Annotated in this window: 44 protein-coding genes (1 of these 44 running past the window's edge); 19 read left to right on the top strand and 25 right to left on the bottom strand. The window is 59.9% G+C overall.

Features of this window, described 5'->3' with window-relative positions:
• Positions 1 to 147: 147 nt before the first annotated feature.
• Positions 148 to 1,044, bottom strand: coding sequence for a LysR family transcriptional regulator (locus tag CKW18_RS07820; protein WP_095188312.1), 897 nt, complete (start codon positions 1,042 to 1,044; stop codon positions 148 to 150).
• Positions 1,045 to 1,207: 163 nt separating this feature from the next.
• Here CKW18_RS07820 and CKW18_RS07815 point away from each other — a divergent pair, with 163 nt between their 5' ends.
• The 9 genes from CKW18_RS07815 (at position 1,208) to CKW18_RS07770 (ending at position 12,359) form a co-directional block, all read left to right on the top strand.
• A complete protein-coding gene (locus tag CKW18_RS07815; RefSeq protein ID WP_095188311.1) occupies positions 1,208 to 2,698 on the top strand; it encodes an aldehyde dehydrogenase family protein in 1,491 nt (496 codons plus the stop codon).
• Positions 2,699 to 2,844: 146 nt separating this feature from the next.
• A complete protein-coding gene (locus CKW18_RS07810) occupies positions 2,845 to 4,128 on the top strand; it encodes an FAD-binding oxidoreductase (RefSeq protein ID WP_095188310.1) in 1,284 nt (427 codons plus the stop codon).
• Between the two features lie 368 nt (positions 4,129 to 4,496).
• On the top strand, positions 4,497 to 5,630 hold the full coding sequence (locus CKW18_RS07805; protein ID WP_007915892.1) for an ABC transporter substrate-binding protein: 1,134 nt from the start codon (positions 4,497 to 4,499) through the stop codon (positions 5,628 to 5,630).
• 241 nt (positions 5,631 to 5,871) lie between these two features.
• Positions 5,872 to 6,786, top strand: coding sequence for a branched-chain amino acid ABC transporter permease (locus CKW18_RS07800; protein WP_016771918.1), 915 nt, complete (start codon positions 5,872 to 5,874; stop codon positions 6,784 to 6,786).
• A 3-nt stretch (positions 6,787 to 6,789) separates the two neighbouring features.
• Positions 6,790 to 8,091, top strand: coding sequence for a high-affinity branched-chain amino acid ABC transporter permease LivM (livM, locus tag CKW18_RS07795; RefSeq protein WP_095188309.1), 1,302 nt, complete (start codon positions 6,790 to 6,792; stop codon positions 8,089 to 8,091).
• On the top strand, positions 8,088 to 8,960 hold the full coding sequence (locus CKW18_RS07790; RefSeq protein ID WP_095188308.1) for an ABC transporter ATP-binding protein: 873 nt from the start codon (positions 8,088 to 8,090) through the stop codon (positions 8,958 to 8,960). The genes livM and CKW18_RS07790 overlap by 4 nt, the downstream gene beginning before the upstream one ends.
• The gene (locus tag CKW18_RS07785) at positions 8,957 to 9,673 is read left to right on the top strand and encodes an ABC transporter ATP-binding protein (RefSeq protein ID WP_095188307.1); all 717 of its coding nucleotides are present in this window, start codon (positions 8,957 to 8,959) and stop codon (positions 9,671 to 9,673) included. Before CKW18_RS07790 ends, CKW18_RS07785 begins: the two co-directional genes overlap by 4 nt.
• Positions 9,674 to 10,514: 841 nt before the next feature.
• The gene (locus tag CKW18_RS07775) at positions 10,515 to 11,279 is read left to right on the top strand and encodes an SDR family oxidoreductase (protein ID WP_095188306.1); all 765 of its coding nucleotides are present in this window, start codon (positions 10,515 to 10,517) and stop codon (positions 11,277 to 11,279) included.
• A 174-nt stretch (positions 11,280 to 11,453) separates the two neighbouring features.
• Entirely contained in the window at positions 11,454 to 12,359 is a 906-nt protein-coding gene (locus tag CKW18_RS07770; protein ID WP_095188305.1) for a cation diffusion facilitator family transporter, read from the top strand.
• Between the two features lie 95 nt (positions 12,360 to 12,454).
• Here CKW18_RS07770 and CKW18_RS07765 read toward each other — a convergent pair whose 3' ends face one another.
• From CKW18_RS07765 to CKW18_RS07735, 7 genes are all read right to left on the bottom strand, one after another.
• A complete protein-coding gene (locus tag CKW18_RS07765; protein ID WP_095188304.1) occupies positions 12,455 to 13,588 on the bottom strand; it encodes an AGE family epimerase/isomerase in 1,134 nt (377 codons plus the stop codon).
• A gap of 370 nt (positions 13,589 to 13,958) precedes the next feature.
• The gene (locus CKW18_RS07760) at positions 13,959 to 14,531 is read right to left on the bottom strand and encodes a HupE/UreJ family protein (RefSeq protein WP_095188303.1); all 573 of its coding nucleotides are present in this window, start codon (positions 14,529 to 14,531) and stop codon (positions 13,959 to 13,961) included.
• Between the two features lie 27 nt (positions 14,532 to 14,558).
• On the bottom strand, positions 14,559 to 15,173 hold the full coding sequence (ureG, locus tag CKW18_RS07755; protein ID WP_095188302.1) for an urease accessory protein UreG: 615 nt from the start codon (positions 15,171 to 15,173) through the stop codon (positions 14,559 to 14,561).
• 23 nt (positions 15,174 to 15,196) lie between these two features.
• Complete coding sequence (locus tag CKW18_RS07750) at positions 15,197 to 15,871, bottom strand: urease accessory protein UreF (protein ID WP_095188301.1); 675 nt, start codon at positions 15,869 to 15,871, stop codon at positions 15,197 to 15,199.
• The gene (ureE, locus tag CKW18_RS07745) at positions 15,868 to 16,368 is read right to left on the bottom strand and encodes an urease accessory protein UreE (protein ID WP_095188300.1); all 501 of its coding nucleotides are present in this window, start codon (positions 16,366 to 16,368) and stop codon (positions 15,868 to 15,870) included. Before ureE ends, CKW18_RS07750 begins: the two co-directional genes overlap by 4 nt.
• Positions 16,369 to 16,668: 300 nt before the next feature.
• Positions 16,669 to 17,301, bottom strand: coding sequence for a TetR family transcriptional regulator (locus CKW18_RS07740; RefSeq protein WP_095188299.1), 633 nt, complete (start codon positions 17,299 to 17,301; stop codon positions 16,669 to 16,671).
• A 171-nt stretch (positions 17,302 to 17,472) separates the two neighbouring features.
• Positions 17,473 to 17,808 (bottom strand): hypothetical protein, encoded by a 336-nt coding sequence (locus tag CKW18_RS07735; RefSeq protein WP_095188298.1) that lies wholly within the window; start codon positions 17,806 to 17,808, stop codon positions 17,473 to 17,475.
• A gap of 385 nt (positions 17,809 to 18,193) precedes the next feature.
• Between CKW18_RS07735 and CKW18_RS07730 the strand changes: the two genes are divergently transcribed.
• Complete coding sequence (locus CKW18_RS07730) at positions 18,194 to 20,269, top strand: AsmA family protein (protein WP_095188297.1); 2,076 nt, start codon at positions 18,194 to 18,196, stop codon at positions 20,267 to 20,269.
• 142 nt (positions 20,270 to 20,411) lie between these two features.
• On the opposite strand, the gene CKW18_RS07725 is transcribed toward CKW18_RS07730, so the two are convergent.
• The gene (locus CKW18_RS07725) at positions 20,412 to 20,942 is read right to left on the bottom strand and encodes a bacterioferritin (RefSeq protein ID WP_095188296.1); all 531 of its coding nucleotides are present in this window, start codon (positions 20,940 to 20,942) and stop codon (positions 20,412 to 20,414) included.
• A gap of 235 nt (positions 20,943 to 21,177) precedes the next feature.
• Between CKW18_RS07725 and CKW18_RS07720 the strand changes: the two genes are divergently transcribed.
• Positions 21,178 to 22,056 carry a triacylglycerol lipase gene (locus tag CKW18_RS07720; protein WP_095188295.1) on the top strand — a complete coding sequence of 293 codons (879 nt, stop codon included), beginning with the start codon at positions 21,178 to 21,180 and terminating at the stop codon, positions 22,054 to 22,056.
• Positions 22,057 to 22,176: 120 nt separating this feature from the next.
• On the opposite strand, the gene CKW18_RS07715 is transcribed toward CKW18_RS07720, so the two are convergent.
• Complete coding sequence (locus CKW18_RS07715) at positions 22,177 to 23,064, bottom strand: DMT family transporter (protein ID WP_095188294.1); 888 nt, start codon at positions 23,062 to 23,064, stop codon at positions 22,177 to 22,179.
• Positions 23,065 to 23,160: 96 nt separating this feature from the next.
• Between CKW18_RS07715 and CKW18_RS07710 the strand changes: the two genes are divergently transcribed.
• The 4 genes from CKW18_RS07710 (at position 23,161) to CKW18_RS07695 (ending at position 27,536) form a co-directional block, all read left to right on the top strand.
• Positions 23,161 to 23,943 (top strand): helix-turn-helix transcriptional regulator, encoded by a 783-nt coding sequence (locus CKW18_RS07710; RefSeq protein WP_095188293.1) that lies wholly within the window; start codon positions 23,161 to 23,163, stop codon positions 23,941 to 23,943.
• A gap of 356 nt (positions 23,944 to 24,299) precedes the next feature.
• Positions 24,300 to 25,889: a hypothetical protein gene (locus CKW18_RS07705; protein WP_141233087.1), complete on the top strand. Its 1,590-nt coding sequence runs from the start codon at positions 24,300 to 24,302 to the stop codon at positions 25,887 to 25,889.
• 123 nt (positions 25,890 to 26,012) lie between these two features.
• On the top strand, positions 26,013 to 26,318 hold the full coding sequence (locus CKW18_RS07700; protein WP_095188291.1) for a PsiF family protein: 306 nt from the start codon (positions 26,013 to 26,015) through the stop codon (positions 26,316 to 26,318).
• Positions 26,319 to 26,522: 204 nt separating this feature from the next.
• Positions 26,523 to 27,536 (top strand): AI-2E family transporter, encoded by a 1,014-nt coding sequence (locus CKW18_RS07695; RefSeq protein WP_095188290.1) that lies wholly within the window; start codon positions 26,523 to 26,525, stop codon positions 27,534 to 27,536.
• Positions 27,537 to 27,670: 134 nt separating this feature from the next.
• Here the strand turns inward: CKW18_RS07695 and CKW18_RS07690 are convergent, their stop codons facing one another.
• Positions 27,671 to 28,945, bottom strand: a complete 1,275-nt coding sequence (locus tag CKW18_RS07690; RefSeq protein ID WP_095188289.1) for an Hsp70 family protein — start codon at positions 28,943 to 28,945, stop codon at positions 27,671 to 27,673.
• 292 nt (positions 28,946 to 29,237) lie between these two features.
• Here CKW18_RS07690 and CKW18_RS07685 point away from each other — a divergent pair, with 292 nt between their 5' ends.
• Both CKW18_RS07685 and CKW18_RS07680 read left to right on the top strand, forming a co-directional pair.
• Positions 29,238 to 30,188 (top strand): DnaJ C-terminal domain-containing protein, encoded by a 951-nt coding sequence (locus CKW18_RS07685; protein WP_095126127.1) that lies wholly within the window; start codon positions 29,238 to 29,240, stop codon positions 30,186 to 30,188.
• A gap of 23 nt (positions 30,189 to 30,211) precedes the next feature.
• Positions 30,212 to 30,517 carry a chaperone modulator CbpM gene (locus tag CKW18_RS07680; protein ID WP_095188288.1) on the top strand — a complete coding sequence of 102 codons (306 nt, stop codon included), beginning with the start codon at positions 30,212 to 30,214 and terminating at the stop codon, positions 30,515 to 30,517.
• A 166-nt stretch (positions 30,518 to 30,683) separates the two neighbouring features.
• Here the strand turns inward: CKW18_RS07680 and CKW18_RS07675 are convergent, their stop codons facing one another.
• Entirely contained in the window at positions 30,684 to 31,808 is a 1,125-nt protein-coding gene (locus CKW18_RS07675; protein WP_095188287.1) for a sensor histidine kinase KdpD, read from the bottom strand.
• A gap of 390 nt (positions 31,809 to 32,198) precedes the next feature.
• On the opposite strand from CKW18_RS07675, the gene CKW18_RS07670 reads away from it, so the two are divergent.
• Together CKW18_RS07670 and CKW18_RS07665 are read left to right on the top strand one after the other, a co-directional pair.
• Positions 32,199 to 37,160: an NEL-type E3 ubiquitin ligase domain-containing protein gene (locus CKW18_RS07670; RefSeq protein WP_256586908.1), complete on the top strand. Its 4,962-nt coding sequence runs from the start codon at positions 32,199 to 32,201 to the stop codon at positions 37,158 to 37,160.
• A 51-nt stretch (positions 37,161 to 37,211) separates the two neighbouring features.
• Complete coding sequence (locus CKW18_RS07665; protein WP_095188285.1) at positions 37,212 to 43,229, top strand: NEL-type E3 ubiquitin ligase domain-containing protein; 6,018 nt, start codon at positions 37,212 to 37,214, stop codon at positions 43,227 to 43,229.
• 91 nt (positions 43,230 to 43,320) lie between these two features.
• Here CKW18_RS07665 and ureC read toward each other — a convergent pair whose 3' ends face one another.
• From ureC to CKW18_RS07600, 13 genes are all read right to left on the bottom strand, one after another.
• Positions 43,321 to 45,021, bottom strand: a complete 1,701-nt coding sequence (ureC, locus tag CKW18_RS07660) for an urease subunit alpha (RefSeq protein ID WP_095188284.1) — start codon at positions 45,019 to 45,021, stop codon at positions 43,321 to 43,323.
• A gap of 160 nt (positions 45,022 to 45,181) precedes the next feature.
• Positions 45,182 to 45,487 carry an urease subunit beta gene (locus CKW18_RS07655; RefSeq protein ID WP_007915947.1) on the bottom strand — a complete coding sequence of 102 codons (306 nt, stop codon included), beginning with the start codon at positions 45,485 to 45,487 and terminating at the stop codon, positions 45,182 to 45,184.
• The gene (locus CKW18_RS07650; protein WP_095188283.1) at positions 45,487 to 46,020 is read right to left on the bottom strand and encodes a GNAT family N-acetyltransferase; all 534 of its coding nucleotides are present in this window, start codon (positions 46,018 to 46,020) and stop codon (positions 45,487 to 45,489) included. The genes CKW18_RS07655 and CKW18_RS07650 overlap by 1 nt, the downstream gene beginning before the upstream one ends.
• Before the next feature lie 5 nt (positions 46,021 to 46,025).
• Positions 46,026 to 46,559 (bottom strand): GNAT family N-acetyltransferase, encoded by a 534-nt coding sequence (locus CKW18_RS07645; protein ID WP_095188282.1) that lies wholly within the window; start codon positions 46,557 to 46,559, stop codon positions 46,026 to 46,028.
• A gap of 9 nt (positions 46,560 to 46,568) precedes the next feature.
• Positions 46,569 to 46,871: an urease subunit gamma gene (gene ureA, locus CKW18_RS07640; RefSeq protein ID WP_095188281.1), complete on the bottom strand. Its 303-nt coding sequence runs from the start codon at positions 46,869 to 46,871 to the stop codon at positions 46,569 to 46,571.
• Between the two features lie 147 nt (positions 46,872 to 47,018).
• On the bottom strand, positions 47,019 to 47,858 hold the full coding sequence (locus CKW18_RS07635) for an urease accessory protein UreD (protein ID WP_095188280.1): 840 nt from the start codon (positions 47,856 to 47,858) through the stop codon (positions 47,019 to 47,021).
• A gap of 30 nt (positions 47,859 to 47,888) precedes the next feature.
• Positions 47,889 to 48,587, bottom strand: coding sequence for an urea ABC transporter ATP-binding subunit UrtE (urtE, locus tag CKW18_RS07630; RefSeq protein ID WP_008031204.1), 699 nt, complete (start codon positions 48,585 to 48,587; stop codon positions 47,889 to 47,891).
• A 133-nt stretch (positions 48,588 to 48,720) separates the two neighbouring features.
• Positions 48,721 to 49,590, bottom strand: a complete 870-nt coding sequence (urtD, locus tag CKW18_RS07625; protein ID WP_008078129.1) for an urea ABC transporter ATP-binding protein UrtD — start codon at positions 49,588 to 49,590, stop codon at positions 48,721 to 48,723.
• Positions 49,587 to 50,666, bottom strand: a complete 1,080-nt coding sequence (gene urtC / locus CKW18_RS07620; RefSeq protein WP_095188279.1) for an urea ABC transporter permease subunit UrtC — start codon at positions 50,664 to 50,666, stop codon at positions 49,587 to 49,589. Before urtC ends, urtD begins: the two co-directional genes overlap by 4 nt.
• A complete protein-coding gene (gene urtB, locus CKW18_RS07615; RefSeq protein ID WP_095188278.1) occupies positions 50,666 to 52,168 on the bottom strand; it encodes an urea ABC transporter permease subunit UrtB in 1,503 nt (500 codons plus the stop codon). Before urtB ends, urtC begins: the two co-directional genes overlap by 1 nt.
• 164 nt (positions 52,169 to 52,332) lie before the next feature.
• Positions 52,333 to 53,598: an urea ABC transporter substrate-binding protein gene (gene urtA, locus CKW18_RS07610; RefSeq protein WP_095188277.1), complete on the bottom strand. Its 1,266-nt coding sequence runs from the start codon at positions 53,596 to 53,598 to the stop codon at positions 52,333 to 52,335.
• A gap of 327 nt (positions 53,599 to 53,925) precedes the next feature.
• Complete coding sequence (locus CKW18_RS07605; RefSeq protein WP_095188276.1) at positions 53,926 to 54,936, bottom strand: iron ABC transporter permease; 1,011 nt, start codon at positions 54,934 to 54,936, stop codon at positions 53,926 to 53,928.
• Positions 54,933 to 55,366: the 3' end of an ABC transporter substrate-binding protein gene (locus tag CKW18_RS07600; RefSeq protein ID WP_095188275.1), read on the bottom strand. 514 nt of this gene lie beyond the right edge of the window; 434 of the gene's 948 nt are visible here — the last part of the coding sequence; its start codon lies beyond the right edge, outside the window; the stop codon is at positions 54,933 to 54,935. The genes CKW18_RS07605 and CKW18_RS07600 overlap by 4 nt, the downstream gene beginning before the upstream one ends.

Here is a 55,366-nt window from a genome sequence, read left to right as displayed (position 1 = left end):
CCGTGCGGACCACTCTCCTACTCGGGTGCTGTCACACCAGTGCTAATGACGGTCTCTGCCCCGCGCGCGCTCTTCTACTCTAGCCCCAGTTTGCTGCGCGACAGCGCGGCGTCGAAGACGGGGCGGCAGCTCCTACAAGGAATGAGGTCAGGGGTTGTCGATCTGTTCGAGCATCCACTTCACAAAATCCCGCACTTTGGGCACTTCCGCCGCGTGCTCCGGGTACGCCAGGTAATAGGCGTCGGTGCTGGGCATTGCATGCTGCCAGGGAATGACCAGTTTGCCGTCGGCCAATTCCTCTTCCACCAGAAACCGTGGCAGCAACGCCACGCCGCAGCCGACTTGCGCCGCGCGAATGCACATATAGAAGGTTTCGAAACGCGGCCCGTGGTAGCTGTGCTCGGTCTGGTAGCCCTGACTGTCGAACCAGTCGTGCCACGCTTGCGGGCGCGACGCATTTTGCAGCAGCACCAGATCGGTGAGTTGCGTCGGATCAGTGAACGGCGTGTCAGGCAGGCTGCCCGGCGCGCACACCGGCACCAGCTCTTCGCCGAACAGCTTCAGGCATTCGGTGCCGGGGCGCGAACCCTGGCCGTAGTAGAACGCCAGATCGCTGCGCCCTTGCAGAAGATCGTCCGCCTCCTGCTCGTTGCACAAATCCAGATGGATTGACGGATGGCGCAAGCGCCAGCCTTTCAAGCGTGGCACCAGCCAACGGGCGCCGAAGGTCGAGGGTGTGGAAACCCGCAGGACTTCGGTCTCACCGCCGTAGGAACGCAGGTAATGCGTCGACATCTCAACCTGGGTAAGGATTTTTCTGACCTCCACCAAGTACAAATCCCCGGCCGGGGTCATCTGCAAGCGGCGGCGTACCCGACGGAACAACAAGTGCTGCAACAATTCCTCAAGCTGCGCGACCTGTTTACTGACTGCGCTCTGGGTCAGGTTCAGTTCCTCGGCAGCCCGGGTAAAACTCAGGTGCCGGGTCACGGCCTCGAAGCACTGCAGCGCGGTGATCGATGGCAAGTGGCGTTTGTTCAGCATGGCGGATCCTTTTCTTGTCTTTCTATGCGCAGCATGAATAAACGGAATGATATCTCGCGTAAAGGTCGTTTGTTGCCTCGCCGTACTGACGCTACAACTAAAGGCCTGCCCGGTCGTGAAATGGCGACCGCACACATTCAGTTTTTTGCTTGAGGAGTGACCCATGGTTGCCGCATTGCTCGATCGTCTTGGTGTGAACCCGGCCCTTTATCAGAACGGCAAAGTGCCGGTGCATTCGCCGATCGACGGCAGCCGCATCGCCGCCGTGAACTGGGAAGGCCCGGCCGAAGTCGAGCAGCACATCAGTCGCGCAGATCATGCGTTCGAGGCATGGCGCAAGGTGCCGGCCCCGCGTCGCGGTGAACTGGTGCGTCAATTCGGTGAAGTGCTGCGCGAGTACAAGGCGGATCTTGGCGAACTGGTTTCCTGGGAAGCGGGCAAGATCACCCAAGAAGGCCTGGGTGAGGTGCAGGAGATGATCGACATCTGTGACTTCGCCGTCGGTCTGTCGCGCCAGTTGTACGGTTTGACCATCGCCTCCGAGCGCCCGGGCCACCACATGCGGGAGACCTGGCATCCGCTGGGCGTGGTTGGCGTGATCAGTGCGTTCAACTTCCCGGTCGCGGTGTGGGCGTGGAACACCACGCTGGCGCTGGTCTGCGGCAACCCGGTGGTATGGAAACCGTCGGAGAAAACCCCGCTGACGGCGCTGGCCTGTCAGGCGCTGTTCGACCGCGTGGTGAAGAATTTCACTGATGCCCCGGCAAACCTGTGCCAAGTGATCATCGGTGGCCGTGACGCCGGCGAAGCGCTGGTCGATGATCCGCGTGTCGCATTGATCAGCGCCACCGGCAGCACCCGCATGGGCCGCGAAGTCGCGCCGAAAGTCGCCGCACGTTTTGCCCGCAGTATTCTCGAACTGGGCGGCAACAACGCGATGATCCTCGGCCCGAGCGCCGATCTGGACATGGCCGTGCGCGCCATCCTGTTCAGCGCGGTCGGCACCGCCGGTCAGCGCTGCACCACGCTGCGTCGCCTGATCGCCCATGAGTCGGTCAAAGAAGAAATCGTCAGCCGCCTCAAAGCCGCGTACGCCAAAGTGCGTATCGGCCATCCGCTGGAAGGCAATCTGGTCGGTCCACTGATCGACAAACACAGTTTCGAAAACATGCAGGATGCCCTGGAGCAGGCGTTGAGCGAGGGTGGCCGGGTGTTTGGCGGCAAGCGTCAACTGGAAGATCAGTTCCCCCACGCGTACTACGTCTCGCCGGCGATCGTGGAAATGCCGGAGCAGAGCGATGTGGTCTGCAGCGAAACCTTCGCGCCGATTCTGTATGTGGTCGGCTACAACGACTTCCAGGAAGCGCTGCGCCTGAACAACGCGGTACCGCAAGGCCTGTCGTCGTGCATCTTCACCACCGATGTGCGCGAGGCCGAGCAGTTCATGTCGGCGATCGGCAGCGACTGCGGCATTGCCAACGTCAACATCGGCCCGAGCGGCGCGGAAATCGGCGGCGCGTTTGGTGGCGAGAAAGAGACCGGTGGCGGTCGTGAGTCGGGTTCGGATGCATGGCGCGCGTACATGCGCCGCCAGACCAATACCGTGAACTATTCGCTGGAGCTGCCGCTGGCGCAGGGCATCACATTCGACTGACAGGTGGAGATCCCCTTGTGGGAGCGAGCCTGCTCGCGAATGCAGTGGGTCAGTCGACATAGATGTTGACTGATATACCGCTTTCGCGAGCAGGCTCGCTCCCACAGGGTATGCAGTGTTTGTTAGGTTTCTGTTGGAGTCTGGCAATGCCGTTACGCGAAGAATGTCTGTGGGAAAAACTTACGCCGCAAAGGCCCGATAACACGGCGCTCAAGGGTGAAGTCAAAGTCGATGTCTGCGTGATCGGCGCCGGTTTCACCGGGTTGTCGGCGGCGCTGCATCTGTTGGAAAAGGGCAAGACGGTCTGCGTGCTGGAAGCCCATCGCGCCGGTCACGGCGGTTCCGGACGCAACGTCGGGCTGGTCAACGCCGGGATGTGGATCCCGCCGGACGAGATCGAAGCCGGGTTCGGCCTGGCGGTCGGCAGCCAGCTCAACCGCATGCTCGGTGCGGCACCGGCGCTGGTGTTCAGCCTTGTGGATAAGTACAACATTGATTGCCAGTTGCGCCGCGAAGGCACCCTGCACATGGCGCACAACGCCAAGGGCGAAGCGGATCTGCGCAGTCGCGAGCAACAATGGAAGCGCCGCGGCGCACCGGTCGAATTATTGACTGGCAAGGCCTGCGAGCAAGCCACCGGCACGCAAAAGATTGCCGCCGCTCTGCTTGACCGTCGTGCCGGGACGCTCAATCCGATGGCTTATGTCACCGGGCTGGCCAACGCGGTGATCGGACTGGGCGGGCAGATGTTTGATCATACGCCGGTCACCCGTCTCGAACGCGTGGGTCAAAAATGGTCGGTGCAGACCGAGCTGGGTTCGGTACTGGCCGAGCAGGTGGTCATCGCCTCCAACGCCTACACCGAAGGCGACTGGACTGAGCTGAAACGTAATTTCTTCCCCGGTTACTACTATCAGGTCGCCTCGGTGCCGCTGACCGAAGACGCCGCCCAGGAAATTCTTCCGGGCGGGCAGGGCTCGTGGGACACCCGTCAGGTATTGAGCAGCATCCGCCGTGACAAGGAAGGGCGCTTGTTGCTTGGCAGCCTCGGCAACGGCAATCAGAAACCCACCTGGTTCCTCAAGGCCTGGGCCGACCGGGTGCAGCAGCATTACTTCCCCAATTTGAAACCCGTCGAGTGGGAGTGCACCTGGACCGGGCGCATTGCGTTCACGCCCGATCACTTGATGCGGCTGTTCGAACCGGCACCCGGTCTGGTGGCGGTTACCGGCTACAACGGCCGTGGCGTGACCACCGGCACCGTGGTCGGCAAGGCGTTCGCCGACTACTTGTGTGACGCAAATCCGCAGGCCCTGCCGATTCCCTTTGCACCGATGCAGCCCTTGAGCGGTGTGGGCTTGCGCAGTTGTCTGTACGAGGCCGGGTTCTCGCTGTATCACGCAGGCCAGTGCCTGCGCATCGTCATTTGAGTGTTGAAATATGTTGCTGGAAGCAGCGCTTTTCGATGCAGCGACTAGCCTGTAATGGTGCGGGTTGTAGCAGTCGCGCACCAGCAGTGTGCAGTTCGGTGACGCGGGCTGTTACAGGCTGGTTGCACGTCGTTTGGTGCCGCGGTTGCAATGATGGCGCGTGCGGGTTGCGCCTGAAAAAATAAATGGTTTCACCTTCCGCGGTTTAGACGGTTGCACGCCCAATGAAAATGGGAACGAAACAGTCGAAATAACAAGAAAGCAGCGACTTTTTGAAGAATAAAAAACCGATGGCACGGCCCTTGCTCTGAGCATCAAGAGAAGTGAAGTCGCAGTGCCAACTAAAAAAAACCTTGGAGCACCACCTCATGTCCCAGACGTTTTACAAGAAAGGCTTTCTGGCCCTCGCAGTGGCTACTGCGTTGGGTGTTTCTGCGTTTGCTCAAGCTGATGTGAAAATCGGTGTAGCGGGTCCAATGACGGGCGCCAACGCGGCATTTGGCGAGCAGTACATGAAGGGTGCACAGGCAGCGGCGGACGCAGTCAACGCGGCGGGCGGCGTCAACGGGGAGAAAATCGTACTGGTCAAGGGCGATGACGCCTGCGAACCGAAGCAGGCCGTAACGGTCGCCAAGGACCTCACCAACCAGAAAGTTGCCGGTGTGGTCGGCCACTTCTGCTCCTCTTCGACCATTCCAGCGTCGGAAATCTACGACGAAGCCGGCATCATCGCGATCACCCCGGGTTCCACCAACCCACAGGTGACCGAGCGTGGCCTGAGCGCCATGTTCCGTATGTGCGGGCGTGATGACCAGCAAGGCATCGTCGCCGGTGACTACATCGTCGACGTGCTCAAGGGCAAAAAGGTTGTCGTGCTGCACGACAAAGACACTTATGGCCAGGGTCTGGCGGATGCCACCAAGGCACAACTGGTCAAGCGCGGCGTCACTCCGGTCCTGTATGAAGGCCTGACCCGTGGTGAAAAAGACTTCAGCACCATCGTTACCAAAATCCGTGGCGCTGGCGCCGATGTCGTCTACTTCGGTGGTCTGCACCCGGAAGCCGGCCCGCTGGTGCGCCAACTGCGTGAGCAGGGCCTGAAAGACGTCAAGTTCATGTCCGATGACGGCATCGTCACTGACGAACTGGTCACCACCGCTGGCGGCCCACAATTCGTCGATGGCGTACTGATGACCTTCGGCGCCGACCCACGCCTGCTGCCAGACAGCAAGACCGTGGTAGACGCGTTCCGCAAGGCCGGCACCGAACCAGAAGGCTACACCCTGTACGCCTACGCCTCGGTCCAGACCCTGGCTGCCGCCTTCAACGGCGCCAAGTCCAACAAGGGCGAAGAAGCCGCTGCATGGCTGAAGAAAAACCCGGTCAAGACCGTCATGGGCGAGAAGACCTGGGACTCCAAGGGCGACCTGAAAGTCTCCGACTACGTGGTTTACCAGTGGGACAAGGACGGCAAATATCACCAGCTGGAAAAACAGAAGTAAGGGCTGATGTGATCGTTTGAACCCCACCAATCCAATGTGGGAGCGAGCCTGCTCGCGAAGACGGAATGACTGCCAACACATGTGTTGAATGATCGACCGCATTCGCGAGCAGGCTCGCTCCCACAGGAACGGTGTGGGACGGGCGGATCGTGGCTGACATTACTCCGACGTAAATCTGTATTTTTCCTAGAAGAGCCGCACACCTCAGGGTGTGCAGGTTCTCACTGCGTGAGATTGCGTTATGGATGGTATTTTCCTGCAGCAACTGGTCAACGGCCTGACCCTCGGGTCGGTCTATGGCCTGATCGCCATCGGCTACACAATGGTCTACGGCATCATCGGCATGATCAACTTCGCCCATGGCGAGGTTTATATGATTTCCGCTTACCTGGCGGCAATCAGTCTGGCGCTGCTGGCGTACTTCGGTATCGAATCCTTCCCGCTGCTGATGCTCGGCACGCTGATCTTCACCATCGTCGTCACGGCGGTGTATGGCTGGGTCATCGAGCGTGTTGCCTACAAACCCCTGCGCAACTCCACCCGACTGGCACCGCTGATCAGCGCCATCGGTATCTCCCTGATCCTGCAAAACTATGCACAGATTGCCCAAGGCGCCAAACAACAGGGCGTGCCAACCCTGCTGACCGGTGCGTGGCGAGTCGAAGTCGGTACGGGCTTCGTGCAACTGACCTACACCAAGGTGTTCATTCTGATCGCGGCGTTTGTGGGCATGGGCCTGCTGACCTACGTGATCAAGTACACCAAGCTTGGCCGCATGTGCCGCGCCACTCAGCAAGACCGCAAGATGGCGTCGATCCTGGGGATCAACACTGACCGGGTGATTTCCTACGTGTTCATCATCGGTGCGGCCATGGCGGCATTGGCCGGCGTGCTGATCACCATGAACTACGGCACTTTCGACTTCTATGCCGGCTTCATTATCGGCATCAAGGCGTTCACCGCGGCGGTGCTCGGCGGGATCGGTTCGCTGCCCGGGGCCATGCTCGGCGGGATCATTCTCGGCATTTCCGAGTCGCTGTTCTCCGGTCTGGTCAACTCCGACTACAAAGACGTGTTCAGCTTCTCGCTGCTCGTACTTGTTCTGGTCTTCCGGCCGCAGGGCCTGTTGGGCCGTCCTCTTGTGTCGAAGGTGTAAGCGATGTCTTCAACCACTCAAAAAAACATCGATATCAAAAAAAGCCTGGTTGAGGCGATTCTGGCCGGCCTGATTGCCCTGATCGTATTCGGCCCGATTGTCGGCGTCGTGCTCGACGGTTACAGCTTCAACCTCGAGACGACCCGCGTGGCGTGGATTATCGGCATCGTCATGGTCGGCCGGTTTGCCCTCAGCCTGTTTCTGCAAACGCCCAAGGGCCTGAAGATTCTCGACGGATTCGAGAGCACCGGCTCCGGTGTGCATGTGCTGCCGGCCGATCACAAATCAAGCCTGCGCTGGATCATCCCGCTGCTGATTGTGATTGCTGTGGCGGTGCCGTTCGTTTCCAACTCCTACCTGCTGGGCGTGGTCATCCTTGGCTTGATCTACGTGCTGCTCGGGTTGGGGCTGAATATCGTGGTCGGTCTTGCCGGTCTGCTCGACCTCGGTTACGTGGCGTTCTACGCCATCGGTGCTTACGGTCTGGCGCTCGGTTATCAATACCTCGGCCTGGGCTTCTGGACGGTGCTGCCGCTGGCGGCGATCACGGCGGGGCTGGCCGGCTGCATCCTCGGTTTCCCGGTACTGCGCCTGCACGGCGACTATCTGGCGATCGTGACCCTGGGCTTCGGTGAAATCATTCGCCTGGTCCTCAACAACTGGCTGTCCCTGACCGGTGGCCCGAACGGTATGCCGGCGCCACTGCCGACGTTCTTCGGTCTGGAATTCGGCAAGCGGGCCAAGGATGGCGGGGTGCCGTTTCACGAGTTCTTCGGCATCGCCTACAACCCGGACGTGAAGTATTACTTCATCTACGCGGTGTTGTTCCTGGTGGTACTGGCCGTGCTGTACATCAAGCATCGTCTGGTGAAAATGCCGGTCGGTCGCGCCTGGGAAGCCTTGCGTGAAGACGAGATTGCCTGCCGTTCGATGGGCCTGAACCACGTACTGGTGAAGCTTTCGGCGTTCACCATCGGTGCCTCGACTGCCGGTCTGGCCGGGGTGTTTTTTGCCACGTATCAAGGCTTCGTCAACCCGACCTCGTTCACCTTCTTCGAATCGGCGCTGATCCTCGCCATCGTCGTGCTCGGCGGCATGGGTTCGACCATCGGCGTGGTGATCGCAGCCTTCGTGTTGACCGTCGCCCCGGAACTGCTGCGCAGCTTTGCCGAGTATCGCGTGCTGCTGTTCGGCATCCTGATGGTGTTGATGATGATCTGGCGACCACGCGGGCTGATTCGCATCAGCCGTACCGGGGTCACTCCACGCAAAGGTGCCATTCACTATGAGAGGACTGCGCCATGAGTGAAGTCGTACTCTCTGTTGAAAAACTGATGATGCATTTCGGCGGCATCAAGGCCTTGAGCGATGTCAGCCTGAAGGTCAAACGCAATTCGATCTTCGCCCTGATCGGCCCCAACGGCGCCGGCAAGACCACGGTGTTCAACTGCCTGACCGGGTTCTATAAGGCCTCTGGCGGCAAGATCGAACTCAACGTGCGTGGCCAGCAGACTAACGTTATCCAGTTGTTGGGTGAGTCGTTCAAACCGACCGATTTTGTTTCGCCGAAATCCTTCCTCAGTCGTATGTACTACAAGATGTTCGGTGGGACTCACTTGGTTAACCGTGCAGGCTTGGCGCGGACTTTCCAGAACATTCGCCTGTTCAAGGAAATGTCGGTGCTGGAAAACCTGCTGGTGGCCCAGCACATGTGGGTCAACCGCAACATGCTCGCCGGCATCCTCAACACCAAGGGCTATCGCAAGGCCGAAAGCGACGCGCTCGATTGCGCGTTCTACTGGCTGGAAGTGGTCGATCTGGTGGACTGCGCCAACCGTCTGGCCGGTGAACTCTCTTACGGCCAGCAACGCCGTCTGGAGATTGCCCGGGCCATGTGCACGCGGCCGCAGATCATCTGCCTCGACGAACCGGCCGCCGGCCTCAACCCTCAGGAAACCGAAGCGCTGAGCGCAATGATCCGGCTGCTGCGCGACGAGCATGATCTGACCGTGGTGCTGATCGAACACGACATGGGTATGGTCATGAGCATTTCCGACCACATCGTGGTGCTGGACCACGGCGTCGTTATCGCCGAAGGCGGGCCTGAAGCCATCCGTAACGATCCGAAAGTGATCGCGGCCTATCTGGGCGCAGACGAAGAGGAACTGGTATGAGCCAACCGATCCTCGAACTGAAAAACCTGGACGTGTTCTACGGCCCGATCCAGGCCCTCAAGGGCGTTTCGCTGCAGATCAACGAAGGCGAAACCGTCAGCCTGATCGGCTCCAACGGTGCGGGCAAGTCGACGTTGCTGATGTCGATCTTTGGCCAGCCACGGGCGGCGAGTGGGCAGATCCTTTATCAAGGCGTCGACATTACCCACAAGTCCTCGCACTACATCGCCTCCAACGGTATCGCCCAGTCGCCGGAAGGCCGGCGGGTGTTCCCTGACATGACCGTCGAGGAAAACCTGCTGATGGGCACCATTCCGATTGGCGACAAGTACGCCAAAGAGGATATGCAACGGATGTTCGAGCTGTTCCCGCGGCTGGAAGAGCGGCGTAACCAACGAGCGATGACCATGTCCGGCGGAGAGCAGCAAATGCTCGCCATCGCCCGCGCATTGATGAGTCGGCCGAAGTTGTTGCTGCTCGATGAGCCGAGCCTGGGCCTGGCGCCGATCGTGGTGAAGCAGATCTTCGCGACGCTACGTGAACTGGCGAAAACCGGTATGACCATTTTCCTCGTCGAGCAGAACGCCAACCATGCGTTGAAGCTGTCGGATCGGGCCTATGTGATGGTCAACGGCGAGATTCGCCTGACCGGCACCGGCAAGGAGTTGCTGGTGAACGAGGAGGTGCGTAACGCCTATCTGGGCGGGCACTGACTGATCCCCAGATACACACAGCCCCGGCGACGCAAGTCCCGGGGCTTTTCTACATCCGTAATTCACCTCAGACCCCCTGTAGGAGCTGCCGCAGGCTGCGATCTTTTGATCTTTAAAAACAACATCAAAAGATCGCAGCCTGCGGCAGCTCCTACATGGAATCCAGCCATGACATCAAGCGGATTTTGAAATTGTGGAAAACAAATTCCGCTACCTGCCAAAGCGCGACATATAGACGCTGCAAATGGCTGTTTTTGCACAGTTTTGACTTGTCCCCGTTTGCTGTGGAGCTGGCTGTGAATAACGTGGGAGTAGCTGGCTGAAGGCCTTTTAAACCGTGGCTTGTAGCGTGGCGGGTGTTTTTTGATCAAGCGTTTTTACGATAGCGATACGCATCGTTGTCAACCTTTTTATAGTCACCCCGGAACAGGTAATTGCAGGGAGGCAAGCCTGTGGATAAGTCTGTGATTAAACTCTGGAAAGACCGCGCTCAGGGCCGTAATTACTGGCCTCGCGCAATCACTGAGGTGATTGCCGGGTCGTGCAAAATGCCATGTCCCGCACATCTGCCACTTCAGGGTCAAGCAAAAAACTTTCCATTTGCGCCGCAAAGCCTTGTGTGGCGCGGCTTTGCGCGTTTCCACTTGCCCCCGGAAACTGTGGAAGGGACTGTGGATAACGTGCGTGCACATGGCTACAGGCCACGCCAGACATAGCGTTGCCGCGATTGGTTGTTTTTTATACAGGTTAGAAGAGTTGCCGGTGATTGCGGGGCCGGGCATGCTGGCCGCTGATTTTCTATTCCAAGGGCTGCTCCGGTGGCCGAAGCAAGGAGAACACGATGTCCAACACCCTGTTTATCACCGGCGCGACGTCCGGTTTTGGCGAAGCCTGTGCCCGTCGTTTCGCCGAGGCTGGCTGGAAACTGGTGCTGACCGGCCGTCGTGAAGAACGCCTCAACGCGCTGTGCGCCGAACTGTCGAAGCAGACTGAAGTGCATGGTCTGGTGTTCGATGTGCGTGACCGCAAGGCGATGGAGGAGGCGATTGCCAACCTGCCGCCATCGTTCGCCAAGCTGCGCGGCCTGATCAACAATGCCGGGCTGGCGCTGGGTGTGGATCCTGCGCCGAAATGCGATCTGGATGACTGGGACACCATGGTCGATACCAACGTCAAAGGCCTGATGTACGCGACGCGTTTGCTGCTACCGCGCCTGATCGCTCATGGCCGTGGCGCCGGCATCATTAACCTCGGCTCCATCGCCGGTAACTATCCGTACCCGGGCAGCCACGTGTATGGCGCGACCAAGGCGTTTGTTAAACAGTTCTCGCTGAACTTGCGTTGCGACTTGCAGGGCACGGGCGTGCGGGTCAGCAACATCGAGCCTGGGCTGTGCGAGAGCGAGTTCTCGCTGGTGCGCTTTGCCGGTGACCAGGAGCGCTACAACGCGACCTACGCCGGTGCCGAGCCGATCCAGCCGCAGGACATCGCCGAAACGATTTTCTGGGTGATGAATACGCCAGCGCACATCAACATCAACAGCCTGGAGTTGATGCCGGTGAGCCAGACCTGGGCGGGTTTTGCCATCGAGCGTAACAAGGCTTAAGACCGGGTTGAGGCATTCGCGAGCAGGCTCGCTCCCACATTGGAATGCGTTTCAACGTGGGAGCGAGCCTGCTCGCGAAGAGGCCAAAACGGTCAAAACATGGCGATAAGGTAAACTCCTCTCGCAACAACCCCACCGCACCCTGCGGTTTTCAAGGTTTTTCGAGGAGTTAAAGTGAGTAACCGAGGTGAGCAGTCGCTGCTCAAACAATCGACCATCCTGATGTTCGCCGTGGCGATCGCCGGGATCGTCACCGGTTTTGTTTCCGGCTCCCAATCCATCCTGTTCGATGGCTTTTTTTCGCTGATCGCCACATTCATCAAAGTCCTGATGCTGATCACTGCCAGGTTGATCGCCAAGGAAAGTAATCACCGCTTCCAGTTCGGCTTCTGGCATCTGGAGCCGATGGTGCTGCTGATCGAAGGCAGTTTCCTGCTGTTGATCGCCATCTACGCGTTTCTCAACGGTGTGTTCGGCATCATCAACGGTGGCCGCGAGATCGAACTGGGCCTGGTGATCATCTACGCGGCAGTGTTTACCGTGGTCGAGTTCGGCTACTTCTTCTATGTGCGCCGGCGCAATCGCAAGCTCAAATCCAGTCTGATCCAGTTCGACAACATCAGTTGGCTGGTGGATGCGATGCTCTCGGTTGGCCTGTTGATCAGTTTCCTCGCGGCGCTGCTGCTCAAGTCCCAGGGCTATGGCGAGTGGGCGAAGTTTGTCGATCCGCTGATCCTGATCGTATTGGCCCTGACCATGCTGCCACCGGCGTTCAAGATTCTTGGTCCGGCGTTGCGTGATGTTTTGGGTATCGCCCCGGATACGCTGGATGAGCAGGTACGTCAGGTGATGGAGGCGGCGAAGGTCGAGCATGGTTTCGATGATTACGTGTCGTATGTGCAGAAACACGGACGGGCACGGTTTATCGAGATTCATGTGGTGTTGCCGGCGGACTATTCGCTGAGCAGCGTCGGTCAGTTGGACGCGTTGCGTGAGGAGATTTCGATGAAGCTGGGCAAACCGGACGCAGCGCGCTGGTTGACGATCAGTTTTACCGGCGACAAAAAGTGGATTGCCTAGAGATCGTGTAACGGCCATTCGCGAGCAAGCCCGCTCCCACATTTGGAATGCATTCTCCTGTGGGAGCGGGCTTGCTCGCGAAAGCGGTGTAGCGGTCAGCGCAAATATTCAGCCAGGCCGCTATAGCAAGTCGCAAGGTGATACGGCGTAGTAGAAGGCATGTCCTTGCGACTCACCTCACCCAACTCATCCCGGCATTCATGCCAGCCACCGGCATGTAGAAAACGCTGCTGCAATGCCTGCAACTGACGCAATACCAACGCCTCGCTGCCCTGACGCAAGGTCAGCGCACGCAAATATTCCGCCTGCGCCCAGATTCGTTGAGCCGAATCCTTCGGCTGCCCATCCTGCCTCAGATCGAGCATCGCCCGCACCGCGCCTGACGGTTGTTCCACGCCGTGATGTTCAGTAAACGCAAACGCCCGATCCAGCGCCGTATGCAGTTTCGAGCCGCGCAACAACGGCGAAGACTCGAGCAGGAAATACCACTCGAACTGATGCCCCGGCTCGTACCAGTTATCCACAGCGCCCAGCGGTTTCTCCATCAACACGCCATGTTGTGGGTCGACGAAGCGTTTGTGCATGGCTGTGCATAACTCGAGCAAAGCCTGTTGCGTCGCCGCGTCTTCACGCACGGCGAGGGTGGCGAGGAAGGCTTCGGCCAAGTGCATCAACGGGTTTTGCAGCGGGCCGGTTTCCAGGGTGATCCAGTCACGATCCAGACAGGCCTCGTATAAACCGTCACCGGTGGCAAAGCGTCGGCCGATGACTTCCAGCGCGGCGTTCAGCGTCGACTCCACCAGCGGCTCACGGGACTTTTCCCAGTAATGTGCGCAGGCAAACAGGATGAACGCGTGGGTGTAGAGATCCTTGCGCTGATCCAGCGGTTTGCCCTGTGGATCGATGCTGTAGAACCAGCCGCCGTGCTCGGCGTCGTGGAAATGTCGTTGCAGGGAGCGGAACAGCGCCGCCGCGCGCACTTCGGCGTTATCCACAACCCCGATCAGGCTGGAAAACAGGTACAGCTGCCGCGCGCAGGCCATCGCCCGATAGCGTTGCGGTGGCAATGGTTGATGCGCGGCGTCCAGCGCTTCATAAGGCAACGCCATGTCGGCGTTCCAGCCCGGGCCTTGCCAGAGGGGCACGATCACGTTGACGAAGTGCTGCTGCACGTCGCTGAACAGGGCGGTCAATTCAGGCAGGGAGTTGGAGCGGGAAGCATGGGGCATTGGCGGACGTCGTCACGGCAGGGGCGATTGCGCGACATGGTAGCAGAGCAGCGGGCTTTAGAGACCCGGTGTCTGTCAGGCCGCCTTCGCGAGCAAGCCCGCTCCCACAGGTTTTGTATACGGCACAAATCCAATGTAGGAGAGCACGGCCAGAGAGACCCGGTGTCTGTCAGGCCGCCTTCGCGAGCAAGCCCGCTCCCACAGGTTTTGTATACGGCACAAATCCAATGTGGGAGAGCACGGCCAGAGAGAGACGGTGTCTGTCAGGCCGCCTTCGCGAGCAAGCCTGCTCCCACAGGTTTTGTATACGGCACAAATCCAATGTGGGAGCGGGCTTGCTCGCGAAGAGGCCAGCACAGGCGCTAAAAAATCAGCCGGCCAACAACCAGGCCCCAGTCATCGCCGACGCCGCGCCTGCAAGACGCACCAATGGCGCCGCAGCCTGAGGCAGAAAGCGAACCACCGCATAACCGGCAGCATGCAGCGCAGCAGTCGCCGCCACAAAGCCTGCGGCATACGCCCAAGGACTGGACATGTCCGGCAACTCCAGCCCATGCGCCACCCCATGGAACAACGCAAACAATGCCGTCGCCGCCACCGCCATCACCAGCGGCGGACGCGCTGCCAGCGCTACGGCCAGGCCCAACGCCAACACCGACGCAGCAATCCCGCTTTCCAGTGCCGGCAATTCCAATCCTTCAAAACCGAGCATGCCGCCTATCAGCATGGTGCCGACAAACGTACATGGCAGCGCCCAACGCGCCGCGCCTTGTTGCTGAGCCGCCCACAAACCGACGGCAATCATCGCCAGCAAATGGTCGAGTCCGCCAATCGGGTGGCTGATACCGGCGATCAAACCGCTATCGCCATGGCCCGGGTGAGCAAAGGCCAGCGCCGGGGTCAGCAGCAGCGCCACGGCGCCAAGAATGCGTTTGAGTGTCATGGGTAAGCTTCCTTGTTGATAAGTGAATCAGGCTGCGCTCAGCAGGCCCTGGCGTTCGATGAAGGCGATGATTTGCTCAAGACCCTGACCGGTTTTCTGGTTGCTGAACACAAACGGCTTGCCGTTACGCATGCGTTTGGTGTCGCTGTCCATCATTTCCAGCGAGGCGCCTACCAGCGGCGCGAGGTCGATCTTGTTGATCACCAGCAGGTCGGACTTGCAGATACCGGGCCCGCCCTTGCGCGGCAGCTTGTCGCCGGCCGAGACGTCAATCACGTAGATGGTCAGGTCGGACAGTTCCGGGCTGAAGGTTGCCGAGAGGTTGTCGCCACCGGACTCCACCAGAATCAGATCCAGCCCCGGGAAGCGCCGGTTCAGTTGATCCACCGCTTCGAGGTTGATCGAGGCGTCTTCGCGGATTGCCGTGTGCGGGCAGCCGCCGGTTTCCACGCCGATGATCCGTTCCGGCGCCAGCGCTTCGTTGCGCACCAGAAAATCGGCGTCTTCGCGGGTGTAGATATCGTTGGTCACTACGGCGAGGTTGTAGCGCTCGCGCAGCGCCAGACACAGGGCCAGGGTCAACGCGGTTTTGCCGGAACCGACCGGGCCGCCGATGCCGACGCGCAGAGGTTGTGTGTTCATATGCTTCTCCAAAATAACAGGCCCTAGGAACGGAACAGTCGGCTGTACTGGCGCTCATGGGCCATGCACGCCAGGGACAGACCGAACGCAGCGCTGCCGATGTGTTCGGGGTTGATTCGGGTGGCGTCCTGCTGGGCTTGTTGCAGCAGCGGCAGCAATTCGCTGGTCAGGCGCTGGGCGGCTTGCTGGCCCAGCGGCAGGGTTTTCATCAACACGGCGAGCTGGTTTTCCAGCCAGCTCCACAGCCACGCGGCGAGGGCGTCCTGCGGGCTGATGCCCCAGGCGCGGGCCGCCAGAGCCCAGCCGAGGGCCAGGTGCGGCTCGGCGCATTGATCGAGGAAGTGGCGTGCCGGTGCGTCGAGTTCAGGCAAGCCGTTGAGCAGTTGCTGCAACGAATAACCCATCTGCCGGCTCTCCAGATGCAGCTCGCGGGTCTCGCGGCTGGCGCGGTGGGTTTCGCAGATCTGCAGCAGTTCGCCCCAGTTTTCCTCGGCAGCGGCCAGGCAATGGGCAAGCAGCAACGGCGCCTCGAAGCGGGCGAGGTTGAGCAGCAGTTGATCGCTGATCCAGCGCCTGGCGCTGTCCGGGTTGTTCACGCGGCCGTTATCCACCGCCATTTCCAGACCTTGCGAATAGCTGTAGCCGCCTATCGGCAATTGCGGACTGGCCAGGCGCAGCAGCGCCCAGGCCGGATTCACAGGCGTACGCCGAACTGGTGGAGTTTGGGCGCGTAGTTGAAGTCTTCGTCGCCGTGCCGCGAATGGTGATGGCCGCCGCCGTAGGCACCGTGTTCCGGCTGAAACGGGGCTTCAATCGCTTCGACCTGTGCGCCAAGCTGTTCGAGCATGGCTTTGAGCACGTAGTCGTCGAGCAGGCGCAGCCAGCCGTCACCGACTTGCAGGGCGACGTGGCGATTGCCCAGGTGATAGGCGGCGCGGGTCAGTTCGAAAGCATTGGCACAGGTGACGTGCAGCAGTTGCTCGGGGCGGGCGCAGACGCGGACGATCCGGCCGTCTTCAGCCTGTAGGTATTCGCCGTCATACAACGGTGGCTGACCGCGCTCCAAAAACAACCCGACGTCTTCGTTCTCGGCACTGAAACAGCGCAAACGGCTTTTGCTTCGTGCTTCGAAGGTCAGGTGCAACTCGGCGGCCCAGACGGGTTGAGGGTCGATTCTGCGATGAATCACCAGCATCGGAAAGCTTCCAGCAGTGGACAATACTCAGGCTAGAGCAAGGGGCTTGCCAATCGGACGAGATGTAGGAAATCCCTGTCGGATCGTAGTGTATGTTTCGAAATGTTGCGGAGATTTGAGAGGTTTTGGTGCATGAAGATTTTTACATGCACCAAATGGAGGCCGTGACGCTGATCCAATTGTGGGAGGGGGCTTGCTCCCGAAAGAGGTGTCTCAGGCAGGCATGTTTCGACGGGCACACTGCATTCGGGAGCAAGCCCCCTCCCACAGGAGATGTATGACTATTTGGAGGGAGGAGGGTTACTCGGTACTGCCGAGCCCTTGCCAGTGCTTGAGCCCGATAAAGATGAAGCGCAGTTGCTGGGTGATCTTCGCCTGTGGCGTCAGATGTTCCGGCAAGGCTTCGGCCGGCGGGTCGATGATGTCCGGCAGGGTGGCGAACACCGATTTGACGATCAGATCCGCCACTACGCTCAGACCCTCCGCGTCCAGATGCTGCAGCTTGGGCATCATCGTCAGGTCGGCGGCCAGATCGGAGCTGATGTTCTCGCGCAAACGACCGATCGCCTGGCGAACCGGCAGCGAACCGCCGTACTGCTCGCGAGCGAGAAACAGAAACTGCGAGCGGTTGGCGCTGACTACATCGAGAAAGATCCGCACCGACGCATCGATGATGCCGCCCATGACGAACTCGTTATGGCGCACCAGGCGGATGGTTTCGCGGAAGGTCTGGCCGACTTCACTGACCAGCACCAGACCGAGCTCGTCCATATCGGCAAAATGCCGGTAGAAACCGGTGGGCACGATGCCGGCGGTTTTCGTCACTTCGCGCAGGCTCAGGCTGCCGAATCCTCGGCCGCTTTCCATCAGGTGGCGGGCAGCGTCCATCAGGGCGTTGCGGGTCTGTTGCTTCTGTTCGGCGCGGGGCAGCATCGCAAGGTGTGTTCTTCGACAAGACAAGCGCCGCACTCTAGCAAATCGGCTTTATCGGCGTCGAACGGCAGCGGGGGATGCAGCGGGGAAATAACGACTTATTAATAGCAACAGCTGGAAAGTCAAAAGCCCAATCCGCTGATTGGGCTTTTTTTCCGGGCCGCCATGGGCTTAGCTCAAGGCGCTGTTGCGTTCGATTACACGGTCACCACCACCTTCGGCGAGTTGACCCTGTGGGGTTTTGTCGTAGCCGTCTTCGACCAGACCTTTTTCTTCGAGGCGGTTGCGACCGTTTTCGGCAAGTTGACCTTGTGGAGTCTTGTCGTAGCCATCTTCAGCCAGGGTCTGACCTTGTGGAGTTTTGTCATAACCGTCTTCGGCGAGGGTTTGACTGAACACCGAGTGGCTGTCTTTTACTTGCGGAGTAGCCTGGTCGGCAGCGGGCAGGGCGAAAGCAGTGCTGGCTAGCATCGACAGGGTAAGGCTGAGCAGTAATTGGCGTTTCATGATGGGTTGCTCCTTGGGAGGGCGATAAAGTGGGTACGAGGGCAATGCTACTCTCGATAAGTCGATATGAAAGTTCATAAACGCAATGGTAATAATCAACAGAATTGATTGTTCTGGCGGGAGGCTCTAGACCGGGCCTTTCAGAGATGTGCTTTTGCACCGCAGTGGGTATTTTCGACCCACTCGTGCCTCGCAAAAGTGCGGGGGGCGGTAACGCTGTTCGACCGATCAGTCAGAATTAGCGTGATTTTTTGCGGCGGAATCTGCCTTTCGATTAAACCTGCGGGCCTTTTGCCAGTCACAGATTTCATAGGGGCCGCTTTGGCCCGCCGTTTCAGCTGTGCGCCGGGTTTTCGGCGTGCAGTGGTGATCAGGAGTTTTGTGCATGACGCGCACCGGGAAAATCTTCAGCTGGACCTTCGCCATCCTCGTACTGCTCTTGGCGGTACTGGTGTTGATCATCGTGTTCTTCGACTGGAACCGAATCAAACCGCCGCTCAATGCCAAAGTTTCGCAAGAACTGCACCGACCGTTTGCCATCAACGGCAACCTCGCAGTGATCTGGCAGCGCGAGCCGGATGAGGGCGGCTGGCGTGCCTGGGTGCCGTGGCCGCATGTGGTCGCCGAGGATTTGCGCCTGGGCAATCCTGACTGGTCGAAGAAACCGCAGATGGTCACGCTCAAACGCGTTGAACTGCGTATTTCACCGCTGGCCTTGCTGGCGCAACGAGTAGTGATTCCGCGCATCGACCTGACCGAACCCAACGCCGAGTTGCAGCGCCTGGCCGACGGCCGCGCCAACTGGACGTTCAAGTTCGATCCCAAGGATCCGAATGCCGAGCCGTCGAACTGGGTGGTCGATATCGGCGCCATCAAGTTCGACAAGGGCCACGTCACCCTTGATGACCAGACGCTTAAAACCAATCTTGATGTGCTGATCGATCCGCTGGGCAAGCCGATTCCTTTCAGCGAGATAGTCGGGGACAAAGTGGCGAAAACCGCGCAGGACAACGGCGGCGCACTGCAGGACTATGCTTTTGCCTTGAAGGTCAAAGGTCAGTACCACGGCCAGAATCTCACCGGCCAAGGCAAGATCGGCGGGCTCCTGGCCTTGCAGGACGCGAGTAAACCGTTCCCGCTGCAGGCCCAGGCGAAAATCGGCGACACCAGCATCGAGCTGGCCGGCACCTTGACCGATCCACTCAACCTTGGCGCCCTCGACCTGCGTTTGAAACTGGCCGGCGCCAGCCTCGGCAACCTTTACCCGCTGACCGGTGTGACCCTGCCGGACACGCCGCCGTATTCCACCGATGGCCACTTGATCGCCAAGCTGCATGACGAGGCCGGGGCGAAATTCACCTATGAGAAATTCAACGGCAAGATCGGCGGCAGCGACATCCATGGTGACCTGACCTACGTCGCCAGCCAGCCACGGCCAAAACTCAGCGGCGCGCTGCTGTCCAATCAACTGCTGTTCGCCGACCTCGCGCCATTGATCGGCGCCGACTCCAACGACAAGCAAAAGGCCCGTGGCGGCGAGAGCAAGCAACCGGCGGACAAAGTGCTGCCGGTGGAAGAATTCAAGACTGACCGCTGGCGTGCGATGGACGCCGATGTCGAGTTCACCGGCAAGCGCATCGTCCACAGCGAGAAATTGCCGTTCACTGACCTTTATACCCATCTGAAACTCAACGATGGTGAACTCAGCCTGGAGCCGCTGCGTTTTGGCGTGGCTGGCGGCAATCTGGACGCGCAGATCCGCCTCAACGGTCGCACCGAACCGCTGGAAGGCCGGGCGAAGTTGACGGCGCGCAGGTTCAAGCTCAAGGAGCTGTTCCCGACCTTCGAGCCGATGAAAACCAGTTTCGGTGAGCTTAATGGTGATGCTGATATCACCGGTCGCGGTAACTCGGTGGCCAAGCTGCTGGGCGGTGCGAATGGCAATCTGAAGATGCTGATCAACGACGGCGCGATCAGCCGTGAATTGATGGAACTGGCCGGGCTCAACGTCGGCAACTACGTGGTCGGCAAGATCTTTGGCGACAAGGAAGTGAAGATCAACTGCGCGGCGGCGGATTTCGATATCAAGACTGGCCTGGCGACTACGCGGCTGTTTGTCTTCGACACCGAGAACGCGATCATCTACATCGATGGCACGGCGAACATGGCCACCGAGCAACTGGACCTGACGGTGACGCCGGAATCCAAGGGCTGGCGCTTGATCTCGTTGCGTTCACCGCTGTATGTGCGCGGCAAGTTCATCAAGCCGGATGCGGGGGTCAAAGCCGTGCCGTTGTTGCTGCGTGGGGCGGGGATGGTTGCACTGGGGGTGATTGCCGCGCCGGCGGCAGGCCTGTTGGCGCTGGTGGCGCCAAGCGGTGGCGAGCCGAATCAGTGTGCGCCGCTGCTGGAGCAGATGAAGGCCGGCAAGGCACCTGTGACCGTCAAGCCAAGCAAGTAACCATTTAGCGTCCCTCCCGATCGTTCCCGCGCTCTGCGTGGGAACGCCTCAACGGACGCTCCGCGTTCGGCATTAAAAAGGCACGCAGAGCGTGCCGGGCTGCGTTCCCACGCAGAGCGTGGGAACGATCAGTCATCAGGTATCAGAGGTCGTTCAGGATGTCGGCCATGTCATCGGCATGCTCTTCTTCCTGCGCGAGGATGTCTTCGAAGATGCGCCGGGTAGTCGGGTCTTTCTCACCGATGTACTGAATGATCTCGCGGTAGCTATCGATGGCGATCCGCTCGGCGACGAGGTCTTCGTAGACCATTTCCTTCAAGGTGTTGCCGGCCACGTACTGCGCGTGGGACATTTTCGACAGCATGTCGGGGTTGAATTCCGGCTCGCCGCCCAGTTGCACGATACGCTCGGCCAGACGGTCGGCGTGCTCGGCTTCCTGGTTCGCGTGCTCGAGAAACTCTTCAGCGGCGACGTGGGCCTTCACGCCGTTGGCCATGAAGTAGTGACGTTTGTAGCGCAATACGCAGACCAGCTCGGTGGCCAGCGATTCGTTGAGCAAGCGCAGCACTTCTTCACGGTTAGCGCTGTAACCTTCGGTCACCGCGCCGTTTTCCACGTGTTGCCGTGCGCGTTCACGCAGGGTTTGAACATCAGACAAATGCAGGTCGCTCATTTCAATCTCCTGGAGGCTAATCCGATTGGCGCCACGCTCTACAGTCGTGATCACCTACCCAGGTTGTGAGTCCTGGGCGATGCAAAAAGTTTTATGGGATTTTCCCGCCATCCTGTCGCCGGCCCGTCAAGCGGCTGTCGGCAGACTGCTCGTCGAGTTGTCATCATTGCAGCGGATGCTTGGCGGGCGTTTTGCACGCCTTGCATCCATTCACCGACCACAAGGATGTTTGCCCATGTCGACGCGTTATCCGCTGGTGCTGGTGCCGGGAATGCTGGGGTTTATCCGGCTTGTGCTTTATCCGTATTGGTACGGGATCATCAAGGCGTTGCGCCGTGGTGGTGCGACGGTGATTGCGGTGCAGGTTTCGCCGCTCAACTCCAGCGAGGTGCGGGGCGAGCAATTGCTGGCGCGGATCGAGGAGATCCTGCGCGAGACCGGTGCCGCCAAGGTCAACCTGTTCGGCCATAGTCAGGGCTCGCTGACGGCGCGTTATGCAGCGGCAAAACGCCCGGATCTGGTGGCCTCGGTAACGTCGGTGGCGGGGCCCAATCACGGTTCCGAACTGGCCGACTATCTGCAAAAAAACTACCCGGCCGACAGCGTCAAGGGCCGAATCCTTGAAGCGCTGCTGCGCCTGATCGGCTGGCTGATGGCGGTGTTGGAAACCGGTTACCACGGACCGAAACTGCCGGTGGATATCCACGCCTCGCACCAATCGCTGACGACTGAGGGGGTGGCGCTGTTCAATCAGCGTTATCCACAGGGCTTGCCCGAGACTTGGGGCGGGCACGGGCCGGAAGAGGTCAACGGCGTGCGCTACTACTCGTGGTCGGGGACGTTGCAGCCGGGCAAGACTGATCGCGGCGGTAATCTGTTTGACGGGACCAATCGCAGTTGTCGGTTGTTTGCCAAGACTTTCGTGCGTGAGCCGGGGCAGTGCGACGGGATGGTCGGGCGTTACAGCTCACATCTGGGGACGGTGATTGGCGATGACTATCCGCTGGATCACTTCGACATCGTCAACCAGTCGCTGGGGCTGGTCGGCAAGGGCGCCGATCCGGTGCGGCTGTTTGTCGAGCATGCGGCGCGGCTAAAAGCTGCGGGGGTCTAACAGTTCCATCAGGTTATCGTTCATCGCTGGCAAGCCAGCTCCCACAGGTTTTGTGTTGAACACAGATTTTGCGAACAACCCAATCCTTGTGGGAGCTGGCTTGCCAGCGATGAGGCCTGATCAGGCAATGCTGGCCCGGCGGCCCAGCACGGTGGTCCAGCGCTCAGACAAAATCACCCCACCCAAAGTCAGCAAACCGCCGACCAGGTGATACATCGCCAGTTGTTCTTTAAGCACCACCGCCGCAATCAGCGCGGTAATCAACGGCAGCAAATTAAAGAACAGCGTCGTCCGACTCGGCCCCAAACGCTGCACCGCCTGCATCCACGCCAAGGGCGCGAGCATCGAAGCCAGCAGGCACGCATACAGCACCAGCGGAATGTTCTGCAGCGTCAGCCCGGTTTTCGGTGAAGCGGCGTACAGCGGAAACAGCACCACAATCGCTACCAGCACCTGCAAATACAACAACACCAGCGGTGGTAAACGCAGCTGCCATTTTTTCAGCAAGGTGCTGTAAATCGCATAGGCCAGAGTGGCGATCAGCATCATCGCGTCACCCAGGTTCACCCCGTGTTGCAGCAGCGCGCCGAGACTCCCGGACGACACCACCACCAACACTCCGGCGAACGACAATACCGCGCCAACCAGCGCACCGGCCGTCAGGCGCTGGCCGAGGCTGATGATCGCCATGGCCAGCGACATCAATGGCATCAGCGACAGGATGATGCCCATGTTGGTCGCCGTGGTCAGGGTCGCGGCGAAGTAGGCCAGGCTCTGATACACCGCCATGCCGAGGACGCCGAGGACAAAAATCTTGCCCAGGTTGGGGCGAATCTGCGGCCAGTGCGCGATCACCTGTTTAAGCATAAATGGCGTGAACAACAGACCCGCCAGCAGCCAGCGGTAGAAACCGATCTCGGCCGGGAAGATCGCACCGACCGCGAGTTTGTTGATCACGGTATTGCCGGCCCAGATAAAAATCGCCAGCAGAGGAAAAGCGTATTGCATGCGTTGAAACCAGTACGTTGATGAAACGTGATTATCCCCTGTCTGGATGCAGCCCTATACTTCGAACCAGACAACCTGCCTCTGAAACCGGACAGCATGAACAGTAAACACATCGATCTGCTGGATTTCAGCGAACTGCCGTCGGCGGTGTACTTTCGCTACGCCGACTTCAACGCCCACGAATTCGCCGCGCCACACCGCCATCCGTGGGGCACGCTGGAGTACGCCGCTCACGGCGTGCTGCACATGGACGTCGACGGCAGCCGTTTCATGTCGCCGCCGCAATACGCGGTGTGGGTACCGCCGCAGGTCGAGCACAGTTTCTACAGTCATCAACCGGTCAACTATCGCGCGGTGTGTCTCGACCCCAAGGTCTGCGCCGAGTTGCCCGGGCGCGCCTGCACGTTGGCGATCAGCGATATTCTCAAAGCGATTCTCAGAGACTTCGCCGCGCGCGATGTGAAGATTCCTGCTCTCGACGCCGATCAGCGACTGGCGCAGGTGTTGGTTGATCAACTGCGACAGGCGCCGGTGCATGAGTGTTATCTGCCGTATGCGAGCAGCCCGGGATTGCTGGCGATTCTTGAAACCCTCCAGGCCGAACCGGGCAATAACCAGCCGCTGGCGCACTGGGCGGCGCAGGTGCATGTGAGCGAGCGCACGTTGGCGCGGCAGTTCGTGCGTGAATTGGGCATGAGTTTCGGTGAGTGGCGTCAGCGCCTGCGTTATCTCGCCGCGATCGAAGCGCTGGAAACATCGCGCAGCGTGCAGGAGATCGCCTTTGATCTTGGCTACAGCAGCGGCTCGGCCTTCATCGCGATGTTTGCCCGTCAGGCCGGGTGCACACCTGAGCACTACCGCCGAAACAATATGTTTTGATTGGTTGGTTTCTTGAAAAGTCAGCGGTTTTTGTCACTTGCGCCGTTGCAGCGATTGCGAAGTCTGCACGGCGAAAAGTGCTGCATAACATTGTTTGGGAATTTTCTGAGAGGGCGCTGTAAAACCGTCGAGAAATCACCCGGCATGTAGCCGCAGCAGTACGACAAGGATGAAACCCGATGATTCGCAGACCCCCCTCCAATGGCACCGTTAGAGTCGATGCCCATGCGCCAGGTTCGCGCCCTGTAAGTCCGGTACCACGACCCGACTCACCGCCCCGTATCACGGTCGATGTTTTTCCGGGATCGAGCCGGCCACCGACGCCGGGGACGAGCCACACTCCCGGGGGCATTGATGTGAATGTGCCCACAGTTGAATCATCGGTGACGATCGGCGATTTGAACCTCGGCAGCGGGCAACCGGCAGCGGCATCCGTGTCGCGTCCTATGAGCGATTACAAGATTCCCAAGGTTGCGAAGTTACCGACAGCTGATGCCGACGGTTTACGAACGCTCAATGGCCGACAGTACGTCGACGTCGAAAATCTCGGAATTGTTCATGTCGTCATGGACCCGGCTCTGGGGCAATACCGTGCCAAGTTGTTGAGGGAAACAGTCGCCTCCGGCCCGATTCTCTTACAGGATCCGGACAGCAGGCTTTGGTATCCGTATGTGGGGGAGGCGACGCAACTGAAAGAAATCGGCGTTCGTTACAAGGATGTTGTCGACATGGCATTTGATTCGAACACTGCGGATTTTGAACGGTTCGATTTTTTGCGCGGTTTGCAATGGCTTGAGGAATACCCGAAAGACAACTTTCTCTGGAATGCCCTGGCGCAGGCCAACCTGGCCGCAGACTGGGACGCCAGCCAACAGACGATAAAGAGCGTGGAAGCGTTGCCGGATCTGCAGAGATTGATGACGCCCGAGCAGTTCGATGCACTGACTGAACGCATGTTCACCGCAGAACGACTGGTGCCGCTGACCGAGTTCGAAAGGAACCTGGGCGCTTATGCGCGCAATCTGCAGCAGACCGGGCGGTTCGACGACTACGATTCATTGCAACTCGCCACCCGAGAGGCACGGGCGATTCCGGAAGAATTACAGGAGCTGCGTGAAACGTTTCGGGGGCACGGCACCGATGCGCCACCGCAGCGGCAAGCGCCAACCGAGGTGACAGCGCAAGTGATGTCCAGCCTGCAACAGGCACAGCGTGCTATCTATCGCGCCAGGGAGCTGCTGCCGATGTCGGGTAATCAGTTGCCCAGCATTTTTGAGAAAGGCGGGGCGGGCATTGCGAAGGTCAAGAACCTTCGAAAATTCAATGCGGTGACCCAGGAATTCACTGCCGATATGAGCATTGCCGAACATGCGCAAAAAGCCATTGAGATTAAAAGTGGCAACTGTTCGGAAAACTCCAAAGTGGTGTTTTCGATTCTTGCCAGTCAACCGAGAACCTCCCCGATTCACATCGTCCAGGCGACAGGGCCTGGAATCGGAGGCTCACAAGTTGACCACCAGTATGTGCTGATCGGTGATCTTCACGGAAAACCCTCCGACCTGGTCGTCGCCGATTCCTGGGTTGAGTTCCCGGCAGCCCACACGGTTGACAACGGTAAGTTCAATTTCAAGTTGCCCCCTCTCGAGACCCTGGAACCAGGCCCTGCTGTCGCAGAGTACAGTTTCATCAACGATACCGCGCCGGGGCCTGCCAGGCTTCCAGCCGTCGTTGAAGACAGTACGATCCGGGAACTTAAGGTCAGCAAAATGCACAAAAACGGCTACGCCGAGTGGATCTCCCTGGGTACGCTGGGCTCCACTTATCATATGCCGGGCGAGGTGCCCGTTTCCTTTGAGAAGGTGCCACTGTCGGTGATCGAGCGGCGAAGCGCTGCATATGAGCGTTTCAAGGCAATCTTCCTGCCGGATGACAACGCTACGCCATGATCCTCGCTGGGAGAAACGCCTGAGGCGTTCTTGAGATCTGGCCCACTGGTGATGTGTAACAGCCTTTGTCTACACTTCACAGCGAGGCCGCATCCATCGGTGCGGCGACCAGGAGAAAACTCCATGAAGATGTTGCGTGCCCCTTTGTTGATGATTGGTCTGCTCCTGTGTTCCCAAGGTTTCGCCGCCACGGCGCAACAGAACAAAATGACGACGTGCAATGCCGATGCAACCGCCAAGAGTCTGAAAGGCGATGAGCGCAAAACGTTCATGAGCACCTGCCTCAAGGCAGCGCCGGCAGCCAACGATGCCAAGGCCCTTACGCCACAGCAGGAAAAGATGAAGACCTGCAATGCCGATGCGAAAACCAAGGCGCTGGCCGGCGATGCGCGCAAGACCTTCATGAGTGAATGCCTGAAGAAAAAATAATCAGTAAGTATTTGTGGTGAACGGGCCGGCCTCTTCGCGAGCAGGCTCGCTCCCACATTGAAAGGCGTACCCCTTGTGGGAGCGAGCCTGCTCGCGAAGGGGCCATTGAGCGCGACAACACTCTCCGCCCCTGCATATCCCTAGTGCTCCCCCCGGATCGCTGGCAGACTGCCCATCCTTTTACGCCGTTCGTTTTGAGGCTGTATGCCAACGTTTTCTGAGCGTCATGTTGTGTTCTGGGTCAGTTGCATCATCATTTTCGGCGGTTTGCTGCTGGTACTGCCGCTGCGCTTACTGCCCAGCCTGCTTGCCGGGTTGCTGGTGTTCGAGCTGGTCAACATGCTCACCCCGCAACTGCAACGGCTGATCGAAGGGCGGCGTGCCCGTTGGCTGGCGGTGGCGTTGTTGGGAACGCTGGTGGTCAGTGTGCTGGCGCTGATCTTCGCCGGGGCGATCAGTTTCCTCTTGCACGAGGCGGAAAACCCCGGGGCTTCACTCGACAAATTCATGGGCGTGGTCGACCGTGCGCGCGGTCAGTTGCCGCCGTTCGTCGATGCCTACCTGCCGGCCAGCGCTGCGGAGTTTCGCGTAGCGATTGGCGAGTGGGCGAGCAAACACCTGGCCGACCTGCAACTGGTGGGCAAGGACGCGGCGCACATGTTCGTGACGCTGCTGATCGGCATGGTGCTCGGCGCGATCATCGCCTTGCAGCGCATACCTGATGTCACCAAGCGCAAACCACTGGCCGCCGCGCTGTTCGACCGTTTGCACCTGCTGGTGCAGGCGTTTCGCAACATTGTCTTCGCGCAGATCAAGATTTCCCTGCTCAACACCTTCTTCACCGGGATCTTTCTTGCGGTGATCCTGCCGATGTTCGGCATTCATCTGCCGCTGACCAAGACCCTGATCGTGCTGACCTTCCTGCTCGGCCTGTTGCCGGTGATCGGCAACCTGATATCGAACACGCTGATCACTATCGTCGGCCTGTCGCTGTCGATCTGGGTGGCGCTGGCGGCGCTGGGTTACCTGATTTTTATCCACAAGCTCGAATACTTCCTCAACGCGCGCATTGTCGGCGGGCAGATCAGTGCCAAGTCGTGGGAGTTGCTGTTGGCGATGCTGGTGTTCGAGGCCGCATTCGGCCTGCCGGGGGTGGTGGCGGGGCCGATTTATTATGCGTATCTGAAGAGTGAGTTGAAGCAGGGCGGGATGGTTTGATTCAGATTTTGTAGTGTTTGAGCGGCCTCTTCGCGAGCAGGCTCGCTCCCACAGTGGATCGCATTTCAACTGAAGGAATGCGCTCAAAGTGTGGGAGCGAGCCTGCTCGCGAAGGGCGCGCCGCCGATTCTGGATCAGGCCATCGAACCGTAGCGCTTCATCGCCTCGATCGCCAAACCGCTGCCAATGCTGCCAAAGATATTCCCTTCAACATGCCGTGCATTCGGCAACATCGCCGAAACGCTGTTGCGCAGCGCCGGTATGCCGCTGGAACCGCCGGTGAAGAACACCGTATCCACCTGCGCCACCGATACATTCGCATCGTTCAACAGCTGCGTGACACTGCCGCGGACCCGCTCCAGCAGCGCATCGATTGCCGACTCAAACAACGCCCGCGTGAGTTCCACACTCAACCCCGGCTCGATCCGGTCCAGCGGCACGTGGCGGCTGTCGGCGTGGGTCAGCTGGATCTTGGTTTCTTCCACTTCCATCGCCAGCCAGTGCCCGGCGCGCTGTTCGATCAGCTTGAACAGGCGATCGATGCCGCCGGTGTCTTCGATGTCGTAGCGCATGCTGCCCAGCGCCAGGCTGGATTTCTGCGAATACACCGAGTTGATCGTGTGCCAGGTTGCCAGGTTCATGTGGTGGCTGGTCGGCATGTAGGCGCCGCTCTTCATGCGACTGCCGTAGCCGAACAGCGGCATCAGGCCTTGCAGGCTCAGTTGTTTGTCGAAGTCGGTACCGCCGATGTGCACGCCGCCGGTGGCGAGGATGTCGTCGTGGCGGTTATCCACACCGCGACGCTCGGGCGACAGGCGCACCAGCGAGAAGTCGGAGGTACCACCGCCGATGTCGACGATCAGTACCAGCTCTTCCTTTTCGATGGTCGACTCGTAGTCGAATGCCGCGGCAATCGGTTCGTACTGGAACGACACGTCCTTGAAGCCGATCTTGCGTGCCACTTCCACCAACGTGTCTTCGGCTTCCTGGTCGGCCAGCGGATCGTCATCGACGAAGAACACCGGACGGCCCAGCACCACTTGCTCGAACTCCCGACCGGCAGCCGTTTCGGCGCGGCTCTTGAGCTGGCCGATGAACAGGCCGAGCAAGTCCTTGAACGGCATCGCCGTGCCGAGCACGCTGGTGTCGTGCTTGATCAGCTTGGACCCGAGCAGGCTTTTCAGCGAGCGCATCAGGCGGCCTTCGTAGCCTTCCAGGTATTCGTGCAGCGCCAGGCGACCGTAGACCGGGCGGCGTTCCTCGATGTTGAAGAAGACCACCGACGGCAGGGTGATCTTGTCGTCTTCCAGCGCGATCATCGTGTCCATGCCGGGGCGCAGCCAGCCGACGGTGGAGTTGGACGTGCCGAAGTCGATGCCGCAGGCACGGGCTGGAGAGGCGTTATTCATGTCTTTCGGGTTCCGGTCAAAAAACGGCCGCGCAGTGTATGTCAGTGCGCGGCAGATTCGAAGGCCGGTCATCAGCTATTTCGCGACTAGACTGGGTTGAAAGTCGCCGCTTCGCCCCAAACTTGCTGGCATGGGCCGGCAGGCATACCGGCGGTCGCAAGAACCGTCGCCCACTGCCGATAAACTTCTGCTGCGCCACCCGGTCACAAACTTGAGATCGGTCAACCCGGCACGCGCGAATCGGCGCATGCTGGCAGCGGCGCGAAATCGATAACGGATGGTGATTCCTTCAATGGACTTCAAAGACTATTACAAGATACTCGGTGTGGAGCCGACGGCAGACGACAAGGCCATCAAGGCGGCCTATCGCAAGCTGGCGCGCAAATACCACCCCGATGTCAGCAAGGAAAAAGACGCCGAGGCCAAGTTCAAGGACGCCTCGGAAGCCTATGAAGCGCTGAAAAGCGCCGACAAACGCGCCGAATACGACGAGCTGCGCCGCTATGGCCAGCACGGTCAGCCGTTCCAGGGGCCACCGGGCTGGCAGAGCCGTGGCGGTTTTGGCGGCGGCGGTGGCGACACCGGCGACTTCTCGGACTTCTTCAGTTCGATCTTCGGCAATCGTGGCCCCGGTTTCGGTGGCGGCGAAGGTCGGCAACAACGCAGTGCAGGGCGCCGAGGGCAAGACGTGGAAATGGAACTGCCGATCTTCCTCGAGGAAACGCTCTCGAACGAATCGAAGAAGGTCACCTTTCAGGTGCCGCAATACAACGCCAACGGCCAGCACGTCAGCAACACCAGCAAGAGCCTGAACGTGAAGATCCCGGCGGGCGTGACCGACGGCGAGCGTATCCGCCTCAAAGGCCAGGGCGCTCCGGGCGTGGGTGGCGGTGCCAATGGCGATCTGTACCTGACGATTCGTTTCGCGCCGCATCCGAAATTCGATGTCGAAGGCGAAAACCTGATCATCACGCTGCCGCTGGCGCCGTGGGAACTGGCGCTGGGTGCTGAAGTGGCCGTGCCGACCCTGACCGGCAAGATCAACCTCAAGGTTCCGGCCGGCAGCCAGAACGGTCAGCGCATGCGCGCCAAGGGCCATGGTCTGAAAAACAAGGCCGGCGAGCGCGGTTATCTGTTCGTACAGCTCAAGGCCGTGATGCCGAAGGCCGCAGACGATGAGGTCAAGGCGTTGTGGCAGGAACTGGCGAAGAAAGCCGCCTTCAATCCGCGAGAGAACTTCTGAACCCGACGACGGAGTAGCCCATCATGAGCAGCCCCCTGATCGTTCAACTGGACATGGCAGAATTCTGTGAGGCGGCCGATTTGTCGGACGTCTACGTGATCGAAATCGTCGAACACGGCATCCTCGAACCTCAGGGCGCGCAGCCCCGGGAATGGCGCTTCACCGATTACGAACTGGCCTTGGCCAAACGCGCCGCCAAGCTGCGGCGCGATCTGGACCTGGAGTGGGAAGGCGTCGCGCTGGCGTTGAATCTGCTGGAAGAAGTGCAGGCACTGCGCGCGGAGAACCGCATGCTGCGCCAGCGATTGGGGCGGTTGGTGGTCGAATAGTTTCGCTTGTCTGATCCAGCCTCTTCGCGAGCAGACTCGCTCCTACAGGGTTCTGCGGCGTTCATAAACTTTGCATTCGACGCGATACGTGTAGGAGCTGCCGCAGGCTGCGATCTTTTGATCTTATCTTTTAAAAGCCAAGTCAAAAGATCGCCTGCGGCAGCTCCTACAGGTTTCTGGGCAGCACCACATTGAACAGCGTGCCGTCAGCCTCGCTCGAGCTGACTTCAATCGTCCCGCCGTGGGCGTTCACCACTTCCTTGACGATAAACAAGCCCAAGCCGAGGCTGGTTGACGGTTGCCCGAGTGTTTCATTGGCGCTGCGTACCAGTGGATCGAAAATTGTGCCGATCGCTTCAACGGGAATCGGCGTGCCGTAGTTATGCACGCTGAGCTGCACGGTGTCGGCGTCCCCGCGCAGGGTAACGATCAACTCACGCAGGTCGCTGCCATGCTGCAAGGCATTGCCGATGAGGTTCTGCAGCAATTGATCGAGCCGACCGGCGTCCCAGGTACCGCGAGTATCGCCTTCGATCTTCAAGGTCGGGTCGCATTCCGGATTGCCCGCGCACGCTTCGGCAATCGCTGCGCGTGCCGCGTCGGCCAGATCCATCGGTGCCGGCTCGATCGGCAGGCTTTTGCCGAGGCGACTGCGCACCAGCTCCAACAAGTCACCCACCATCGCGGCCATGTGCCGCGCGCTCTGCTTGATGTTCACGGCACAGGTCAGTGCATCGCCTTCGAGTTTGCTTTTACGCAGCAGCATTTCGCTGGACAGACTCACCGCCTGCAGAGGCGCGCGCAGGTCGTGGCCGAGGATGGCGAGAAAAATGTCCCGCGAACGATCGACCTGTTCGGCATATGCCGCGGTCGATTCGGCGAGCGCCTCGTCGATGGCTTCATTGAAGCGGATCAGATCCTGAAAGTAGTGCATGTCCGGTGACTGCAGACTCTCGACCCACAGACCGATCACACAGGCGCGCAAGTGACGGAACTCGGAGGTCATTTGCACCAGATCGAAACCCACGGTATGGCGCAGTTCACCATGGCTGGCGGCAGCCTCGTCCAGACTCGGGGTCTTCTCCGGGCCTTCACCCTTGGCCTTGGCCGCTTGCTCGCTGGCACTTTGCGCCTTGCCCATGTCGCTTGCTGCGGCCAGCAGGATCGATTTCGCGTGATCGCGCAGTGTCGTGCGATCCAGAGCCTGGTCGGCGCTGATATCTTTGGCAAAGACTTCCCAGTGATCAACGATGGTATCCACATGCTGCACGATAAATTCAGCTAAACGCATGGATGCATGCCTTGGCGAGGTGATGATAGTCAGCAAGTGTGGTGCATCCCGAGCCCTTTGCACAGACGCAATGCGCCGGGCGGAAAAAGCGCTACACACGGGGGGCGTGAGCAGGTGCGGTATATATATGTTTTTAACTCTTTAATAGTGGAATGGTTATGCTGTTTTTACCGCGTTTATTAACGGCTATTTGATTTTTTGTTTTCAAACCTGATCAGTAACCTGAGGGTCTGTTTATAGAAATCAGGTAGTACGGATATGTCTGTTTCAGTATTGGCTTCGGGCTCAGGCCATGCAGCTGTTGAAAATACCAAAGGCGTGCATCAGGAAAGAATTGAAGCACTTATTCCAGCAGCGATAAAACAAGCACCGGCGCACAGGTTGGCGTCATTGAAACAAAGTGTCGCTGTTGCGGAAAGTTATCTATTGTTGCCGCCGGACGAGCGACAGGAGTTGAAAGCGCTTTTGCTGCAGCATTGGACGTTGCAGGCTGACGTGGATTCGACATTGAAATCCCTCCAGCAAAATATTCAGGCGTTTGCCAGGCCGTTGTTGGAGAAAGGCATCAGAGAAACATTCAGCGTCGATCTGGATGTTGAAACAACCACCCTGAAACTGTATGTACCCGACAAAATCATATTTGGCATCGATCGTGGCGCCACGCGTTCCAGGCACTCCTCATTGCTTGACGCCGCGCTGCATAACTTCGAGGCGGGTGAAACCGAATCCGGGTTCTATCGCAGCGGCTCAGGCGTCTACACCCTTGATGAGACCGGGGCACCGAAGCTGCACGCCATTACCACTGAGCAATTTACGGCGCTCTGCCGTTCGCTGGACATTGGTGCGCAGTACCAGAAACACCTCCAGTCACTCCTCACGCCGGCTTGCGCCGAGCAACGAAAAACGTTACACAAGCAAGCGGTCGCCGTTGAACTGTCGGCAATGAAAGTGGCGGCGAAGACGGCCTTGATGGCCTCGGATATCAGCCTGCAGGGTCTGGAAGCCATCAAGGATCTGGTCAACGGCAAGCAGTCTTTGAAATACCATGGTCAAAATCTTTTATCCCATCGGCTGAGGATAATGGGTTTGAAGTTGTCCGGTGTGGTGCTGTTCAGTGCTGTTGCGCAAAAGCGTGATATCGAAACAACCCTGTTCAATCTGCTTCCGCAAGAAGCCTTGTTTTTATACGAGTGGTCCAAGCGCGTGCCGGGCCTGAATGACAGTGCTTATGAAAAGTACAAACTGCTCAGTGATGTGTTTGCCAATGGCCCCGATGCAGTCACGGAAGAATATACGCGGCGCTCGGACTTTTATGATCAAAGTCGTTTGGTCGGGCCGCTTATTGCCTATGTGCCTGATGATCCCTTACATCCCTTGAAGGAATATCCGTCGCTGACGGCGTTTCTGAGAGAGTTGATCACGCAACTGCGCGAACCGCAGTATCAGCAATTCTTCAGTCGATTTATCGCCCAGAAAGACAAGCCGAAATTTTTCAAGCGGGTCAGCGAACGGCTGTCCGAAATCACCTGGCAACAGCGTGCACCGCTGAACATGGGGCCGTGGTGGCGGGAGACCGCGATCGAAAACCCCCACGTCGAACCCATCACCGTGCCGATCCTGGAGAACCTCTGGGAGTATCTGTATCGCGAAAAGCGCGACAAGGCGATCGCCGATGCACGGCTGATTGCCGTGCCCACGGGAGACGAAGATGCCAAAACCCGTTGGAATCGACTGGTCAGCTATCTGGATATCGGCTGGAACATCTTCAACTTCGCGGTGATGCTGGTGCCCGGAATGGGTGAAGTCGTGCTCGGGGTCATGGTTGCTCAATTGCTGGCGGAACTCGCCGAGGGCGTTGAGGACTGGAGTCAGGGCGACAAGGATCAAGCCTCTGCCCACATCAACAGCGTGATCATCAACTTTGCCCAACTGGCGCTGATGAGTGCGGGCCATGTGTTGCCTTCCGGTGCCGCAGCGATCAAACCCTCAACGTTCATCGATAAACTGCAACCGGTGTCGATGCCCGACGGTTCCACTCGCCTGTGGAATCCCGACCTCACGCCTTACGAGCAGAAGATTGCACTGCCCGAACACGCCCGCCCCGATGCATTGGGTTTGCACCCACACAATGGCAATGACGTGCTGCGTCTTGAAGACAAGCACTATGTGGTCAAGAAAGATCCCCAAACCGCTCAGCATCGCCTCCAGCATCCGACCCGGCCCACGGCCTACGCGCCCGAGGTCGAGCACAACGCTGCCGGTGCCTGGAAAACCGAACTCGACCGCCCCCGCGAATGGGACAAGGCGCGCATTTTGCGTCGCCTCAACCCGTTGGCCAACACCTTCAGCGATACGGCCCTGGAGCAAATACAACGGGTCAGCGGTGTCGACGAAAACCTGCTGCGTCGAATGCATGTCGAGCACGAACTGCCGCCGGTTTTATTGATCGACACCCTTGAACGTTTCAAGGCCTATGGCGACGCCGGCAAGCTCGCTCAACAGATCCTCGCCGGCAGCATTGAGGAGTCATTGGCGGGATATCTGCCCGAACTGATGAGCGAATTGCCGCGCTGGCCCGAGTCCAAAGCCATCAGCCTGACTGACCCGTTACCGCTTGGTAGCGGTGACCCGGTGACCTATGGCAATGCCAGCGCGAAGCCCGCAGACACGCTGACGCTGACCTTGTCCGAACTCAAGGCGGGCGCGCTGGAACGTCGGGTCCTGCAGTTCCTCGATATACCGGACATTGAAGCCTTGCTGGGCAAAGCCATTTCCTCCGACAAGCAAGTGCGCATTGAAGCGCTGCGCGAGCAACTGGCCAGGCAGGCGAATAAACGCACCGCGAAGATTTTCGAGTCGATTTACAAGGGTAAGCAATACGCTGCCGATGCCCGCGTCGGCCTGCTGCAAGGCGAATATGCCGACCTGCCACGGGCAATCGCCGAACAGCTGTTGGCCGATGCCGATGCCGAAGACCTGCGCTTTCTGAAAGAAAACAACCGTATACCCCTGAAGCTACGCGAGCAGATTCGTGCGGCACGCAACACGGTGCGCGTGGCCCGTGCGTATGAAGGTCTTTACCTCGAAAAACTGACCAATGCCGATACCCGCCGACTGGAACTGGGCACGCTGCAGACCCTGCCCGGCTGGTCGCCGAACGTTCGTATCGAGATCCGGGAGTTCTCGTTCTCCGGCCAGTTGCAAGCCAGCGTCGGCGCCGAGGACGCGCCCATTCGCAAAGTCCTGATCCTTGACGAGGAGGGCCGCTATAACACCCGCGACGAACGTGATCAGCATCTGCACGGGGCTGACGATTTCTACAATTCACTGCTGCACGCACTGCCGGACGCGGAGCGCAAAGCCCTCGGGTACGAGATCTTCGAAGGCGCAAAGCTCAAGGCCGCGATACAAGGGGCACCCCTGAGCCACGAGCAACTGGAAACCGTGCTGCTGGAGCATCCAGTGCGCAAGCCTGCCTATGACCCGCAAAACACGCGTTTGCGCGGAGGCATGCAGGGTTATCCGATGCATCCTTCACTGTGGAATGCTTTGAAGCAGCGTGTCAGTGCGCTGTACCCCTCGTTCGGCGAGGCGCAGGCCGAGGCATTGCTTGAGGGGTTGGATCACGGCAATGCCGTTCTACGCATCAAGATGCTCGAGAGAGAGTTCGATCAGTTGAACCGTTCGTTCCGTCTGTGGATGAATTCACCGACCAAAGCGATGCGTTTCAGCCCGGCCGGTGTCGCCGAGTGGACTTCCAGAAACAAGGTCTACAAGGCCATCCGGCAATGCTGGCAGCGGACCGGGCCTCAGGGCAGTGCGGTGCCGGGGATTATCCAGCCACAGGCGTTGGTGCTGGAGGGGTTGGACATGGATCAGCACCTTGACGGCATGCCCTTGCTGACCGCCAATTTTGATCATGTAACGGAGTTGAACCTGCGCGGGGCACAGATGCGCAGCGCTCAACAACACTTGCTCGCCTCTTTTACCGGGTTACGCAGCCTGGATCTGGTCTCGAACCAGTTGAGCTTTCTACCCAAGGTGATCACTGACATGCGTTTCTTGCGCAATCTGCTGCTCACCGATAACGAGCTCGTGTTGACCGAAGAAAGCGTCGCGAGGCTGCGAACCATGACTCGGCTAAGAGCGCTGAAGCTCGATGGCAATCCACTCGGGCGGGTTCCAGACATCAGCCAGATGCGCGACCTGCTGATATTGACGCTGGACAATACCGGGATCGAGCGCTTGCCGGTCGGGCTATTCGCGATCCCGCGCCCGCGCAATATATTCCTCGACCTGCGCTACAACATCATCCGTGAACTGCCGACGGTAGCGCCCGGTTCAATGAGTGCGGAGGTGATAGCCCGGACGGTCATCAGTCGTGAACGTGTCTGGTTGTCCCAGGCAAACCTGGAGCAACTCAAACTGTATATCGAGTCGGTCGGCCTGGATCCGGAGCGTCCCTACCCGCCACGGGGCACCATTGATTCGTCATTGTGGGATGAAGGGCTGACCCAGGACGAATGGAACGCTCGTCAGCAGATCTGGGATGAAGTGGAGGACGAGTTTGGCTCCGAACCATTTTTCAAAGAGCTGCGAAAACTGACCGATTCCGCCGATTTCAAGCTCGATGGCGGTCGGTATAAAGCGGATCTCACGGCCAAGGTCTGGCGCATGCTCTCTGCCATGAGGGAGAACACCGCGTTGCGCGAGAAGATCTTTGCTCAGGCGATGTGGGCCACAGAGTGTGCTGATGCCGGTGCCCAGTTCTTCAACGCGATGGGCGTAGAAGTGCTGGTGCACGAAGCGTATGCCCTGGCCAGCACCGATCTGGTCGAAGCCGAACTGGTGTCGCTCGCTCGAGGCAAATCACGTCTGGATGAACTGGGAAGGATCGCCCGGCGGCGCGTGGCTGAGCGTCTAAAGGCGAAAGAAACGTTCCGTCGGCAGGTGGGAGGCGTGGTCACGGGCACCATCGATGAAGTGGAGGTTCATCTGGCCTACATGACCGATCTGGCGGAGCGCCTGGACCTGCCGTGGCAGTCACGCGGGATGTTGTTCCGCAAAATCGCCGGTGTGACAACGAAGATGATCGAGGACGCCTGCGAGCTGGTGCTGGTCCAGGAGGAGGGTGAGTTGCTCGCGCCTTTGATCATGGAACAGCCGCTCTGGGACAACTTCCTCGAGCATACCTACGCCGAGGAACTCGAGGCGGCGCAAAGCGCAATTCCCATAGAGGACGAGAACGCCCGGTTTAATGCCATACAGGAATGCAAGTTGAGCTTGACCCGACAAGCCATCGACCGCGCAAGGCTGCAACGGGTGGAGCTGCCCCTTACCGTCGGGACGTGAGTGGGCCGGTTGTCAGCAACTTTCAATCATTTGTACATAAGGATATGTACCGTGCAAAACCAGAACACAGACAAAGCCGTTGCGCCGGCAATGGCCGAACCGAGTGAGCACGCGCAATTCATTGCCGAGTCGATCCCCGACTGGTGGGTGAACGCCACTGACCAACGGCGAGACGCGCTGAAAAACGCCGGTGGGTTTTTTCCTGATTGGTATATGGCGGCTTCAGCGCAACAACGCCAGACGCTGAACCAGTGTTTTGCGGCCAGTGTCGCCTCGCAAAATCTGCTTGATCAACGCATGGCCAACCTGCAGCCCATTGATGCCTTCGCTGCGCCGTTACTGAGCAAGGCGCTGAAGGATCGGTTTGCCGTTGAGCTGGACGTGAACAAAACCTTCATTCAACTGAACAAGCCGGTGGAATTGGGTGTATTCAGCGTCGAAGTCAGCCACTTCGAAGCCTTGAAACTGCCATTGCTGCAAGCGGCGCTGCACAACTTCGAAGCCGCAGAATGCACGCCGAATGCCTTTCATCGATCATCCGGATTTCTTTTCGAAGACGTCTCGCCTGGCCAGTACCGCAAGCTGCACACGACATTGAGTGTCGCGCAGTTCACTTCCCTGTGCCGCGATCTCGACATCGGTGGCCAATACCAGGCTTACCTCAAGGGTTTCCTGCTGGACAATCCCGTGGCCGAGGCGGTGCTGCGTCATCGCTTCGTCAACAGTCAGAAAGATGCCCTGCGTGCCGCGGCCGAACTTGCCCTGTTGAAGAAAGACATCGAGCCCAAGGACTACACGATGATCCTGTCGGTGATCGGTGGCGAACTGAACCCGACCGTGGACGGGGTGCCGGTCTGGTTCCGTCGTTTCGGGCTGATGAAAAAGCGAATGACCGGCTGCGTCTTGTTTTCCATCAGTGAAAAATATCGTTATTCCAATGAGCTGATCCTCTACATCCCGCATGATCCGGAGCATCCGTTAAAGCGCTACACCTACGATGAAATGGATGCAGAACTCAAACGCCAGTTCACCGCCCGCGATCCGGCGCTGCCGCGAGACGGCACACCGACGCCGTTCCAGCGCTTCTTCAGCCAGTTCGTTGCCTACAAGGACCGCGCCTACTATTTCAGCCAGTTCACCCGTGCGGCGGCCGATTCGCCTGGCGACCCACTGGCCGGCATTCGCTCGCCGCTGGCGCAGATTGCGGTACCGGTCACCCCGCTCGGGGCCCTGTTCAAGCCCAACGATTTACCCCCCGCGTCGCCTTCCAGGCTGGAGCCCGAAGACAATCCCTACCTGAAAACCACCAGTGGCGGGCCGAACGCGCCTTGGGGGGACAACCCCGACCTGTGGCTGGATCTGTATCAGTTGAGTCGTGACAAGATCATCGATGACGCGCGGCATCACGCGGTGCCGACGGCTGACGTCGATGCCCGGGTGCGCGACGAAAAAATCGCCAGGCTGCTGGAAATCGGCATGCTGGTACTCAACGGCGTATCGATGTTCGTTCCGGTGCTGGGTGAAGTGATGATCGGCGTGATGGCCGGGCAACTGCTGTATGAAACGTTTGAAGGCTCGATCGAATGGAGCGAGGGGGATCGCCGCGCAGCACTGGCTCATCTGACGGACGTTGCCGGGAATCTGGCGCTGATTGCGGTGATGCACGGCGTGGGCAAAGGTGCCGCGCGAATCAAGGCGCTCAAACCGCCGCCCGTTGTCGACAGCCTGGAGCCGGTCACGTTACCCAACGGTGAACAGCGCCTGTGGAAACCGGACCTGCAACCCTACCGGACCGGTATCCGCTTGCCGGCGGGCTCGACACCCAATGAACTGGGCCTGCATCGCCTCGATCATCAGGACATTCTGGCGCTGGACGATGGCCACTATGTCGTCCGGCAGGAGGCCGACAGCGGCCAGTACAGGATTCAGCACCCCAGCCGGCCGGATGCCTATCAACCGCGTCTGCGGCACAACAGTGCCGGTGCCTGGCGTCATGAGGCCGAAGAGCCGCTGACCTGGGCAGGCACAACGCTGATGCGGCGTCTGGGCTATCGGGCTGACGCATTCACTGACATGCAACTGGAGCAGGTGCGCATCAGCAGCGGTCTTGAACATGATCAGTTACGGCACCTGCATGTCGACCAGTTGCCCCCCACGGCGCAACTGTCCGACACCCTCACACGGTTCCGCCTCAGCGATGAGCTGGAAACCTTCGCGCGCCAGATGGGCAGCGACGAGCTTCGGGTTTACGCACAAGCCGATATTGCCCTGCAATTTCGAGTCATGCGCGCCCAGGCCCTGTTGCCCGAGCAAGCCCTGCGGGTGGTGGACAGCCGGGGCACGCTGATCTGGGAGGACACGCTCGCAGCGTCCGAGACGTCGCGCAGGCTGGTTTTTTCCGTGAGTGATCAAGCGGCGAAGCAGGGCAGCATGCTCCCGTCATTACTGGAGATGCTGAAGGTGAACAATGTCGACCTCGCCGAGGTTCCGGGTACGTCCGCGATGACGCTTGCGCAACGCGCGGTCGAGTTGCGCAAGGAGATCGCCGGCAGGGTGCGAAGCCGTAAACAGTCGCTGTTCGAGTTGCTGTACTGCGAACAGGATGCCAGTACCGCCCCGGCGGTATTGCGGGCAAAAGCGGTCTTTCCCAAACTGGCGACCGTTGTGGTCGAGCGCATACTCGCCACTGCGACCGAGGAGGAACTGGCCCTGCTGAAAAAGCCCGGCCCCTTGCCGCGACGCCTTTACCAGCAAGCCGAGCAAGCGCTCCAGGAACAGCGCCTGTCACGCGCCTACGAAGGCCTCTACCTCGACCCGTCATCCGGCCCTGATAGCGAACGCCTGGCCTTGCACAGCCTGCAAGCTTTGCCGGGCTGGCCGCAGGAGATGCATCTGGCGTTACGCGAGTATGGCGTAACGGGACGTCTGCTCGACACCCTTGGCAACCCTGAGAACCCGTTGCGGGCCACGCTGGTGGTGGATGAGCAATCCACCTTCACCGGGGGGGCTGCGCGCAATCTCTATGCTTCGGTCCTGCAGGCGTTGTCGCCGGCTGAGCGGCAGGCTCTCGGGTTCAATCTGGAGGATGCCGACAAGCTGAGCCGGGCGGTGCAGCAAAACCCGTTGCCGCGCGACCTGTTTCGAAAAACGCTGCAGGCTCATCGAGTGTTCAAGCCAACGGTCGAGCCGGGGGTCAAGCTGTTGGGCGGTGGCCCGCTACCGACCGGGCCGCACTTGCTTAACTTTTTGCGCAGCCCCCGAGCGCGGGTGCTCAAACTGTACCCCGACTTCAACGAGGCGCAGGTCGAGACCTTCTTGCAGTCGTTGGGGGAGAATGTTCGTGGCGGCCTGGAGCGTTACGAAGTCGAGTACAGGACACTCAAAAGTGAGCTGGATACGTGGGTTCAAACACAGCGCTCGGCAACCGACCGTGCATCGCTGGATGGCACGCTCGCGAGGCTGCGTTATGACGAAACCGCCAGTCTGCTCAAACGGTGTTGGCGGCGGCAGAGCAGCGCGTTCTTGCGCATCAGTGCGCAGATAAAACTGCCGACACTGAGCGCAGACTTCAGGCATGTCGAAACCCTTGAGTTGTCGGCGGTCGACAACGTCGATGGGTTCCTCAGAAGTTTTACCGGGGTGAAGAAACTGACGTTGTATCAAACCCAAGGTCTGCGTCCTCTACCTGAGGCCCTCGGTGAAATGAAAGGGCTTACCCACTTCAGTTTTCACCAATCAGACCTGCGTCTGGATCCGCGCAGCGTTGCCCTGCTCGGTGCCATGAGTCAGCTTGAAGAGCTTGACCTGCAGCTCAATCCGTTGGGGATATCTCCGGACTTCAGTGCGATGCCCCAGCTCAAGAAGATCAATCTGTATTCAACGGGCATCCGGCAGTGGCCCAAGGGCACCGCGTCTCTGGCCGGGCTGCAGCACCTCGATTTGCGCGGCAATCAACTGACCGAAGTGCCTCTTGAACACCTTTCCCCCCAGCCGGATCATGCCGAGGTGGTTGCCCGCATCAACCGTGGCACGCTGCTGGACGCCAACCCGTTCCCACGCCAGGTACGGCAACAGCTCATCGATTATCGAAACGCTCTGGCACAGGCCCACCCGTCGTTGCTGGCGGGCTGGCCGGACGACGCGTTCATGCTTGAAGACCCGCTACCGGCGCGGGTCCGGCAGTTGTATCCCGGCTTCAGCGCGCAAGAGACCGCGGCGTTTCTGCTGACCCTGGGCGGCGACAGTGAAGTCGATGCGCAACTGCTGCGCCTGGAAAGTGAGTACCAGACGTTGAACCAGCAGCTGTCGGCCTGGGCGTTTTCGGGCGGTGGTGCTCGGCAACGCTACGTCCGCGCCGGGCAGCGTCAGGACTTCACTGGCCTGGCCAGCCGTTACGAAGCGGCCGACCGCATTCGCAATTGCTGGAGGCGGCAATCGCCCAAGCGCAATGCCGTTGACGGTACCCCGATCGGTCATGAGCTGGACCTGAGCGGGCAGACGCTCGACAGCGTGCCGGATCTTGAAGCCGACTTCAGCCACGTCGGTTCGCTGAAACTGAACAACATGGGGCTGAGTGTTTCCCCAGAAGGATTTCTGGCGCGTTTCAGAGGGGTGCGCTGGCTGGACATGTCGAGCAATCAGCTGACCGAGATACCGCCTGCCTTGGCCCAAATGCATGGCCTGACCCGCTTGTTTCTACAACAGAACCGCATTCAGTTGAGCGTTGAAACGGCCAGCTTGCTGGCGGAACGCACAACCCTCAGGGCCTTGAACCTGTCGGATAACCCGCTGGGCCGGTTGCCGGATTTCAGCCGGATCACCGACATGCGCTCGGTTTTCCTCAACTCGGCAGGGGTCGATACCTGGCCGGTCGGGCTGGACGAACAACCGCTGCTCGACAGCATCCATTTGCGCAACAACCAGATCAGCAGCCTTCCACAGGCACTGGTCGCGCCCACCGCGGAGCGCCTGGACCACGTGGCGCGGTTGAACAACATGACCACCCTGACCGGTAACCCGTTATCGGAAGTCGCTCAGCAACAGGTTCAAGCCTATTGGGATCGGCTTGAGCGCGAGCGGCCGGATCTTTGGCAGCGCAGGGTGCCGGGGGCTTTCGTCTATCAGGCTCCAGGGCGGGTAGTCGGGCCTGAGCCCTTGACCGGTCTGCAGCGCTGGAGCACAAACCTGCCGGCGGATCAGTTGGCCGGCAGACAGCGTCAATGGCAGATGTTGACCGGTCAGCCTGACGCTGACGGCTTCCTTCGAGTGCTCAATGACCTTCAGGTGGGAGGGGCGGCTTACCCTGACCTGCAGCAGCGCGTGTGGACAGTGATCGACAGCATCACCGAACCAACCCCGGCCTCGCAGGCACTGCGCAAGGAAATGTTCGAGTGGGCGGGGCGCCCGGCCTGTATTGATCGTGCAGCGTTGTCGTTCAGCAATATGGAGGTCATGACCCTGGTGTATCGGGCCAGAGCACTGGCGGTGCAAGGGGAAAACGCGCCGGCTTTGCTGAAGTTGTCCAAGGGGTTGTTTCGACTGGAAGAGGTCGAAAAGATCGCGCTGGCGGACATCGACCAACGTACGACGGCGATCAACGACACGCCGGGCTTGTCGTCCGAACAAAAGGCAGAACGAATTGCCCTGCTCGAAGAGGTCGAAATCAGGCTCGCCTACCGCTTCGGCCTCAAGGAGCGGCTCGGCCTGCCGGGACAGCCGCAGCAAGTGCGGTTTACCGGGCTGGCTCGGGTTACGCCGGCGATGCTTGATCAAGCGTACAACCGGGTGGTGGCGCTGGATAACTCGGCTGAAGAACTTCAGTCGTTGCTGGCGAAAGATTTCTGGAAGGATTATGTGGTGAACACCGATGCCAACCGACCGCAATTCGAACGCCAGCGCGAACCCTATCAGGAGCAGATGAGCGTCCTGCGTGAAAGCTATCAAGCGGGGGCCATGTCAAAAGCGGATTTCGAGACACAGACCCAGGACCTGGATGTGCAGTTGCAGATCGAGGAGGCTGTGCTGATTGAGACGTTGACCCGTGAGGAACTGCTCAGGCATCCGTTCTAAGCTCGCTGTAAAACCGGTTTCACCTCCTGTGAGGTGATGCAAAAAAGCCCGGAGGTCATCAGATCTCCGGGCTTTTTCATGGCTCAGCGGTTCAAAACAAAAAGTAACGCTGGGCCATTGGCAGCACGTCTGCAGGTTCGCACCACAACAACACGCCGTCGGCCTTGACCTGATAGGTCTGTGGGTCGACGTCGATGTTCGGCAGGTAATCGTTGTGGATCAGGTCGGTTTTCTGCACGTCGCGGCAGCCTTTGACCACCGCGATTTTTTTCTTCAGGCCCAAGGCTTCGGGCAATCCGGCTTCCTGCGCGGCCTGACTGATGAAGGTCAGGCTGGTGGCGTGCAGCGAACCGCCGTAGCTGGCGAACATCGGGCGGTAGTGCACCGGTTGCGGTGTCGGGATCGATGCATTTGCATCACCCATCAGGCTCGCCGCAATGGCGCCGCCCTTGAGAATCAGCGTCGGTTTGACGCCAAAAAACGCCGGACGCCAGAGCACCAGATCCGCCCATTTGCCCACCTCGATCGAACCGACTTCATGGCTGATGCCATGGGTGATCGCCGGGTTGATCGTGTACTTGGCGATGTAGCGTTTGGCGCGGAAGTTGTCGTTGCCTGCGCCGTCCTGTGGCAGTGGGCCGCGCTGTTTTTTCATTTTGTCGGCGGTCTGCCAGGTGCGTGTGATGACTTCGCCGACGCGGCCCATGGCCTGGCTGTCGGAGCTGATCATCGAGAACGCGCCGAGGTCGTGGAGGATGTCTTCGGCGGCAATCGTCTCGCGGCGGATGCGGCTCTCGGCGAAAGCCACGTCCTCGGCAATGCTCGGGTCGAGGTGGTGGCAGACCATCAGCATGTCGAGGTGTTCGTCGATGGTGTTGCGCGTGAACGGCCGGGTCGGGTTGGTCGAACTCGGCAGCACGTTGGCGAAGCCGCAGGCCTTGATGATGTCCGGCGCGTGGCCGCCGCCGGCACCTTCGGTGTGATAGGTGTGGATGGTGCGGCCCTTGAATGCGCCGAGGGTGGTTTCGACGAAACCGGATTCGTTGAGGGTGTCGGTGTGGATCGCCACCTGCACGTCGTATTGATCGGCAACATTCAGGCAGTTGTCGATGCTCGCCGGGGTGGTGCCCCAGTCTTCGTGCAGCTTGAGGCCGATGGCGCCGGCCTTGACCTGTTCGATCAACGGCTCCGGCAGACTGGCGTTGCCCTTGCCGGTCAGGCCGATGTTCATCGGGAAGGCATCGGCGGCCTGAAGCATGCGTGCCAGGTGCCAAGGGCCCGAGGTGCAAGTGGTCGCATTGGTGCCGGTGGCCGGGCCCGTGCCGCCGCCGATCATGGTGGTGACGCCGCTCATCAGCGCTTCTTCGATCTGCTGCGGGCAGATGAAGTGGATGTGCGTGTCGATGCCGCCAGCGGTGAGGATCATGCCTTCGCCGGCGATCACTTCGGTGCTGGCGCCGATGGCGATGTTCACGTTCGGCTGCACGTCCGGGTTGCCGGCCTTGCCGATCGCGGCGATGCGTCCGTCCTTGAGGCCGACGTCGGCTTTGACGATGCCCCAGTGATCGATGATCAGCGCGTTGGTGATCAGGGTGTCGACCACTTCGGCGGCGAGCAACTGGCTTTGGCCCTGACCGTCGCGGATGACCTTGCCACCGCCGAATTTCACTTCTTCGCCGTAGGTGGTGAAGTCTTTCTCGACCTCGATCCACAGCTCGGTATCGGCCAGGCGCACCTTGTCGCCGACGGTGGGGCCGAACATGTCGGCGTAGGCTTGTCTGGAGATTTTCATGGGCATGCCTTGAGATTCAATTGGTTTTGAGACTGTTCGCTGCGCTCACAGATTCGCGAGCAAGCCCGCTCCCACATTCGGTCGCGTTCCTTCAGTTGAAATGCGATCAACTGTGGGAGCGGGCTTGCTCGCGAAGGGGCCGCAGCGGACTCCACATCCGTTAAAGATCACCCATGACCCGCCCCGCAAAGCCGAACACCCGCCGATGCCCGGCGTAATCGACCAGTTCCACCTCGCGGCTCTGCCCCGGCTCGAAGCGCACTGCCGTGCCGGCCGGTATGTTCAGGCGCATGCCACGGCTGGCCGCGCGGTCAAACGTCAGCGCATCGTTGGTTTCGAAAAAGTGATAATGCGAACCCACCTGGATCGGCCGGTCGCCGCTGTTGGCGACTTTCAGGCTGACCGTGCGGCGGCCGACGTTGAGTTCGATGTCGCCGGGCTGGATCTGGTATTCACCGGGAATCATCAGTGGGCTCCTTGCAGGATCTTGTAGTAGAGGGCGGTCGGGCGATATGTGCCGTTCGGGTCGCAGGCATAGTCGGGGATTTCGCCGGCGCGGGTGTAACCCAAAGCCTTGTAGAAATCCTCGGCGGGCGAGCCGGCCTCGGTGTCGAGGAAAAGCATGCCGCGCTTGTGCTTGGGCGCTTCCAGTTCCAGCGCTTGCATCAATTGCTGGCCGAGCCCGCGCCGACGGGCGTGTTCGCGTACCAGCAGTTTCTGCACTTCGGCGCGATTGAGACCGTTGGCCTTCTGGCACAGACCCAACTGCACGCTGGCCAGCACCTGCTCGTCCTTGACCACCACCCAGAGCAATACGCTGCCCTTGTTGACGTTGTCCTGGACATCATCGAAATAGGCGCGGGCCTGGGCGGCATCGAGGTTGGCCATGAAGCCGACACTGGCGCCATACCCCACCGCATCGAGTAGCAGATCAATCAGACCCTGACGATAGTGCGCAAAACTTTCAGCGTTGACGCGGCGCAGTTGGGCGGCGTTCATCGGTGTCACTCCTTGTTGGCGTCAGGCGGCTCCGCGCCAGGATTGAGGGTCAGTTGCATGAAGGTCAGGTCGAGCCAGCGGCCGAACTTGGTGCCCACTTGCGGCATCTGCCCGGTGATGCTGAAACCGGCACGCTCATGCAGACGAATAGAGGCGGCGTTACCGCTTTCGATGGCGGCCACCATCACATGCTTGCCGGCGGTTTTTGCCCGGGCGATCAACGCCGTCATCAGTTGCGGGCCGAGACCGTTGCCGCGTTGGTCGCTGCGCACGTAAACCGAATGCTCGACGGTGTGGCGGAAACCGTCGAAGGGCCGCCAGTCACCGAACGAAGCGTAGCCGAGCACGCTGTTGTCGGCGTCGACGATCACCAGAATCGGATAGGCCTGGGCCTGACGCGCGCTGAACCACGCCTGACGGTTACCCAGATCGACCGCCGACTCGTTCCAGATCGCCGTGGTGTTGAGCACCGCGTCGTTGTAGATGTCGCGAATCGCCGGCAGGTCGGCGTGGACGGCATCGCGAATGCTGTAAGTCATGGCGCGGCCTCAGACGATCGGTTGGTGGACGGTGACCAGTTTGGTGCCATCGGGGAACGTCGCTTCGACCTGGATCTCCGGGATCATTTCCGGGATGCCTTCCATCACTTGCTCGCGCGTCAGCAGAGTCGTGCCGAAGTGCATCAGCTCGGCCACGGTCTGGCCGTCACGCGCACCTTCGAGTAGCGCGGCGGAGATGTAGGCCATGGCTTCCGGGTAGTTGAGCTTCACACCGCGTGCCAGTCGGCGCTCGGCGACGAGGCCGGCGGTGAAGATCAGCAGCTTGTCTTTTTCGCGTGGGGTCAGGTCCATTGTGGGGTTCCATCAGGGCAGATTGAAAAATGTGCACAAATCCCCTGTGGGAGCGGGCTTGCTCGCGAAAGCGGTAGGTCAGCCAGCATCTGTGTGAATGACACGCCGCCTTCGCGAGCAAGCCCGCTCCCACAGTTGGATTGCATTTCAGGTGTTCCAGATTCGGGGGGGCTGGGCTTCGCGGTCTAGCAGCACCGGGCGTAGCAAACGCCAAAGATCAATAAGCCAGGCGCGAGCGAGCAATGCCTCACTGGCCAGACAACGAGCCACCAACAACCCCGGCAACTGCGTCAGATCTCCACGCACTTCATGGCTCAGCGAACGACAACGCTCAAGCAGTTCAGCATCAATTTCGCCTGTGACCAACAGCGTCGCAAACACCGGTTGCCCGTCCAGCCCGATCGGCGATTCAAGCAAACCGTCACCACCGACAATGCGCTGGCGTTCATGCCAGAGCAACCGACCATCGCGACGAATATCCAGGTGCGATTGAAAGTGCCCGAGATCGAAACGCTCGCCACTGGCCGGTCGACCCAGCGCCACCACGTCCCAGTAGAACAGTCGGGCGTCGCCCTCCAGATCAATCGACGTGGTGAGCTCTGCCTGGGCGGCGCTGTAAACGATGGTCTCTTGCGGCAACCATTCCAGCGTCGCCCCGCAAGCCACCTGCAAGTCGAGCTTCTGGTAAGCGGGCCCCGCCGCGCGATACCACTTGGCTGCGCCGGGGCTGGTGATCTGTGCCCAGGCATCCTGGTCTGCACGCACGCTGATATCGAGCCGGTCACCGCCGGCAATGCCGCCCGGTGGATGGACGATGATGTGCTGACAGACCTCAGGGCCCTCGGCGTACAGATGCTTTTGCACCCGCAGCGGGCCGAGGTGTCGGCGCATGACCGGGCGCGTGCAGTCGCCGAAACGGGCGTAGGCCAGTTCCAGCTCGGCGTGCCAGCTCGGGGTAAACAGGGCAGGTGAGACAGTCGAGTTCATATTGTCTAATTATCGTTAGGAAGCTACAGGTTAGATGGTTACCAGCCCACGCACACCCTCGGCCTCCATATTTTCTCCACGGCCCTGCTGGACGATCTCGCCCCGGGACATCACCAGGTATTGATCGGCCAGTTCGGCGGCGAAATCGTAGAACTGCTCGACCAGCAGAATCGCCATGTCGCCGCGAGCCGCCAGCTTCTTGATCACCGCGCCGATCTCCTTGATCACCGACGGCTGGATGCCTTCAGTGGGTTCGTCGAGGATCAGCAAACGCGGACGGCTGGCCAGTGCGCGACCAATGGCGAGTTGTTGTTGCTGGCCTCCGGACAAGTCACCGCCGCGCCGCTGCTTCATTTGCAACAGCACCGGGAACAGCTCGTAGATGAACGCCGGGACTTCCTTGGCCTCGGAGCCGGGAAAACGCGACAGGCCCATCAGCAGGTTTTCTTCCACCGTCAGCCGCCCGAAAATCTCCCGGCCCTGTGGCACGTACGCGATGCCGGCGTGTACCCGTTGGTGCGGCTTGAACGTGGTGATCGGCTTGCCCTCCCAATTTACCGCACCTTCCTTGGCCGGCAACAGACCCATCAGGCATTTGAGCAGGGTGGTCTTGCCCACGCCGTTACGGCCCAGCAGGCAGGTGACTTCGCCGACCTTCACGTCAAACGTAAGGCCGCGCAGGATGTGGCTACCGCCGTAATACTGGTGCAGCTTGTCGACTTGCAGCATTCTCAAATTCTCCTCAAGTCCCCTGTGGGAGCGGGCTTGCTCGCGAATGCGGTGGATCAGTCGCCATCAACGTTGAATGACACACCGCATTCGCGAGCAAGCCCGCTCCCACATTGGAAAGGTGTTTGCAGTTTCAGCGGCCGAGGTAAACCTCGATCACCCGCTCGTTTTCCTGCACCTGCTCAAGCGAGCCTTCGGCCAGCACGCTGCCTTGGTGCAACACGGTCACATGGTCGGCAATCGAGCCGACAAAGCCCATGTCGTGTTCCACCACCATCAGCGAATGCTTGCCGGCCAGACTCTTGAACAACTCGGCAGTGAACTCGGTTTCGGCGTCGGTCATGCCCGCCACCGGCTCGTCGAGCAGTAGCAGTTGCGGGTCTTGCATCAGCAACATGCCGATTTCCAGAAACTGTTTCTGGCCGTGGGACAACAGGCCCGCCGGACGGTTGACCGAAGTGGTCAGGCGAATGGTCTCCAGCACTTCGCTGATGCGATCCTTCTGCTCGCCGCTCAGGCGCGCACGCAAACTGGCCCACACCGACTTGTCGGTCTTCTGCGCCAGTTCGAGGTTTTCAAACACGCTCAGCGCTTCAAACACCGTCGGCTTCTGGAACTTGCGACCGATGCCGGCCTGGGCGATCTGCACTTCGCTCATCTGCGTCAGGTCGAGGGTTTCGCCGAACCACGCCTTGCCATGGCTGGGGCGGGTCTTGCCGGTGATCACGTCCATCAGCGTGGTCTTGCCGGCGCCATTGGGGCCGATGATGCAGCGCAGCTCGCCGACGCCGATGTACAGGTTGAGATTGTTCAGCGCGCGGAAGCCGTCGAAGCTGACGCTGATGTCTTCCAGGGTCAGGATCGTGCCGTGGCGGGTATCGAGCCCCGGGCCGACGCGTTGGCCGAGGCCGATGGAATCGCGGCTGGTGCCGGCGTCCTTGTTCGGCTCGACGGGGAAAAAGGCTGGCTCCAGCATGAATTCAGCGCTCGCCGTGACTCTCATGATTCACCTCGTTTCTTCAGCAGACCGATCACGCCTTTGGGCAGGTACAGGGTCACGACGATGAACAGCGCGCCGAGGAAAAACAGCCAGTATTCCGGGAACGCCACGGTGAACCAGCTCTTCATGCCGTTGACCACACCGGCGCCGAGCAACGGGCCGATCAAGGTGCCGCGACCGCCGAGGGCGACCCAGACCGCCGCTTCAATCGAGTTGGTCGGCGACATTTCGCTCGGATTGATGATCCCGACTTGCGGCACATACAACGCCCCGGCCAGACCGCACAACACCGCACTCAACACCCAGACGAACAGCTTGAAACCACGCGGATCATAGCCGCAGAACATCAGACGGTTTTCCGCATCGCGCAATGCTGTCAGTACTCGACCGAACTTGCTCTGCGCCAGGCGCCAGCCAATGAACAGACTCGCCACCAGCAGCAACACCGTGGCCAGAAACAGCACCGCGCGAGTGCCGGGCTCAGTGATGCCGAAACCCAGAATCGTGCGGAAATTGGTGAAGCCGTTGTTGCCGCCGAACCCGGTCTCGTTGCGGAAAAACAGGAGCATGCCAGCGAAGGTCAAGGCCTGGGTCATGATCGAGAAATACACGCCCTTGATCCGCGAACGGAAGGCGAAGAAACCGAACACCAGCGCCAGCAAACCCGGCGCCAGCACCACCAGGCACATGGCCCAGACAAAACTGCTGGTGCCGGTCCAGTACCACGGCAATTCGCTCCACGACAGGAAGGTCATGAACGCCGGCAAGCCATCACCGGCGGCCTGACGCATCAGGTACATGCCCATCGCATAACCGCCGAGGGCGAAGAACAAGCCGTGGCCGAGGGACAACAGACCGGCGTAACCCCAGACCAGATCCAGCGCCAGGGCGACAATGGCGTAGCAAAGAATCTTGCCGACCAACGTCAGGGTGTACGCGGAGACGTGCAGCGCGCTGTCCGGTGACAACAGCGACAGCAGCGGCAATGCGATCAGCAAGGCGAGGATGACTACGCCAACTGCAATCGTGACTTTGGGGCCGGCCTTTTGCGTGGCCGTGACTAATAGAGGCTGGTTCATCAGTCGATCACCCGTCCTTTCAGTGCGAAGAGGCCTTGCGGACGTTTCTGGATAAACAGAATGATCAGCGCGAGGATCAGGATCTTGCCGAGCACCGCACCGATCTGCGGTTCAAGAATCTTGTTGGCGATACCGAGGCCGAACGCCGCGAGCACGCTGCCGGCCAACTGGCCAACACCGCCAAGCACCACGACCAGGAACGAATCGATGATGTAGCTCTGGCCGAGATCCGGGCCGACATTGCCGATCTGGCTCAGCGCTACACCGCCGAGGCCGGCGATGCCCGAACCGAGGCCGAAGGCGAGCATGTCGACGCGCCCGGTCGGCACACCGCAGCAGGCGGCCATGTTGCGGTTCTGGGTAACTGCGCGAACGTTGAGGCCCAACCGGGTCTTGTTCAGCAGCAGCCAGGTGAGGACAACCACAAACAGCGCGAAGGCGATGATGACGATGCGGTTGTACGGCAGCACCAGATTCGGCAGCACTTGAATGCCGCCGGACAGCCACGCCGGGTTTGCCACTTCGACGTTCTGTGCGCCGAACAGCAGGCGCACCAGTTGAATCAGCATCAGGCTGATGCCCCACGTCGCGAGGAGGGTTTCCAGTGGTCGGCCGTAGAGGTGACGAATCACCGTGCGCTCCAGCGCCATGCCGATGGCGGCGGTGACGAAAAATGCGACCGGCAATGCGATCAGTGGATAGAACTCAATGGCCTGCGGTGCATAACGCTGGAACATCAACTGCACCACATACGTCGAGTAGGCGCCGAGCATCAGCATCTCGCCGTGGGCCATGTTGATCACCCCGAGCAAGCCGAAGGTGATCGCCAGACCGAGTGCAGCCAGCAGCAGAATCGAGCCGAGGGACATGCCGCTGAACGCCTGACCGAGCATTTCGCCGATCAGCAGTTTGCGTTTGACCTGAGCGAGGCTGGTTTCGGCGGCGGTACGCACATTGGCATCCGCTTCGACGCCGGGTTCGAGCAAGCCTTCTAGGCGCGTGCGCGCCAGTGGATCACCGGTTTCGCCAAGCAGGCGCACGGCCGCCAGACGCACCGCCGGATCGGTATCGACCAATTGCAGATTGGCCAACGCCAGGCTCAGGGCGGCGTGGACGCTTTCATCTTTTTCACCCGCCAGTTGCTGGTCGAGGAATTTCAGCTGCGCGGGTTTCGCGCTTTTCTGCAATTGCTGCGCGGCGCTCAGACGGATTTTGGCGTCGGCGGCGAGCAATTGGTGGCTGGCCATGGCGGTGTCGATCAGACCCCGCAGGCGGTTGTTCAGGCGCAGGGTTTTGGCTTGGCCGTCGATGGTCAGTTCGCCTTTTTGCAGGGCGTTGATCAGTTCGATACGGGCCGGATCGGGCTGCGCGGCCCAGGTTTCGAGCAGTTTGGCCTGCTGCACGGGATTGGCCGCGACGAAGTCTTCGGCGTCGCCGGCAAAGGCAGCCATCGGCAACAGCAGTGCGATGGCGAGGATGAAGCGGTAAAGGGTAGTCGGCATAAAGAATCGCCTTGCGCGGACTAATGGTGGGAGCGGGCTTGCTCGCGAAAGCGGTTGGTCAGTCGACTGACATGTTGAATGTGAGTCCGCTTTCGCGAGCAAGCCCGCTCCCACAGGGGGATTGTGTCGGCCTCACGCCAAGCGCAAGGCTGACACCCAATGGCTCAGTTGCTCTTCACCGCGTAATCCGGCTTCTTGTCGTTGCCCTGAATGAACGGGCTCCACGGCTGGGCGCGGATCGGCCCTTCGGTCTGCCACACCACGTTGAACTGACCGTCCGCCTGGATCTCGCCGATCATCACCGGTTTGTGCAGGTGGTGGTTGGTCTTGTCCATGGTCAGGGTGTAGCCCGACGGTGCAGCAAAGGTCTGGCCGGCCAGCGCTTCGCGAACCTTGTCGACGTCGGTGGACTTGGCTTTTTCAACCGCTTGCGCCCACATGTGGATGCCGACGTAAGTGGCTTCCATCGGGTCGTTGGTCACCGCTTTGTCAGCGCCGGGCAGGTTGTGTTTCTTCGCGTAGGCTTTCCAGTCAGCGACGAATTTCTGGTTCTGCGGGTTCTCCACCGACTCGAAGTAGTTCCACGCCGCGAGGTTGCCCACCAGCGGTTTGGTGTCGATGCCGCGCAGTTCTTCTTCGCCGACCGAGAACGCCACCACCGGTACGTCAGTCGCCTTCAAGCCTTGGTTGGCCAGTTCTTTATAGAACGGCACGTTGGAGTCGCCGTTGACCGTGGAGATAACGGCAGTCTTGCCACCGGCGGAGAATTTTTTGATGTTGGCGACGATGGTTTGATAGTCGCTGTGCCCGAACGGGGTGTAGACCTCTTCGATGTCTTTGTCGGCCACACCTTTGGAGTGCAGGAAGGAGCGCAGGATCTTGTTGGTGGTGCGCGGGTAGACGTAGTCGGTGCCGAGCAGGAAGTAGCGCTTGGCGCTGCCGCCTTCTTCGCTCATCAGGTATTCAACCGCCGGGATCGCCTGCTGGTTCGGCGCGGCGCCAGTGTAGAAGACGTTCGGTGACATCTCTTCGCCTTCGTATTGCACCGGGTAGAACAGCAGGCCATTGAGTTCTTCGAACACCGGCAGCACCGATTTACGCGATACCGACGTCCAGCAGCCGAACACCACGGCAACCTTGTCCTGGGTCAGCAACTGCCGACCCTTTTCCGCGAACAGCGGCCAGTTCGAGGCCGGATCGACCACCACCGGTTCCAGCATCTTGCCGTTCACGCCGCCCTTGGCGTTGATCTCGTCGATGGTCATCAGCGCCATGTCTTTGAGCGACGTTTCGGAGATCGCCATGGTGCCGGACAACGAATGCAGAATCCCGACCTTGATGGTCTCGGCGGCCTGGACGGTCCAGGTCATGCCCATCGCGGCAATGGATGCCGTGAGTGTGAAAGCCTTGATCAAACTGCGACGCTTCATTGTGCGATCTCCATGAACGTTAAAGTTTTTTATGGTTGGCAGATGCGGACGACTGAAGGGTGTTTTGCAAGGGCTGTGCCCGGTCGGGGATGGGCAGGAAAATGTCGGTTTAGAGCGCTTGCGCGTGGGTTGGGTGCACCATGAAGGAACGCTCGTGGAGCGTTGGTGCAGGCGGCCGCGCCAGATTGGGGCGCGATCTGGTGGTAAACAAAAATCAAATGTGGGAGCGGGCTTGCTCGCGAAGGCGTCGTGTCAGTCACCTTATCCATTGACTGCCACACCGCTTTCGCGAGCAAGCCCGCTCCCACAGTTTTGAAAGGTGGAGCGTCAGCGACGGCGCATCAGACCGATGAAGAACAGCCCGCCGATTGCGGCCGTGGCGACGCCGATGGGCAGGTCTTCGGGAGCGATCATTGTGCGGGCGGCGACGTCGACCCAGATCAGAAACACACTGCCAAGCAGCACGCACACCGGTAGCAATCGCCGGTGTTCGGCACCGACCAGGCGCCGCGCAATGTGCGGCACCATCAGTCCGACAAAACCGATCGAGCCACTGATCGACACCAGCACCCCGGTCATCAGCGAGGCAATGACAAACACCCGCAAACGTACCGACCGCGCGTTCAGGCCGAGGGTGACGGCGGTCTGTTCGCCGGCCATCAACGCGTTCAACGGGCGGGCCATGCCCAGCAGCAAGATCAACCCGAGCAACACACTGGCCGCTGGCACTGCAAGCAACTCCCAGCGCGCCAGACCGAGGCCGCCGAGCATCCAGAACATCACGGCCGAGCTGGCGCGGTGGTCGCCCATGAACAGCAGCAGATTGGCGATCGCCATCATCACGAACGACACCGCCACACCGCAGAGCAACAAGCGGTCGCTGTCGAGCCGGCCATGGCGACTGGCAATCGCCAACACCACCAGCATGCTTAGCAAGGCGCCGATAAACGCCGCAATCGGCAAGGTCAGCAGGCCGATGATTTCACCGACATGCAGCACCACGATCACCGCGCCCAGCGTTGCCCCGGAGGTGACGCCAAGCAGGTGCGGATCGGCCAACGGATTGCGCGTCACCGCTTGCAGCACCGCGCCGATCAGTGCGAGGCCAGCACCGACCAGCGCACCGAGCAACATGCGCGGCACGCGGATCAGCCAGACGATGTGTTCCTGCCCGGCGCTCCAGCTCACTTCGCCGAAACCGAACGCCTTGTGCAGCAGGATCCGCCACACCACATCCACCGGCACCCGCGCGGGCCCGAAGCCCAGCGAGACCACGCACGACAGCAACAACACGGCGCCGAGGGCGATCAGCAACAGGGCGTAGCGACGGTTGATCATTCGCCGTGGAAACCTTTGCTCAGTGTTTCAACGGCCAGCACGTTGTCGATCCCCGGTGTGGCCTGCACGTAGGGGATGACAATGAAGCGTTGGTTTTTGATTGCATCCACCGATTGCAGGGCTTTGTTCTTCAGCAGGAATTCAATCTTTTGATCGGCGGTGATTTCGCTGTAGTCGACGATCACGATCACCTGCGGATTGTGCTCGACCACGGTCTCCCAGTTGACCCGCGTCCAGCTCGCGTCGACGTCATCGAGAATGTTGCGCCCACCGGCCGCGTCGATCAGCGCTTGCGGCATGCCGAGGCGGCCGGAGGTCATGGCACGGTCTTCACCGCTGTCGTAGAGGAACACCCGCGGCTTTTCGGCCGGCAGGTTTTTGCGCACTTCGGCGACTTGCGCCTGCATCCGGGCAATCAGCGCATTGGCGC

The sequence above is a fragment of the Pseudomonas sp. Irchel 3E19 genome (genome assembly GCF_900187585.1).
GTDB lineage: Bacteria > Pseudomonadota > Gammaproteobacteria > Pseudomonadales > Pseudomonadaceae > Aquipseudomonas > Aquipseudomonas baetica.
This window is presented reverse-complemented; position numbering and strand designations above follow the sequence as displayed.

Excerpts from the sequence above, each read along its gene's own strand:
- CKW18_RS07820 (WP_095188312.1), bottom strand. The coding sequence starts at position 1,044 with ATGCTGAACAAACGCCACTTGCCATCGATCACCGCGCTGCAGTGCTTC.
- CKW18_RS07815 (WP_095188311.1), top strand. The coding sequence starts at position 1,208 with ATGGTTGCCGCATTGCTCGATCGTCTTGGTGTGAACCCGGCCCTTTAT.
- CKW18_RS07810 (WP_095188310.1), top strand. The coding sequence starts at position 2,845 with ATGCCGTTACGCGAAGAATGTCTGTGGGAAAAACTTACGCCGCAAAGG.
- CKW18_RS07805 (WP_007915892.1), top strand. The coding sequence starts at position 4,497 with ATGTCCCAGACGTTTTACAAGAAAGGCTTTCTGGCCCTCGCAGTGGCT.
- CKW18_RS07800 (WP_016771918.1), top strand. The coding sequence starts at position 5,872 with ATGGATGGTATTTTCCTGCAGCAACTGGTCAACGGCCTGACCCTCGGG.
- livM (WP_095188309.1), top strand. The coding sequence starts at position 6,790 with ATGTCTTCAACCACTCAAAAAAACATCGATATCAAAAAAAGCCTGGTT.
- CKW18_RS07790 (WP_095188308.1), top strand. The coding sequence starts at position 8,088 with ATGAGTGAAGTCGTACTCTCTGTTGAAAAACTGATGATGCATTTCGGC.
- CKW18_RS07785 (WP_095188307.1), top strand. The coding sequence starts at position 8,957 with ATGAGCCAACCGATCCTCGAACTGAAAAACCTGGACGTGTTCTACGGC.
- CKW18_RS07775 (WP_095188306.1), top strand. The coding sequence starts at position 10,515 with ATGTCCAACACCCTGTTTATCACCGGCGCGACGTCCGGTTTTGGCGAA.
- CKW18_RS07765 (WP_095188304.1), bottom strand. The coding sequence starts at position 13,588 with ATGCCCCATGCTTCCCGCTCCAACTCCCTGCCTGAATTGACCGCCCTG.
- CKW18_RS07760 (WP_095188303.1), bottom strand. The coding sequence starts at position 14,531 with ATGACACTCAAACGCATTCTTGGCGCCGTGGCGCTGCTGCTGACCCCG.
- ureG (WP_095188302.1), bottom strand. The coding sequence starts at position 15,173 with ATGAACACACAACCTCTGCGCGTCGGCATCGGCGGCCCGGTCGGTTCC.
- ureE (WP_095188300.1), bottom strand. The coding sequence starts at position 16,368 with ATGCTGGTGATTCATCGCAGAATCGACCCTCAACCCGTCTGGGCCGCC.
- CKW18_RS07740 (WP_095188299.1), bottom strand. The coding sequence starts at position 17,301 with ATGCTGCCCCGCGCCGAACAGAAGCAACAGACCCGCAACGCCCTGATG.
- CKW18_RS07735 (WP_095188298.1), bottom strand. The coding sequence starts at position 17,808 with ATGAAACGCCAATTACTGCTCAGCCTTACCCTGTCGATGCTAGCCAGC.
- CKW18_RS07730 (WP_095188297.1), top strand. The coding sequence starts at position 18,194 with ATGACGCGCACCGGGAAAATCTTCAGCTGGACCTTCGCCATCCTCGTA.
- CKW18_RS07725 (WP_095188296.1), bottom strand. The coding sequence starts at position 20,942 with ATGAGCGACCTGCATTTGTCTGATGTTCAAACCCTGCGTGAACGCGCA.
- CKW18_RS07720 (WP_095188295.1), top strand. The coding sequence starts at position 21,178 with ATGTCGACGCGTTATCCGCTGGTGCTGGTGCCGGGAATGCTGGGGTTT.
- CKW18_RS07715 (WP_095188294.1), bottom strand. The coding sequence starts at position 23,064 with ATGCAATACGCTTTTCCTCTGCTGGCGATTTTTATCTGGGCCGGCAAT.
- CKW18_RS07710 (WP_095188293.1), top strand. The coding sequence starts at position 23,161 with ATGAACAGTAAACACATCGATCTGCTGGATTTCAGCGAACTGCCGTCG.
- CKW18_RS07700 (WP_095188291.1), top strand. The coding sequence starts at position 26,013 with ATGAAGATGTTGCGTGCCCCTTTGTTGATGATTGGTCTGCTCCTGTGT.
- CKW18_RS07695 (WP_095188290.1), top strand. The coding sequence starts at position 26,523 with ATGCCAACGTTTTCTGAGCGTCATGTTGTGTTCTGGGTCAGTTGCATC.
- CKW18_RS07690 (WP_095188289.1), bottom strand. The coding sequence starts at position 28,945 with ATGAATAACGCCTCTCCAGCCCGTGCCTGCGGCATCGACTTCGGCACG.
- CKW18_RS07685 (WP_095126127.1), top strand. The coding sequence starts at position 29,238 with ATGGACTTCAAAGACTATTACAAGATACTCGGTGTGGAGCCGACGGCA.
- CKW18_RS07680 (WP_095188288.1), top strand. The coding sequence starts at position 30,212 with ATGAGCAGCCCCCTGATCGTTCAACTGGACATGGCAGAATTCTGTGAG.
- CKW18_RS07675 (WP_095188287.1), bottom strand. The coding sequence starts at position 31,808 with ATGCGTTTAGCTGAATTTATCGTGCAGCATGTGGATACCATCGTTGAT.
- ureC (WP_095188284.1), bottom strand. The coding sequence starts at position 45,021 with ATGAAAATCTCCAGACAAGCCTACGCCGACATGTTCGGCCCCACCGTC.
- CKW18_RS07655 (WP_007915947.1), bottom strand. The coding sequence starts at position 45,487 with ATGATTCCCGGTGAATACCAGATCCAGCCCGGCGACATCGAACTCAAC.
- CKW18_RS07650 (WP_095188283.1), bottom strand. The coding sequence starts at position 46,020 with ATGAACGCCGCCCAACTGCGCCGCGTCAACGCTGAAAGTTTTGCGCAC.
- CKW18_RS07645 (WP_095188282.1), bottom strand. The coding sequence starts at position 46,559 with ATGACTTACAGCATTCGCGATGCCGTCCACGCCGACCTGCCGGCGATT.
- ureA (WP_095188281.1), bottom strand. The coding sequence starts at position 46,871 with ATGGACCTGACCCCACGCGAAAAAGACAAGCTGCTGATCTTCACCGCC.
- CKW18_RS07635 (WP_095188280.1), bottom strand. The coding sequence starts at position 47,858 with ATGAACTCGACTGTCTCACCTGCCCTGTTTACCCCGAGCTGGCACGCC.
- urtE (WP_008031204.1), bottom strand. The coding sequence starts at position 48,587 with ATGCTGCAAGTCGACAAGCTGCACCAGTATTACGGCGGTAGCCACATC.
- urtD (WP_008078129.1), bottom strand. The coding sequence starts at position 49,590 with ATGAGAGTCACGGCGAGCGCTGAATTCATGCTGGAGCCAGCCTTTTTC.
- urtC (WP_095188279.1), bottom strand. The coding sequence starts at position 50,666 with ATGAACCAGCCTCTATTAGTCACGGCCACGCAAAAGGCCGGCCCCAAA.
- urtB (WP_095188278.1), bottom strand. The coding sequence starts at position 52,168 with ATGCCGACTACCCTTTACCGCTTCATCCTCGCCATCGCACTGCTGTTG.
- urtA (WP_095188277.1), bottom strand. The coding sequence starts at position 53,598 with ATGAAGCGTCGCAGTTTGATCAAGGCTTTCACACTCACGGCATCCATT.
- CKW18_RS07605 (WP_095188276.1), bottom strand. The coding sequence starts at position 54,936 with ATGATCAACCGTCGCTACGCCCTGTTGCTGATCGCCCTCGGCGCCGTG.